The following is a 45744-nucleotide window of genomic DNA, read 5'->3' as shown; positions in this document are numbered from 1 at the left end:
CTTTATAAAACCTCATATGAAAAACTAGAAGAAAACTATAAAGAGATAATGCACGCAAGTAATATGTTTATCGCGCTATAAACTTAAAAAAATGAATTAATTTTTAAGAGATAATTAGACTTTTTTATAAGAAAAATCGCAAATAGCGATCTATGCAAATTTTGATAAAGAATTTCAATATATTTTAATATCAAAATGAGCTGAATTTTGAAAAAATTAAAGCATATTTTTAAACTTGCTTTTAACTTTTTTGTTATAATATCCCATCAAAAATAAAAAGGATATTTTTTATCCTAATTAAGGTTTTTAAATTTGAGAGTATATTTAGACAATAACGCTACAACAATGGTTGATCCTGAAGCTTTTGAGCTTATGAAACCATATTTTTGTGAAAAATACGGCAATCCAAACTCGCTTCATAAATTTGGCTCTGAAACACATCCAGCTTTAAGAACAGCGCTAGATCAACTCTACACCGGACTAAACGCAAAAGATAGCGATGATATCGTCGTTACCTCATGTGCGACTGAGAGCAACAACTGGGTAGTAAAAGGCATCTACTTCGATAAAATAGCAACTGGCGAGAAAAAGCGTATCGTAACAACCGCAGTTGAGCATCCAGCTATTTTGGCAACTTGTAAATTTTTAGAAAAATATGGCGTAGAGCTTACTGTTTTAGATGTAAATAACGATGGCATAGTCACTCCAGAACAGCTAAGAGCTGTAATGGATGAGAATGTAGCACTTGTTTCTATAATGAGTGCAAATAACGAAACTGGCATGATCTTTCCTGTAAAAGAGCTTGCTAGTATCGCTCATGAATATGGAGCTTTATTCCACACGGATGCGGTTCAAGCAGTTGGTAAGATAAAGATAAATGTTCAAGACCTTGACGTTGATTTTTTAAGCTTTTCTGCGCATAAATTTCACGGACCAAAGGGCGTTGGAGCACTATTTATAAAAAATAGTATGCCACTAAGTAGCTTGCTTCACGGCGGCGAGCACATGGGTGGACGCAGAAGTGGCACGCTCGATGTTCCTGGCATCATAGGCATGGGTAAAGCACTTGAACTGGCAAATAAATTTATGGATTATGAGCACTCTCATGTTCGCCGTTTGCGTGATAAGCTTGAAGATGCAATTTTAAAAATTCCTGACGTTAGCGTCGTTGGTAAAAAAGAGCAACGTGTGCCAAATACCATTTTGGCTTCTATAAAAGGTGTTGAAGGCGAAGCTATGCTTTGGGATCTAAATAAAGCTGGCATCGCAGCTTCAACTGGCTCAGCATGTGCAAGTGAAACATTAGAGAGTAACCCAATAATGGAGGCTATAGGGGCAGATAAAGAGCTAGCTCACACCGCACTTAGACTATCTCTTTCTAGATTTAATACAGAAGAAGAGATTGATTATGCGATCGAGCACATAACAAAAGCAGTAAATAGACTAAGAGGTATCTCTAGTACATTTGCCTACGCCCCAGAATGGCATAAGAGTGGATTATAAAATTTAAAGGAAAATAACATGGCAAAGAATAATTTGATCGGAGGCTCTATCTGGGATGAGTATTCTAAGGTAGTGCAAGATAGGATGAATAATCCTAAATTTATGGGAGAGATAACCGAAGAAGATGCTAAAAAGGCAAACGCAAAGCTTATTGTGGCTGACTTTGGTGCAGAAAGCTGCGGTGATGCGGTTAGGCTATACTGGCTTGTTGACGAAAAGACAGACAAAATAATAGATGCTAAATTTAAAAGCTTTGGCTGTGGTACAGCGATAGCTAGCTCTGATACGATGGCTGAGCTTTGTATTGGCAAAACAGTTGATGAAGCAGTCAAGATCACAAACCTTGATGTCGAAAAGGCTATGCGCGACAATCCAGAAACGCCAGCAGTTCCACCTCAAAAGATGCACTGCTCCGTTATGGCGTATGATGTTATAAAAGCAGCAGCCGCAAGCTATAAAGGCATAGACCCAGAGCATTTTGAAGATGAGATCATCGTTTGCGAGTGTGCTAGGGTAAGCCTTGGTACGATAAAAGAAGTGATAAGACTAAATGACCTTCACACAGTTGAAGAGATCACGCAATACACCAAAGCTGGTGCATTTTGCAAGTCTTGCGTAAAGCCTGGTGGCCATGAAAAAAGAGAATATTATTTGGTGGATATTTTGCGTGATACTAGGGCTGAAATGGAGCGTGAGAAGATCGAAGCTCAGGCAAATGCCCAAGCAAATCATACTTTAGGTGACATTACCTTTGAAAATATGACGATGGTAGGGCAGTTAAAAGCAGTAGAGTCTGTCATAGATAAAGAAATTCGCCCAATGCTTGAGATGGATGGCGGAAATTTAGAAATTTTAGATATCAGAAATGATAACGGAGAAAATACTGATATTTATATCCGCTATCTTGGTGCTTGCTCAGGCTGTGCAAGTGGCTCAACTGGTACTCTTTATGCGATTGAAAATGTCTTACAAGAGAGCTTAAGCCCAAAAATTAGGGTAATGCCTATTTGATTTTATTAACTAGCCCTTGTGGGCTAGTTTTATTCTCTTAAGAATTTTAGAATTTCACTTCTAATTTGATCCAAATCACCCACGAATTTTTTTTCAAACTGCGAGCGATTAAAGGTTCGCTGGCGTTTTGCTAACTGAGCCGTGTGCGTAGCTATGAGCTCTTCAAGCTCGTTTTGAGAAATTTCTTTATCTAAAAATTGCTTGCACTCTTTTAAACCTATTGATTTTAGTGGTTTTGGCTCACTTTTGTATTTATCAAATAAAAATTTTGCCTCATCTATGAGCCCAGCTTCAAGCATGCCTTTTGTTCTTTTCTTGATACGTTCTCTAAGCTCATCTTTATCCCATAAAATTTCAAATATCGCTAGCTCTTTTATGATGCTCTCTTTAGTATTTTCTCTTAGCCAAATGCTTGGAATTTGGTTACTAAATTTATAAATTTGATACCACTTTTCGAGGCGATAAGAGTCGTTTTGGCTAAATTTACTTGCAAACTCAGGATCGATTTTTATAGCTAGTTTATAAATTTCTTCATTGCTTAAATTTAGCTCACATTTTGGCACATCTGGTGCAAGTCCGCTAAGCATTGATTTTAGATAAAATCCGCTACCTCCTGTGATGATGAGTGGGCAGTCTTGTGAGCGTGCAAAACCCTTTGCATTTTTATAAATTTCAAAAAATGCCCCAACGCTAAATTCTTCATCAGGATAAATTTCATCTACACCAAAGTGCTTTATGGCTTCAAGCTGCTCTTTATTTGGCTTTGCGCTGGCGATATCTATCTCTTTATAAAGTGCAAGCGAATCAAGGCTTAAGATGACGCCATTAAGCTCCTTTGCAAGCTCAAATGCAAGATCGCTCTTGCCACTTGCTGTGGTGCCAATTATTGCAAATTCTTTAAACAAGTCTAGCCCTCGTAAAACGAGCTAAAGAGTAAAATTTCATCATTTTCCTCGTTATTTTTGCTATCTTTTATAAGACTAGCCAAAACACTGGCAAAATACGGAGCAAAACTAAGTTCATTTAGTCCATAAGCTTGGTTATAGATCAAGTTACTATATATGTTATCGCGTCCAAGAGCTGGCTTATCGTTTGAGCTAAGAAGTACGTAGTTTGCCCTAAAGCTAGGCTCTTTTAGCTCGCTTATACCAAGATGTATCTTTAGTTCATTTAAAAATGCATTAATCTTTTCAGTTTTAACAAGCGTATCGATAGCGCCGACTTGTAAATTTGTAATAATCATAACGCCATTTTTAGTTGGATAAATTTTGGCAAATAGATCATTTAAAATGATTGGTTTTTTAGGGATTTGCCCTTCATTTAGGCTAAGATCAATAGTATAAAATTTAGCCAAAATCGCATTTAAGCTCGTGCCTAGTTTATTTGAAAGCTCTAAATTTTTTGAAGCTATCACAAAGTTATCGGCCTCATATTCGGCGTTATTGCCGGTAGCTTTTTGCACTATTTGCCCCTGCGTTTTTAGCTCATAAATTTCATCATTTATAAATTTTGCCCCAAGAGAATTTAGCTCATTTATCAAAGCTTTTTTTAGCTCATTTGTGTCAATACTTGCGTTTTTGACTAAATTTATAGCGCCTTTTATATTTTTATTTATTAGCCCAAAATTTGCTAGCTCTTTATCTACGCTTAAAATTTCTTGCTCGCTATGGGCAACCTTTATCTCATCAAGCCTTTTTTTAAAGCTTTCGTCATTGCTAAAAAGTAGATAAATACCGCTCTCATCGAAATTTATCTGCGGATATTTGTTGTTTAGCTCTCTTAAAATTTCAAAGCTTTTCTTACCAAATTTTGAAAACAAAATTTGCATCTTTTTGTCGTGAGCTTTGGTTGATTTAAGTGTAAAATTTGTCATCCAAGCTCTAAAATTTTCATTTAAGCAAATACTTATATCAAGCTCGCTTTTTTTGCTAACTAGCCCCATAAATGAGCTAGATATCGCTCCATCTTTTGCAAGAGCGTGTGTGCCAAAAGGCGCTAAAATTCCATTTGTAAAATCATCTTTTTGGCTGCTAATAATTAAAATTTCTTCACCTTTTTTAGCTAATTCGTAAGCCGTAAATAACGCACTAAAACTATCTCCAATAATCGCTACTTTTCCCATAATAAACCTTTGTTTTAAATTAATCTTGTAATGATAATATAAATTCAAATTTAAAGCAAAATGGTGTAAAATCAACCATTTTTAAAGAAAATGGAAATTTATCAAATGATAGAAAAATTAAAAATTATCGCTGAACTTATCGTTTTTAAGCATTCTGTTTTTGCTTTGCCTTTTATTTTTGTTGCTATGATAGTTGCTAGCAAGATAGAAAGTGGCTCGGCTTGGTTTGGCTTAAAACTGCTTATCTTAGGTACTTTTTGCGCTGTTAGTGCTAGAAATTTTGCTATGGCTTTTAATAGATACAAAGATGAAGATATCGATAAGCTAAATCCGCGAACTGCGAGCCGTCCAAGCGTTGATGGTCGTATCGGTAGAAGCAATATGCAGCTTTTTATTGCGGCAAATGCGTTTATTTTTATCGTATGCGCTTATTTTATAAATTCGCTCGCATTTTGGCTAAGTTTTCCTATTTTAGCTGTTCTTGGTGGATATTCGCTATTTAAGCGCTTTAGCGAGCTAGCACATCTGGTGCTTGGCCTTAGCTTAGGTCTTGCTCCCATTGCTGGCGTTGTCGCAGTGAGCGCTGCTATACCGCTTTGGAGCGTGCTGCTTTGCCTTGGTGTGACATTTTGGGTAGCTGGATTTGACTTGCTTTACTCGCTTCAAGATATGAAATTTGATAAAGAAAACAAGCTCTTTAGCATACCAGCTATTTATGGCGACAAGGCTACACTTTTTTTATCAGCCATTTTTCACGCTTTAGCTTTTATATTTTGGCTACTTTTTGCTTGGGCAGCTGGGCTTGGAGCGATGGCATTTTTTGGAATTTTAGTAAGTGGCGTTATTTTATTTCTTGAGCATAGGATCGTAAGACGCGACTTTAGCAAGATAGATAGAGCATTTTTTACGTTAAATGGCTATCTGGGAATTTTATTTTTTATCTTTGTTTGGATTAGCGTATTATGAGCGAGATTAAGCTGTTTAAAGCACCTCTTGATATGGAATTTGAGTCTGATAAAGATGGGAGCGAGAAATTTAAAAGAGAGTTTGACTCCATCTTGCCGGGCGAAGAGGATGCACTTGGGGCTTGGCTAAAACGAGCTAAATCACGTGGCGAAACCAAAGAGAGCGATCAAGTTTTATTAACTTTGCTGATCGAGCTTCATAGAAAAGTTGATGCGCTGAGTGATTATATTAAAAACGAACATAAGCAATATTTGCCACTAAAAGAGAGGACGAGTATCGAAGAAATCGGTTTTACACACATCAAAATAAGTGAAGAAAAATTTATAAAAGATGAAATTTACTACGCAAGGATTGCTATGCCTATCTTTCCAAAGAGAAATTTGAGTCTTTATTTAAGAGCTGTTAGTGAAAACTTAGCAAAGATAGAAAATATGCACGAAGAGGATGAAGCCGACTGGAACGCTTACGTAACAGCTAGAGAGCGTGTAATGATAAGAGAAATGAGAGCGAATTCGTAAAGGAAAAATATGGAAATTTATATTTTTTTAGGCTTTGGTATCGTTTTGGCGATAATAGTAGCTTTAATGTTGATAAAAGATAGTGAGACAAATAAAAAATTTGCGAGATTTGAGCGAGCGATAGAAAGCGTTATGCAAGAAAATTTCAATCTAAAAAAACAAATTTCAATGCTTGAGGGCGAGGCATTTAAAAATAGTGAACAATATGAGCCACTTAAAAAACAGATAAAAGAAAATATTGATTTGCAAATAAATGAAAAGATTGTACCAATAATTCGTGCGATTAAGAGTATTGAGCGAGTAATTGATGATTTTGCAACAGAGCAAAAAGATAGGATAGTTAGTCTTGAAGAGCGAACAAGAGATATTAATAAAATCGCACCAAGTGTCATCAATGAAGAAGAGCAAATTTTAAAAATGTTTAAAGATGGAAAAATTGCAGCGATGATCGCAAAGGACCTTCATGTTGGAATGGGGCGAGTCGAATTTGTGCTTAAATTTCATAAATTAGCCTAAATTTACAGGCTAATTTTAAAAAGACTAATCCACTCTTAAACTACAAAAATTGGCTTAAATTTTTATTTTGATTTAAATCTTTTAACATATAATTGAAAAATTATAAAAAGCTCTAACCAAGCTTAAGAAGGTGCTTTATGCTAATTGATAAATATGGTCGGGTTGTTGATTATTTAAGGATTTCTGTAACTCAGCGTTGCAACTTTAGGTGTAGGTATTGCATGCCTACAACGCCATTTAGCTGGACGCCAAGGGAGAATTTATTAACCTTTGAAGAGCTATTTTTATTTGTAAAAGTGGCTATCGATGAAGGTATAAAAAAGATAAGAATCACTGGAGGCGAACCGCTTGTACGTAAGGACTTGGACGTTTTTATAAAGATGATAAGTGATTATAATCCAGACATCGATCTAGCACTTACTACAAATGGCTATATGCTTTCACACTTTGCCAAAAGACTAAAAGATGCTGGACTAAAGCGCATAAATATGTCGCTTGATACACTAAATGAGCAAAAGGCTAAATTTATCGCACAAAAAAGCGTCTTGCACGAAGTTTTAGCTGGCTTTGAAGCAGCTCATGATGCTGGATTAAAGGTAAAAATCAACACTGTCGCACTAAAAGGCGTAAATGATGATGAGCTTATAAATTTGCTTGAGTTTGCTAAATTTAGAGATTCTCAGATCAGATTTATTGAGTATATGGAAAATTCACACGCAAAAGATGATCTAAAAGGGCTAAGTAGCGATGAAATTTTAAAAATCATCTCACAAAAATATAATGTCACAAAAGATAGAAAACTACTAAATGCGCCTGCGTCTATTTATAGACTTGATGATGGTTATAAATTTGGTATCATTGATCCGCATAAGCACGACTTTTGCGAGAGTTGCAACCGTATCAGGCTAAGTGCCGAGGGGCTTTTGATACCTTGCCTTTACTTTGAAGAGGCTCTTAGCATCAAAAAAGCGGTTGAAAAAGGTGATATCGTAGCTGCAAGTGAAATTTTAAGGCAAGTACTAGCAAACAAGCCAAAAGAGAACAAATGGGCGATAGGTGCTAGCAATGAAACCTCTTCGCGTGCCTTTTATCAAACTGGTGGTTGATGAGCAAAGAGCTAGAGCTAGTTGAGGCGTTTTTAAGCATCCAAGGCGAAGGAGCTTACCAAGGTAGACTCGCTATATTTTTACGCTTTTTAGGCTGCAACTTAAACTGCTCTGGCTTTGGCGTGCAAACAAAGTCTTTAAAAACTGGCGAAAGCTTACTAGGATGTGATAGCATAAGGGCTGTTTTTAAAGGGCATTTTAATTATAAAATTTATAGTGTAGATGAAATTTTAGGCATAGTTGATAACCTATGCAAAGGCTTAATGCAAAAACCGATCATTGTTTTAACCGGCGGCGAGCCGCTCATCTGGCATGAAAATGAAAATTTTATAAATTTGGTAAAGAAATTGCTTGAAGATTATGAAGTACATTTTGAGACAAATGGCACTACCTTAATTGATTTTGCTAAGTATGAAATTTATAAAAATTGCCATTTTGCACTCGGAGTAAAGCTAGCAAATAGCGGAGTTAGCGAGCAAAAACGCATAAATTTAGACGCTATTTTAGCTATTAAAAATAATGCAAGAAGTAGCTTTTTGAAATTTGTCCTCTCGCACTTTGACAAAAGCGAGTTAGACGAAATTATAAATGTAAAAAGTCAAGTGGATTTGCCAGTTTGGTGCATGGCGATGGGTGCAGATAGAGCAGAGCTTAGTAAAAATGCTTTAAAGACGGCAGAATTTGCCATAAAGTATGGATTTAACTACTCGGAGCGTATCCACATCAGGCTTTGGAGCGATAAAGAAGGTGTTTGATGATTATTAGAAAGCTTTTTAGATTTGAAAATGCACATATTGTGAGATTTTGTAGCTCAAAGCGTTGTAGGACTAGCATCCACGGACACAGCTATGTGGCTGAAATTTTACTTAGCTCAAATTTTCTTGATAATGCCGGCATGGTCTATGACTTTGGCTTGATGAAGCAAAATATAAAAACGATCATTGATAGTTTTGATCACGCTACGACAATATTTTCAGGCGATAATGATGAGTATAAAAATGATCTAAAAAAGCACTCGGCAAGATGGATCGAGATCCCGCTAAATCCAAGTGCAGAGCAGTTTTGCCGCATATTTTTTGTTATGATAGAGCGACTGCTTGAACTTAGCGTGATGAATAACGGTGAGCGTGAAGTGAAGCTTCATAGTATTATCGTGCATGAGACTGATACTGGCTATGCGCAGTGCTTTAAAGAGGACGCCGTAAATGCGCAAATGGGCGAGATAAAGCTAGATGAGATCAAATTTTCAGACGCTATCATAGAAGAGTGGGAAGATAAAAATTTATTCGAGAAAATGAAAAATAGATTAAAAATAGAAATTCCAAAGGACGTTTGATGAAAAAAATTATAACTTCTTTTTTATTTATAGCTGGTCTATTTGCGGGTTGTGGAGATAAAGATGAGGCTAAAAATGATATTAGCGAGCCAGTGCCTAGTGATGTGACCATAGCCCAACCAGACGCAAATGTCACAATCGATGAACAACTCCCGCCTGAGCCAGTTGTGGAAGAGAACGAGCCTTCTAAAGATAAGAAATGAACGAACATCTCTCCTCGCTTTTTGCATACACTTTGCCTTTTCATGTGATATTTTTTTATGCACTAGTTGCCTGTAATATACTTTATTTAATACTTACTCAGTTTATCAGCAATAGCAAAAACTATGTGCTTCGTATAAGATATTTTTTACCGATTTATCATATGTTGCTTAGTTTTCTTGTGCTAACTGGACTTATTTTATGGGCGTATTACGGATATGAGTTTAAATTTAATGCCATAAAAATGTTAATCATCTTAATAATTTTAATCGCACTTAGTGCCATAGGTTTTAAAAGGCTAAAAATTTATGCAGCTAATAGTGACTTAGAAAAATTTAAAAAATTTGCCCTTATTAAGGGATTTTGTGATCTTATTTTAGTCGTAATTGCAGGGATTTAGATGAAATTTTTATATGATAAAAATGCAGGTAATGAAAGTTTAAAGATAGTAAATGAAGCTTTTTTGCACCTAAAAGCTAGAAGAATGCAAGCTGGTGAGCGAATAAGTGTTAGAAATTTACGAGATTTTAAAGAGTATATCTATGAAATTGATGAGATTGATAGGCGAAGTGCGAGCTTAAGCCTTATTTTTGCCAGCTCAAATAGCGAGCAAAAAATCGACTTTACGATCGCTTGGGCTATCGTTGATCCAAAGACGATAGAAAAGACATTGCCATTTTTAAATGAACTTGGCGTTGGCAAAATAGCTTTTGTCTATACTAAATTTTCTCAAGCAAATTTTAAGATAGATATTGAAAGGCTAAACTACATAAATGCTCTCTCTTGCGAGCAGTGCGGACGAACATCGCTAATGGAGTTTGAAGTTTATAAAAATTTGGACGAGCTAATGAGTGTGTATAAAAATGTCTCAGCTATAAATTTTGGTGGTAAAAGCTTAAATGAGAAAAAAGATGATGGGCTTTTAATAATCGGTCCAGAGGGTGGATTTAGCGAGGATGAGATGGCTAAATTTAAAAATAGCTACTGCTTAAATACTAAAAACACCTTAAGATCGCAGACTGCGGTTATCTCAGTGGCCGCAAAATTCCTGACTTAATTTATTTGATTTTTAGATTTCTTTTTATATAATCAGCAACTTTTAATGTAGATAATTAGCCCAAAAATAATAAAGGAAAAATGATGAAAAAAGATATCCATCCAGAATACGTAGATTGCACTGTAACTTGTGCTTGCGGAAACACTTTTAAAACAAAGTCAAACAAAAGCGAGATCAGAATTGATATTTGCGACAAGTGCCACCCATTTTTCACAGGCAGCGAAAAGATAGTTGACAGTGCTGGCCGTGTTGAGAAATTTAAGAAAAAATACGCTCAAAAATAAGCCTTGCTCTACTTTATTCCTACTCCAATAGGAAATTTAGAAGATATCTCGCTTCGTGCGATTAGAATTTTGCGTGAATGCGAGATAGCTATTTGCGAAGATACAAGAGTCTGTAAAAGTCTTGTAAACCTACTAAATGAACGCTTTGACGCAAGTATAAATATATCAAAATTTATCCCACTTCACACTCATAATGAAGATGACTTTTTCACAAATTTAAGTGATGATTTTTTTAGTAAAAATGTAGCTTACATGAGCGATGCTGGCATGCCAGGCATCAGCGATCCAGGCGTTAGTCTAGTAAGATACGCTCAAAAAAACAACATTAAATATGAAATTTTAAGTGGAGCAAATGCCGCACTTTTAAGTGTGGTTGCAAGTGGACTTTGTGATAAGGAATTTGTCTTTTTAGGATTTTTGCCAAATACTGGTAGAGATAGGTCTTTGGCCATCCAAAATGCTCTAAATTTGGCCTATCCAGCTGTGATCTATGAAAGTCCAAAACGCATACTAGGCTTAGTACAAAGTATCGCAAATCTAGAACCTGAGAGAGAAATTTTTGCCATAAAAGAGGCCACAAAAAAATTTGAGAGTAAGTTTAAAGATAGTGCTAAAAATTTAGTCCAAATTTTAGAAAAAGCAAATTTAAGTGGAGAGTGGGCGATTGTCATCTCAAAAAGTGACAAAACAGCCACTCAAAATATCACAAAAGATGAGATACTTTTGCTTGATCTTGCTCCAAAAGTAAAAGCAAAATTGCTTAACAAAATAACTGGAGAAGATGTAAAAAAGATATATGATGAACTTACGAAAGCTTAAATTATAGGCCGCAAAACTACTAAGTGACATTGAAACGAAAGTGTAAAATTTACTCTAGTTACATACAAAAATAAGTTAAATTTTAATTGACTTTAGCTACCATAAGTTACCATGATAATATACGGAAAACAACTATTTTTACATATTTTGAACAAGCGACCACAGATATTAGAAGAGATATATCTATCAAAAGAGTGTGACAAAAAACTCTTCTATAAAATTTGTGGTACGGGCAAAAAAATTATTCGCGTGGATAATCAAAAAGCACAGTCTTTAGCTCGCGGTGGAAACCATCAAGGTTTTTTAGCGAATGTTAGTGAATTTGAATTTTCAGACATTGCTGAGCTTAAAAAGCTAAATTTTATCGCTATTCTTTATGGTATAAGCGATGTTGGCAATATCGGTGCTATCGCTAGAAGTGCCTATGCTCTAGGCTGCGAAGGCCTTGTGATAGTGGCAAAAAGTATAAATATGCAAGGCGTTTTAAGATCAAGTAGCGGCGCTGCTTATGAGATACCAATAGCGATTTTTGAAGATGGGCTTAGTTTATTAAATGAACTAAAGCAATTTGGTTTTAAAATTTATGCAACCGCAAGTAATGGTAAAAACGTAAAAGAGATGAAGTTTGCCGGTAAAAGAGCTTTGGTGATGGGCTCAGAGGGCGAAGGCATACCACAAAAGGCTCTAGTAAAGTGTGATGAGTGTATTGGTATAAAGTTAAAAGAGGGCTGGGACTCCTTAAATGTAAGTGCAGCTTTTGCAATAATTTGTGACAGGATGATAGATGAATGAATTAGAGAATTTAAAAGAGATAGGTATAAAGGAAATTTCACGTAAAACGCATATTGAGCCTACATTTTTACAATATATTTTTGATAAAAATTTTGAAAAATTATCACGTTTAAATATTAGGGGCTATGCCAAGATTTTGCAACGTGAATATGATGTTGATTTGAGCGAGTTGCTCGCTGAATATGATGCCTTTATGCAAGAAAATACTCCAGATGAGAGTCACAAAACTAAAGTTACTCCAAAAATTTCTTCTTACACTCCAAAAGATATTACCATACAAAAACAAAGCGGTAGTGGCGGCATTGGATTTTTATTTTGGCTCATCATTTTAGCTATTATCGCTGGTGGGGCATATCATTTTGATGCTTACAAATATATCGAGAATTTTTTATCGTTTTTAAATGATGAGAATAAAAGCGTGAGCTATTCTCAGTCAAGCATAGTAAATGAGGTGAAGAAAAATATCATTGATACAAATATCACCATCTCTCAAAATAGCCCTAAAATAGAAGCAAACGCATCAGACTTGAAAATTTCAGCTCCAGTTGAACAAAATGTGGCAACAAGTCCTGCGAGCATGGAGCAAAATGCTGTAAAGCCAAGCATGGCAGCTCAGCCAGCTCCTAAGATAGAGCAAAACATTACAAAGCCACTAAATGAGGCGGTCATTACACCAAAACAACGTGTCTGGATAGGGATAATTAATCTTGAAAATGGTCAAAAAATATCAAACGACACAAGCAAAAGCATAAATATAAATTTAGACCAAAGGCAGCTCGTAGTTTGTGGAAATGGCAACATTGAGCTAAAGATCGGCGACAAGGTGACAAAATATAATCCAAGCCGTCCAGCTAGATTTTTAGTAGAAAATGGAGAGATGAAATTTGTGAGCTATGATGAGTTTGTAGAACTCAACAAGGGCAAATCTTGGTAAGAAAAATAGCGATTTTCACCGCTTTTAGTGTATTTGCCTATGCTTTTAGCTTACAAACTAGTGCAAGTGCTTTAAGCAATGTTGAAAATGTGAAAATTTCTTTAGAAAATTTAGACCAAAATGGCTCACTCAATGTCAATGAGCTAGTATCAAGATTAAAACAAAACTCGAGTTACGATAGCATTTCGTTTGGTTCAAATAGTTTGAATTTAAAATTTACAAGTGAGCAAAAGGTTCCTTCTACATTATTTGTAAAATCAATAAATTCAACTCTAGACGATGCCAACATAAGTATCTCAAGGATAAATTCTCTAAAAAATGGAGATCAAATTTCTTATGGAATTTCGGCCATAAAAAATGACGGAATAGATCCAAACTTATTAAGCTTAGCGCTTAGTCAAAGCGGTTTTAAAATTTTAGGATTTGATAGAATTGATGGGAATTTAGAGATATTTTTAGATGCTCAGAATATGATTCTTAAGGCTGCAAAGGTAAATTTTGACGAAGAGACACCACTTTTAAAAAGCGGTGGTACTTATTTTGTTGATGTTGAGGGTGCAAGTAGTCTGGATATCGCGTCAAAAGAGTCAAATAGATGGATGCCACTTGTTAGGATTTATGATAAAAATTTAAATCAGATTGACTCTATAAAAGAGGAGCAAGCAAAAACTACCGTTTCTATAAATTTAGCAATAGGTGCAAAATACGCATTAATTAGCGACAATGTTGATATAAATAATATAAAAAATGAGATAATTATCAAGCTTATAAAATAGGAGTAAGCAGTGTTTGATGAGATAAGATTTAATACAATTGAGCGTTTACCAAACTACGTTTTTGCCGAAGTAAATGCAATAAAAATGGCTGCACGAAGAGCTGGCGAGGACATCATCGACTTTTCTATGGGTAATCCTGAGGGCAGAACACCACAGCACATCGTCGATAAACTATGCGAAAGCGCGCAAAAGGACAAGACTCACGGCTACTCAGCCAGTGCTGGAATTTACAAGCTCCGCCTTGCCATTTGCAACTGGTACAAAAGAAAATACGGCGTAAATTTAGACCCAGATACCGAAGCAGTCGCTACGATGGGTAGCAAAGAGGGCTTTGTTCACTTAGCTCAAGCCGTGATAAACCCAGGCGATGTGGCTATCGTGCCTGATCCTGCTTATCCGATACACACGCAAGCGTTTTTATTTGCTGGCGGAAGTGTCGCAAAGATGCCACTTCACTACAATGATAAATTTGAGCTAGATGAGAATAAATTTTTTGAAAATTTGATCCAAACTATACACGCAAGCTCGCCAAAGCCAAAATACGTAGTCGTAAATTTCCCTCACAATCCAACGACCGTGACAGTGCAAAAGAGCTTTTACGAGCGCCTTGTAAGCATCGCAAAACAAGAGAGATTTTACGTCATTTCTGACATTGCTTATGCTGATCTTACCTTTGATGGCTACAAAACACCAAGCATCTTTGAGGTTGATGGTGCAAAAGACGTTGCGGTCGAGTGCTATACACTTTCAAAAAGCTACAATATGGCTGGCTGGAGAGTTGGCTTTATGTGTGGAAATAAAAGACTTTGCGCAGCACTTAAAAAGATAAAATCATGGGTTGATTACGGTATGTTTACGCCGATCCAGGTGGCTGCCACAGTCGCACTTGATGGCGATCAAAGCTGCGTTGAAGAGATACGCCAAATTTATGAAAAAAGAAGAGATGTGATGATAGAGGCCTTCACTCAGGCTGGCTGGGAGCTTAAAAAGCCAAGTTCTAGTATGTTTATCTGGGCAAAACTTCCACCAAAAGTTAGTCATCTGGGCAGTCTTGAGTTTTCAAAGCAACTTCTTACAAAGGCATCAGTCGCAGTTAGTCCGGGTATTGGTTTTGGCGAGGGTGGAAACGACTATGTGCGCCTTGCTCTTATCGAAAATGAAAATAGAATAAGACAAGCGGCTAGAAATATAAAAAAATATTTGAAAGAATTTGAATGAATGTAGCGATTTTGGGGGTTGGAACTGTCGGCGAGTCAGTTGCAAAAATTTTACTAAAAAATAAAAAGCTGATCGCAGCAAGAGGTGGCGAAGAGATCGTGCCAGTCGTCGGTGTGGTTAGAAATTTAAATAAAAAAAGAGACGTTGGCATCCCACTAACTGACGACATAGATAGTGTGATAAACCGCGACGATATCGATGTTTTTGTCGAGCTTATGGGCGGCGTTGAAGAGCCTTTTAGAGTTGTGAGTGAAATTTTAAAACGTAAAAAACCTGTTGTGACTGCAAACAAAGCACTTTTGGCCTATCATAGATACGCCTTGCAAAATTTAGCCAAAAATACGCCATTTGGTTTTGAGGCAAGTGTAGCCGGCGGGGTGCCGATCATTAGAGCACTAAGGGAAGGCTTGAGCGCAAATCACATCGTTAGCATAAATGGCATACTAAATGGCACGAGCAACTACATATTAACATCGATGATGAACGAGGGCTCAAATTTCAAAGACGCACTTAAAAAGGCACAGGAGCTTGGATATGCCGAGGCTGATCCAACTTTTGACGTGGGTGGTTTTGATACAGCACACAAACTGCTAATCCTTGCAAGTATAGCTTACGGCGTGCACGGCGATCCGGAGGATATCTTGATAGAAGGAATACAAGGCATCACACCTGAAGATATATTCTTTGCAAAAGATTTTGAATATTCGATCAAGCTTTTAGCCATTGCCAAAAAAAGCGAGGGCAAGGTCGAATTGCGCGTGCATCCAGCGCTTGTTCCGCAAAATAAAATGATAGCAAAGGCAAGCGGAGTGACAAATGCTATCAGCGTCGTTGGAGAGGTCGTTGGAGAGACGATGTACTATGGTCCTGGAGCTGGTGGCGACGCAACAGCAAGTGCGGTCATTAGTGATCTTATCGATATCGCAAGAGATAGCAAGTCACCTATGCTAGGATACAAAGCGCCGTTTGAACTAAATACTTTGGAACTGCTTGACCGCGACAGGATAAAGACGAAGTACTACTTTAGGCTAAAAGTCGAAGACAAAATGGGTGTGCTTGCAAAGATTACAAATTTAATGAGTGAAAACAACCTCTCGATCGATAGTTTATTGCAAAAGCCAAAGGATGAGAGTGAGTATGCTGTATTATTTTTTACGACACACACGAGCCTAGAGGCTGATGCGAAGCAAACGATAGAGCTTTTAAAAGAGCAAGGGTATATAAAAGAAGAGCCATTTATGATGAGGATCGAGGAGTAGCTTGGGTTTAAGCGAATATCTCTTTGGTAAAAACTCTGAAGATAGGGCATGCGAGTTTTTGCGTAAGCTAGGTTTTGTCATTTTAGAGAGAAATTTTCACTCTAAATTTGGCGAGATCGACATTATTGCACTAAGTAGTGATAAAATTTTACACTTTATAGAGGTAAAAGCAACTAGTGGAGAATACGAGGCAGAATACCGACTAAATAAGGCAAAATATATAAAAATTTTAAAAACTATAAATTTTTATATGATGAAAAATGAGCCAAATAGAGATTTTCAAGTCGATTTACTAGTTATAAAAAATGAAAATTTAGAGTTGATAGAAAATATTAGTTTATAATAAAATTTATTATTTAGATAAAATTTAAATTTAATTTGTATAATTGCCACATTTTAAAAATAAGGAGAAAAAATGGGAAAATACATCGAACTTACAAAAGAAAATTTTGATGTTACAAAAGAAGGCGTTGCTTTAGTAGATTTCTGGGCTCCATGGTGCGGACCTTGCCGTATGCTAGCTCCAGTGATCGAAGAGCTTGCTGAAGACTTCGAGGGCAAAGCGAAAATTTGCAAGGTAAACACTGATGAAGTGCAAGATCTTGCAGTTGAGTTTGGCATCAGATCGATCCCAACATTGCTATTTTTCAAAAATGGCGAGCTAGTTGAGCAAATGGTCGGTGCGCAGTCAAAACAAGCCCTAACTGACAAACTAAATTCGCTTCTTTAATGAGCGAAAAAAGAAGAGGAAGTCTGCTTCCTCTTACCTATATATTTGGTTCATTTTTTGGTGCAGCTATGATAGCGGCTGCATTTGCGTATAGTAACTATCGTTTTTCACAATATAAATTTGTTGATTTTGCGAAGCTAGTTTTTTACGAAAAAAGCGAAATTTTCACTCCAAAAGATCCAAAATACACGCTTTTAATCTTCAGTTCAAATCAATCAAAATTAGACGAAATTTTACCAACCAAAAATGAAACAGTTGTAGCAATCGATATCTTTCAAAAAAGATATGAGTCAAACTCAACACTAAAATACATAAGCTCAGATATAAATACAGTCCTAGAGCTTATGCGAAATTTAAGCATTACAAAGCTTCCAAGTAGTGTTGAGATAGTTCATCAAAGGGGTGAAATTTATAAACAAAATTCACCCATAAATGTTTTAGAATAAAGGAAATTTATGCTTGATTTAGCGATCATCGGAGGAGGTCCAGCAGGACTAAGCGCCGGACTTTACGCCACTAGAGGCGGATTAAAAAATGTTGTAATGTTTGAAAAAGGCGAGCCTGGCGGTCAGATCACCTCTAGCTCAGAGATAGAAAACTACCCAGGCCAAAAAGCCCCTGGCGAAAGTGGCTTTGACTTTATGAGCACTTGGTGGAAACAGTGCAGCGCATTTGGGTTAGTTCACAAGTGGGCAAATGTCATTGGCGTTAGAAAAAATAGTGACGGTAGCTTTGAAATTTTACTTGAAGGCGGCAAGAGCGAGCAGGCAAAGGCTGTCATCGTAGCAACTGGCTCAACTCCAAGACGTGCTGGCTTTAAAGGCGAGGACGAGTTCTTTGGCAAAGGCGTAAGTACATGCGCGACATGCGATGGCTTCTTTTATAAAAACAAAGAAGTGGCTGTTCTTGGCGGTGGCGATACGGCTGTTGAAGAGGCACTTTATCTAGCGAATATCTGCTCAAAAGTCTATCTTATCCATAGACGTGACGAGTTTAGAGCAGCACCTACGACCGTTGAAAAAGCTAGAAAAAATGAGAAGATCGAGTTTATAACAAGTGCGACTATAAAAGAGGCGCTTGGCGATAAAATGGGCCTAACAAAGATCGTGCTTGATACCAAAAATGGCGAGCGTATGCTTGATGTGCCGGGAATTTTTACCTTTGTTGGGCTAAACGTAAATAACGAAATTTTAAAAGACGAAAATGGCAAATTTATCTGCGAAATGGCTGATGGTGGACAGGTCAAGACAAACCTTAAGATGCAAACTAGTCTAAAAGGGCTCTTTGTAGCAGGTGACATCAGAGAGGACGCTCCAAAACAAGTGGTCGTAGCAGCAGGTGATGGCGCAGTGGCTGCACTTAGCGCTATGAGCTACATAGAAAGCTTGCATTAATACTCAAATTTAGCCAATTTTTTGGCTAAATTTTTCTTCTTTTTTTCTATTAAATTTTTGATTTTATACGTATTTTTAAAGCCTATTCGTAATCTATCTATAATAAATTTTATGTTAAATTTCAACCAAAAATCAAAGGATAAATTTTGGTAAAAATAGGCCTTTATGGTGCTAGTGGAAAGATGGCTCAAAGTATCATTTCTTGTTTAAAAGATGAAAAAGATGCTACTTTAAGCATCGCTTTTAGCCAAAAAAATCAGGTTGAAAATTTAAATAGCGAACTTTTGACAAATGACTTTGCTAAATTTTTTGAAGCATGCGATGTGATAATCGACTTTAGTCAAAAAGAGGCGACCATGGCACTGCTAAACTACGCTAGAACTAATCCAAAACCACTAGTTATCGGTACGACCGGGCTAGATAATGAAGATAAAAACTTACTTCACCTAGCATCTGGAACTATGCCTATTCTTTACGCAACAAATATGAGTTTAGGCGTAGCTGTACTAAACCGCCTTGCAAGGATTGCTTCAAAAACATTAAGAGAATTTGACATAGAGATCGTAGAGCAACACCACAGGCACAAAAAGGACGCTCCAAGCGGTACAGCGATGACACTTGCAGGAAGTGTAGCTGAGGCAAGAGATTTAAATTTAAAAGATGTTTTAGTCACTGGTAGAGCTGGCATGGTGGGCGAAAGAAGCAAGGACGAGATCGCAGTCATGGCACTTCGTGGTGGAGATGTAGTCGGTCGCCACACGGTTGGCTTTTATAATGACGGCGAATTTATTGAGCTAAATCACACCGCAACGAGTAGGGCAACCTTTTCAAAAGGTGCGATCAGGGCTGCCATTTGGCTAAAAGATCAAAATAGTGGCCTATACTCGATAGGCGATAGTTTAGGGCTTGATGATTAAATTTGAGCTTGATGATGTAGAGAGCTACAAGCTAGAATTTGGTGATAAATTCTACCTGCCGGAGCGTGAAAAGCGTCAAAATTTAAGAACTGGCGATATAGTAAAGCTTATATTTAGATTTGAAGATGATGAGTTTGCTCAGATTGAGCGCATGTGGGGGGTCGTTAGCGAGACAAATAACGGCGAATTTACCGGTATTTTAGACAATGAACCATTTATAAAAGGCTATTTAAATGCTGGCAATGAGATCAAATTTAACTACAAAAATGTTCTTGAAATTTACAAAGATGATGAAAACTAAAGGAAAAAAATGTGTGCAATAGTTGGTATTATAAATTCTAAAGACGCAGCAAAGACTGCGTATTATGCGTTATTTTCTATGCAGCATCGCGGTCAAGAGGCGAGTGGCATTAGTGTTTGTGATGACGGAGAAATTTCTACTCACAAGGGTAATGGCCTAGTTACAGAGGTTTTTAATGAAGAAATTTTAAGATCGCTAAAAGGCGATATGGCTATTGGTCACAACCGATATGCAACGGCTGGTAAAAACTCAGGTCGTGACGCCCAGCCAATAGCCGCTAACTACGCTTTGGGACAAATTTCAATCGTCCATAATGGAAATTTGGTAAATAAAGATGAGGTTAGAGATGAGCTTATTAAGGATGGTGCGATATTTCAGACAAATATGGATACTGAAAATATCATTCATCTAATCGCAAGAAACCATAGCGAACACTTGCAGGACCGTATTATTGCAGCACTTGATAAGATAAAAGGTGCTTATTGTCTGCTTATCCAGTCACGCCATAAAACCTTTGCAATAAGAGATCGCTGGGGTGTTAGGCCACTAAGCCTTGGCAGGCTAAAAGATGGTGGATATATCGTAGCTAGCGAGACTTGCGCTTTTGATCTTGTGGGGGCTAGCTTTATAAGAGATATTAGGCCTGGCGAGATGATAGTCTTTGAACATGGAAAAAGTGAGTTTCAAAGCATTCAAATTTATGAGCCAGATCCTAGAATTTGTGCATTTGAATATATCTATTTCGCACGCCCAGATAGCGTGATAGAAGGTAAAAGTGTCTATGAAGTTAGAAAAAAAATGGGTGAAGTACTAGCTAAGAAGAGCAAAATTAAAGCAGATTTCGTCGTACCTGTACCAGATAGTGGAGTACCAGCAGCACTTGGATATGCAAATGAGAGCAAAATCCCATTTGAGCTAGCTATCACTAGGAACCACTATGTTGGTAGAACCTTCATCGAGCCAAGCCAAGAGATGAGAAATTTAAAAGTTAAGCTAAAACTTAATCCGATGTCATCGGTTCTAAAAGGTAAAAGTATCGTTGTTATAGATGATAGTATCGTTCGTGGTACTACTTCAAAAAAGGTGGTTGATCTTTTAAGACATGCGGGCGCTAAAGAGATTCATTTTAGAGTCGCATGCCCTGAGCTTAAATACCCTGAGCGATACGGTATCGATACGCCAAGCTTTGAAGAGTTAATAAGCTCTAAAAAAAATGCAGAGGAAGTAAGAGAATACATCGGTGCAGATAGCTTAGAATTTTTAAGTATAGACGAACTTAAAGAAAGTATCGGCAATGAGCGAAAATATTCGCTTGTAAGCTTTGATGGTGACTACTTTATAAAATGAAAAATTTGGCAACTTTGATTCTTTTAGCCATATTTTTGGTAGGTTGCTCACAAAAGACGCCAAGCAAAAAAGATGACCCCTCTCTTCTTGTGAGCTACTTTGAGCTAAATGGTGCAAAGGAGCAACTACTCATAAAAAGTGCACCTAGCTTTGATGAACAAAGTGCCAATATACCGGTCTTTGGCATGGTAAATTTTATAAATCAAAACAAAACATCTAAAGCTTACTCTCTTGCAAAAGGTTTTATAAATGTGCTTGAGGCGGACAATATTTCTATAAATTTAAATAAAGCAAGTGATGTTTTGGCTCTTAAAAAAGCTAATGAGATCAGATTTTACGAGATTAGGGTAGATGTGCTTGAAAGTGTCAAATTTAGCTCTAAAAACGGTGTTTGTAGCGAATTTTTGGCACAAAAACCTATCTTTGTGAAGGCAGCTACTAACTATTATTTAAGAGATGATAGCTTTTTTGCAAGCTTTATTGAAGCAAATTTCTTTTATAAAAAAGGCGCAAAGATACTAAAAAAAGAGTTTGATTACAACATCACTGATCCAAAGATGCTTGATGAAGCCAAGGATTTTACGCAAAAGCCAAATGATCTTTTTTTGAAAGATATGCAAAAGCTAGGTAGATTGCTTGATATGCTTTGCACATTTTAGGATTTGGCAGTAAAAATTTCTAATTATATTGACAGCAATCATATTTAGAGACTTTAGTAGCAATTTAACTTAGTGATATTCATGCCATTTTTAAAGTAAGGTGGATAAGGCATATACACAGTAAAAGGCATACTTTTTTGTTTTGGTAAATTTTTGACTACATCAAATTTGTATTCAACTGTATTTGGTCTTTCGTCTTTATCTGTGCCAAGAACCCATGAAAAAAATGAGAGTCCGCTTGGCTTAAAAAGCGCTTCCCCGCCAAGGTCATTTTTGTTTAGCGGTTGGTTGATTAGTTTTATTGTCAGCGTGCAGTTGCTTATTGTAAATTTACCGATATTTCTCACTTGTCCCTTAAAGACAATACTTTCATTTCGTAAAATTCGCTCACTTTTTACATTTTCTAGCATACCTTTTTTTGTATATTTATCAAGTACCAGCATTAAAAATACTGCAAGAGTGGTTGAGACTAGAATATTTGTAAAAAATAGTGATAAAAATAGCTTTCGCTCAGCTCTAAGCGACAACACAAGAAATAAAATAGAAAGTAGTGCGATCGCAAAAAGTACGATGATATGAACAATGGTAAAATACGTAGAACTCATCAAAAACACTCCACTTTTTTAGAAATATTGTAGTCTATAAATGCAAAATCATTGACAAATTCTTTAACCTCTATGCTTTGCTTTGGCAAAAATTCCTTGTTTAAAATGATTCTTTTTTTGGCAAATGGATTAAGTGAATTTAAAAAATTTTTTGTACTTTGTTTTGAGCTAAGATAAAAAGCAAGTTCAATTTTGCAGATATTTAGAGTACTATTTGAATTATTTGTGATGTTAAAATCAACCATCAATGCATCAACATATTGAAGCTGTTTGGTAGTTATTTGACTTATGCTAACTGGTCTTAAATTTTCATTTATGTATTTGCTAGCGTAGTAGTTGGCGACAAAAAAACCGAAAAATCCAGCTAGTATAAACAAAAATCCCATTTGCCACCATGATTTTATGGCAATAAAAATTCCCACAAGTATGATCAATATAAAAGCTAAAAATATCCAGCCATAGGTTAGAAAGTCGATGAGCTTTGCATTTTGTAATACAAAAAGTAAGTCGTGCTTGATGCTATTTAACATCTCGCGATCTTTTCTCTTCGACGCCACTCATACCAAAACGTCTTGCAAGTTCGTTTTTTACAGCATCTGGATGGATATTATGGGCTGAAAGTGCCACAAGCGCATGAAAGCAAAGATCGGCTGCTTCGTAAATCAGATCATTTTTTGCTTTTAATTCATCTGAGCCCAATGCTTTAGCAAAGCCAAGATCCTTTGCAGCCATTATAAATTCGCCAGCCTCTTCGCCAACTTTCTTTAAAATTTGATTTTCGCCTTTTTTAAAAAGGCTTGCCACATAAGAAATCTCAGGGTTTGCATTTAGCTTCCTATCTTCTATCACGTGATAAAGCTCGTCAAGGATGCCATAATTTGGTTTCTTAACTTCGATTTTTGCATCTGAAATTTTACTGTCTTGTAAATTTATCTCATTAAAAAAACACGACCTTGCCCCAGTGTGACAAGCTGCATCTCCGTTTTGAATCACTTTTAAAAGCAAAGTATCGTTATCACAGTCTAAAAATGCAGCTTTTATCTCCTGTGTATTTCTGCTCTCTTCGCCTTTTTTCCAAATTCTATTTTTGGTGCGTGAAAAATAGTGAGCGTAACGGCTAGATAGACTTAAATTTAGTGCTTCTTCGTTCATGTAAGCAAGCATTAAAACTTCATTTGTGGCATAATCACAAACCACTACTGGAAGCAATCCACCAACTTTTTGCCAGTCTATGCTTTTTGTTACGCTGTTCATTTTTTACCTTTCGCTTGCCGAGCTAGCTTTGGTTTTATCTTTTGTGTCTAGCCAGATGTTTGGCACAGCTCCGCCAGGTGTTAAGAAAATTTTAGCATCTTTGTTTTCTTTTAGAGCTTCATTAAATTTGTTTTGCGTCTCTATCTGCTTTAAATTTAGTAGATTTTGATCTACGCTTTTTGCAACCTCTTTGTTTGCATAAGCAGTCGCGTCAGCTTCGATTTTAATGGCATCAGCCTTACCTTTTGCTTCAATAATAGCAGCTTTAGCGGTACCTTCGGCAAGTGCGGCTTGTTTTAAGGCTTCTTGATTTGCTCTTTCTACTTCGTATTTTGTTCTTTCAGCTTCTTGTTTTGCGATCTGAACACGTTCTATTTGCTCTTTTACCTTTGAAGGCAAGATGATCTCACGAAGTTGCACTGTTAAAAGCTCAACTGGCTTATTTGGCTGAGAGTCGATGTCTTTTCTTATGCCATCATCTATTTGTCTTGCTAGATCGTTTCTTTTTGTTGGAAGCTCTTCTGCTGTATATTTACCAGCGATACTGCGAACCACGTCACGAACGACAGGATCAACTATCTTGCTCTCCCAGCTAAGACCCCAAGAGGCAATAGTTTGAGGGGCATTTTCTGGATTTAAACGGTATTGCACAGTAATATCAATGCTAACTGGTAAATTTCTAGCATCAAGTACTGAAATAGAATTTTTACGTAAAATTCCAGCGCCAACGCCTTGATATGATTTTTGCATTGATTCGCCCATATCCTCACCAGAAGTATAGTTTATGATCCTAACTCTGGTATCCACTATGATGATGTCTTGGATAAAAGGTAAAAAGAAGTGAAAGCCTGGTTGTAAAGGATTTGGCTCGTATTTACCTGCTGTAGACTTAATGCCAACTTCGCCTGAGTGTATCACTTTAAATGGCTGAGTGATAGCAAAAATAGCAATAATTGCAATTAAAATGTAGGCAAGTGCTCCAAATTTACCAAAACCACTTGGTAAATTTGGCATTTTAAAGTCCTTTTTGAAAGGTGGCTCTTTGTCGCTATTTTGACTAGAGCCTCTGTTGTCATTACCTGGCTTTTTTTTATTGAAATAATCGTTTAAATCAGCGGGCATTTCGTTCCTTTAAATTTTTAAATATATGTTAAAAATGATTCATACTTTTTGTTTAGACCATAAACTACGTCAAAATAAGCTTTTTGTAGTCTCTTTGTCACTTCGCCTCTAGCGCCGTTACCAATGATGCGGTTATCTATGCTATTTATCGGTGTTACTTCAGCTGCTGTGCCTGTGAAAAACGCCTCGTCAGCTGTGTAAGCCTGATCTCTTGTGATGCGCTCTCTTCTTACTTCGATGTCAAGATCGTGAGCAAGTCTTATGACTGTATCTTGAGTGATGCTAAGTAGGCTGTTGTCGTTTGGCGGAGTGATTAAAACGCCATTTTCAACGATAAAGAAGCACTCGCCTGGACCCTCAGCCACAAAGCCTTCACTATCAAGAAGTAGCGCCTCGTCGTATCCAGCCTCTTTTGCCTCGTAGTTTGCCATTTGTGAGCTTAGGTAGTTTGAGCTAGCTTTTGCTCTGTTCATTTGAGCAGCAGGTGCGAGTTTGGCAAAGCTTGAAATTTTAACTCTAATGCCTTTTTCTAGGCCTTCATCGCCAAGATAAGCACCCCACTCCCATGAAGCGATAGCAGTTTGCACTGGTGCTTTTGTGTGAGCTACGCCCATTACGCCGTATCCTAAAAATATAAGTGGGCGGATGTAGACATTGCTGTTATATTTATTTGCGCGAAGTAGTTCGATCTGCGCTTTTTCAAGCTCTTCTTCACTGTAAGGCACATTTAAAACGGTCATTTTTGCTGATCTTAAAAGTCTTTTTGTGTGGTCTTTGAGTCTAAAAATAGCTAGACCTTTTTTGGTTTTATAAGCTCTTGTGCCCTCAAATACGGCATTGCCATAGTGCAAAGAGTGAGTTAGAACGTGTACTTTTGCATCGTCCCATTTAACTAACTTTCCATCCATCCAGATGAATTCTGAAGCATTCATAATTAAACCTTTCTTTTTTAGAAATTTGATCCGAGTTTATCTAAAATTGCTTTAAATTTACATTTCTAAGTCCAAAATTTGCAGATATTACCCGCCAAAACTACTTATCTAAAAGCTCTTGTATGATCTTTGCCATCTCATCTATTGATGAAGCCGCACTTAAGTTTATTAGATATTTCCCGCTTACTACAAAAGCTGGCACACCGCTAATGCTAGCGACATCATAAGAGGCGAACCACGTATCTAAAAGCTCTTTTGCTCTGTCACTATTTAGTGCTTTTTCGTAGTCGGCTTTGCTCACGTGAGCTGCTTCGAGGGCTAAATTTAAAAACTTCTCTTTGTCTTTGCCATTGCTAAAATCATCGTTTTTATCGTGTCTAGCTTTATAGATAGCAAATTTAGCTTGCTTAAATTTAGACTCATCACTTAGCAGATCTGTGCCATTTGCTTCATCTATCGAGATAAGAGCGGCAAAAATCTTACTCGCACTCTCACCAAGCTTGCCTTTAGTGCTTAGGTGATATGGTATAAATTTAACTCCATCAAGCTTTGTCATTAGCTTTTTTGTGATCGAGCGATCAAACTTATAGCAGTGTGTGCAGTCGTAGCTAAAAACCTTAACGACCGAGTTTTTAGGCACATTAAGCGGTTTTACTAGAGTTTGATACTCCACGCCTTCAGTCAGTGCTGATAAATTTAGTGCAAAAAACGCATTTAAAATTAGCATTTTTATAAGCTTCATCTTTGCTCCTTATTTTACAAGATCGGCTAGCACTTTTGCGGCATGATCTTTGGCTTTTACGCTTTTATAAATTTTAACTATCTTGCCGTCTTTGCCGATCACAAATGTGCTTCTTGCGATACCAAGATACTCTTTGCCGTAGTTTTTCTTAACTTGCCAAACGCCATAAAGCTTTGAAATTTCTTTATCCTCATCGCTTAATAGAATGTGCTTTAAATTTTGCTTTGCGATAAAGCCAACGTGAGACTTCACACTATCTGGGCTAACGCCGATTATAACTGTGTCATTTTTGATAAACTGATCGTAGTTTGCGCTAAATTCGCAAGCTTCAGTCGTGCAGCCTGGAGTGTTGTCCTTTGGGTAGAAGTAAAGCACCACGTTTTTGCCTATAAAGTCCTTTAGTGCGACCTTTACACCGTCTTGATTTAGCGCTTCAAACTCTGGCGCTTTGTCGCCAACCTCAAGTGTTATTTTTCGTTCAATATCTGCTTTGCTAAATTCGCTCATTTTATCCCCTTTCTCTTATCTTCTACGCTCTCGCCACCTACGCCGATGTTGCTAGCGTCGTGAGTTTCTATGAAAATCATCACCGCCTCTTTTTTCTTGCCAAGCACTCTTACAAGCGTCTCAGTCACCTCTTTAAAAACTTGATCTTTTTGCTCTTTTGTCGGCTCTGGGCCTGCTATTTTGATATTAACATAAGGCATTTTTGCTCCTTTTTTAAGATACAAAATATTAGCCAAAATGAGTGAAATTTCAGATTAAAGCCTTTATTTAAGAATTTGGCATTAAAATACAAAAACTTGTTACATAGGAGCGAAAAATGGACTACAACAAACATAACAAAGGCTTTGTTTGCTTTATGTACGGCTTTGGACGAAGCAGGGCAGTTTATGCTGTTTTGATGGGTTTAGTCATATTTTTGCTTGGTTTTTTGACATTTGGCTCAAGTGCTCAAACTGATATTTTAAATTTACAAATAGCCCTTGGTGTCATGCTTTGTGGGCTTTTACTGATCTTTTTAAATCCAAAAATTTTTATCATCAAGCTAATTGGATATTTAATTTCACTTGCTGGCGTTATGATCGCTCTTCACAATGCAAATTTACTAGGCGAAGGCTTTAGCTTATATTTTTACGCAAGCCTAGTTTTTGGCGCATTCATGATGCTTATGCTTCTTAGCTGGTTTGTTTACAACGCAAGAAGTAGCGAGATAAATGAAATTTAGTTCGCCACTCCCATAAGCACGCTTGTGTAGGTATTTTGCTTAGGCTCTGAGCTTGTTGCATCGTTTATATTTATGCGGCCAGCCTCAAGCCCAGCTTTTATGAGTGCTTCTTTTACTGCATTTGCACGCTCATTTGCTAGCTCAATTAGCTTTTCCTTATTCACTTCGATGGTTTTTATTGCCTCTTCTCTTAAGGCCTTATCGCTTTTGTCTTTAGCGTTTGGAACGAGAGAATTTAGTACGGTAATATAATCTTTGCCACTTGAGGCGATTATTTGATTTATCTTTTGATCAAGCTTTTTTTCTTTAAAGTGGAGCACATCTATTTCGGAGTAAGTAGGCGTGATGCTAAGTTTCATCATAGGCTTTGCAGTAGTTAATTTTATAAAATCAGCTATTTTTGGCGCTTCTGAGCTTATTAGCTCGCTACTTCCAGCAAGAAAGTCAATGGAGCTTAGATCTTTTCCGCCAAGTCCCAAAGCATTTCCTAAAAATCTAAAAGGTGCTAGCGTGATATCGGCAAAGAGTTTTTTTACTGCGGCCCAGACTACGCCGCCATATTTAAAGTCAGGATCATTTAAATTTCCCTCGACCGGAAGATCAATGTTTATTTGGTTATTTTCATCGCTTAGTATCGATATGGCAAGGGATAGCGGTAAATTTACAGCATCTTTTGAGTCAACTTTTTCACCAAGCGTGAGAGAGTCAAAATTTATAAGATTTGAGCCATCTAGCTTAGAGTCGATGATACTATATTTTAGATTTAAATTTAGTTTTCCTTTTTCTATCTTATAGCCTACGAATTGCCCACTGTAAGGTGTTACATTGATTAGGTCAATGTCCTTAAAGTCAAGCTTAATCTCTGTATTTTGCTTTATCTCAAATGGAAATAATTTTGCTGTAATCTTAGAGAAGCCATTTTTGCCGACTACGCCTTGAAATTCCCCAGAGCTTGGACGCTTTTTGTCGATGTCAGTGAGCTTGCCGTTTAGTTTTGATATCCTTGTGGCAAATGGCATAAATAAAGATGCGTCTGAGAAATCAACTTCGCCGTTGTTAAGTGAGAAATTTTTGATACTAAAATTTAGCTCGTCATCTTTTTTACTAGCCACCTTTTTGCTCTCAGTTTTTTGCTCACTTTGGGATTTGCTCTTATCTTCTTTTAGGATTTTGCTTATATTAAATTCGCGCTCTTTGCTTAGATGAGCCTTGATAAATGGCGAATTTAGAGCAACTCCAGTAATTTCAAGATTATCTTTAAAAAGTGAAATTTTATCCACTTCTAAACTTTTAAATGCGATTAGCTTTTCTTTATTTTTATCATCTAATCTAATATCTTTTACGCTAAGCTTTGCATCCGCTTTTATATCTTTTGCATAGTGAAGCTCGGCGTTTGCACTCATCTCTCCACTTGAAAGATCTGCCTCTAAAAATGGCTTTGCGTAGGCAAAATATTTTGGCAAATTTGTATCATTTAGTTTGATTTTTGCATTTACGTCAAGTGGCTCGATCTTGATCTTTGAGTCTACATTGAGGTTTAGCTTTTGTGAGCTTTTCATATCCACTTTTGTGTCAAATGGCCTACTAAAATCACTACTTAAATTTGCAACTTTTATAAATAGATTATCAAATTTATGAGCGATCTTCTCGCCCTCAAAAAGGTGTGTCAAAGCGATATTGGCGTTATTTACATTGATATTTTTTATATCAAATTTAAACTCGCTATTTTTGCTTTTTGAAGCAGCTTTACTTTCAGCTTTTTTCTCATTTTTGGCAGGTTTTTTAGCTGTTTTTGTTGGTTTTTCTTCTCCAAGTCCTAATTCGTTTATAGCGTTTAGACCGTTGTTGCTTAGTTCAGAAGTAAATTTGGGCTTATTTACATCGATGCTAGCAGTATTTAGAGCCATTTTTAAAATATCAAAGCCTATGCTCTTGGCAATGACTTCCGTTACGTTTAAAATTTCTTTGTTTTTAGCTTTTAAGTTTATGCCATTTACATTGAGCTCATTAACACTAGCCTCGCTTTTGTTGCTATCTTGTGTAAAACTTGTGCCTAAAATTTGTATGTTTGTTACGTTTGTGGTCGCATCCTTGCTAAGTGGTGCATTTATGCCACTAAGCGCGGTTTTTTCAAGGTTTAAAGTGATTTTTTCATTTAGTAAGCTCGCCTTTAAATTTGAAGCATTGAGATCTTTTAGTGTAGCTAAAATTTTACTAGCCTCATCTACTTTTAGGATGCTTGCGCTTATATTTTTTAGCTCCGCTTTAGCATCTAGTTCGCTCTTTTCATTTAAATTTGCAAGAAGTGAGATGTCTTTTAAATTTAGCGCTTTTAAGTTCGCTGATACCGCACTTTTAAAGGCGATATCGTTTAAATTTATAGCGCTTAAATTTATGGCAGCGTCTGTTTTTTGAGCTATTTTGCTATCTAGATCAAATTTTGGTAGATCAAGCTCGCCAAGGCTTATCTCGTTTTCGCCCTCGTTTAAATTTAGTGATTTTATATTTAAAAAACTATCCTTTAAATTTATCTTTGTAGCGTTTTCATCGGAGTTTATATCGTACTTGATGCCTAAATTTATAACTGCATTTTTAAGGTTTAGTGTATCGTTATCGATGAAACTTATCGCAACTGGCTTGATGCTAAAGTCCTTAATGACTACACTACCATTTATGTTTAGTGGATTTAGTCTGATATCGCCTTTTAAATCGATCTTGTTTGCAAGGCTTGAGTTTGAGTCAAAGATATGATTGCCAGCACTATTCTTTTTTGTATTTAGCGAGTTTAACTCGTAGTTTATATCATCAAAACTTACATTAAATGGCTTTGTAAGATTTTGGTCGCTATACGAAAATGAGCCTTTGATGATCTTGGCACTATTTAGGGCGAAATTTATCGAGCTTGTACTGTTGTCCTCATTGCTTGCATTATCTTCACCTATGAAGTTGTTAAAGTTAAATATCGCATCCTTAGTTCTTGCGATCTTTACGCTTGGCTCATCAAGCCTAAAAATATCAATTTCTATGAGCTTTTTGAAGATAGAAAATGGCTTTAGCTTGACATCGACTTGCTTTGTGCTAAAAAGTGGTGAAGTGGTGTTTAGCTCGGCATTTGTAGCGTTTAGCTCAAAAGTAAATGGATTAAATTTAGCCTCTTTCACAAAAAGTGTTGCATTGTAGTCTTTTAGATACTTTGGAGCAACATTTTTGATAGCATAAGGTACACCAAAAAAGCCAAGAAGCGTGTAAATAAGTAAAAGTGAAACTAAACTTATGCCTGAAATTAGGGCTATTTTTTTATTTTTATTCATTTAAATTTTTACCTTGAAGTGATCTAAAATAAACTTTGATTTTACTTTAAATAAGGTTAAATTCTAGTTAGAAATTTCTAAATTTTTAGACGTTTCAATTTACATTTTAGTTAATAATACTTTTATAAAATTCGTATTACCATTTCACAAATACTTTTTAAACAAAGGATGCAGTGGTGAAGAAATTTTTATTCGTATTTTTCTTGTTGTTTAGCACCTATCTTTACGCAAATGAGAGTAAAGTCGTGGTCGCTATCGAGGAGCAAACACCTCGTATAAATCCACTTTACGACGAGGATCACGATCCTACGCTTTCACTCGTTTTTTCGGGGCTTACGAGCCACGATGAAAATAGCCACGTCGTGCCTGAGCTTGCAAAGTCTTGGCAAGTAAGCAACGATGAGTTGGAGTATGTTTTTGAGCTAAGAGATGATGCCTTTTGGCATGACGGAGTGAAATTTAGCGCAAAGGACGTTAAATTTACCATTGAAGCAGCTCAAGATAAGAAGCTAAATGCGCCTGCTATCTCAAATTATGAAGTCGTAAAAAGCGTTGAAATTTTAGGGGATTATAAAGTAAAGATTACGCTTAATGAGCCGTTTCCGCCATTTCTTGACGCGCTTAGCTTTGGCGTTTTGCCTGAGCACATTTTAAAAGGCAAAGATATCTCAACCGATAAATTTAACGAGGCTCCAGTAGGAACTGGCGCATACAAGCTAGTAAAATGGAAAAAAGATGAGAGCTTGGAATTTGCGGCAAATGAGAAATTTTACAATGGCGAGCCAAAGATAAAAAGGGTATTTTTTAAAATTGTTGGTGATGAAAATTTAAGGCTCGTTGGGCTTAAAAGTGGTGAGATCGACGTTGCGCTTATTTCTCCAACTGGTGTAAATTTCATAAAAGATGATAAAAAGCTTAGCCTACTTAAGTTTAAAAGTGCGGACTATAGAGCTTTGATGTTTAACTTTAATGATCCTCTTTTTCAAGATAAAAATGTAAGAATCGCCCTAAACTACGCGGTAAATAAAGATGAGATAGTTAAAAATTTATTTCACGGATATGCAAGCGTAGCGAATAATCCGATAGAAAAAAGCTTTGCAAATGACGGTGAGTTTAAATTTAGCTACGATCCGCAAAAGGCCAAAGAGCTACTTGAAAAGAGCGGCTTTAAGAAAAACAAGGCTGGCTTTTTTGAAAAGGACGGCAAGGAGCTTGGCTTTGACATCTACGCCTTTAATAACGATATCTTAAGGGTCAATCTAGCCAAAATTTTAAGCAGCGAGTTTGAGAAATTTGGCGTAAGAGCCAAAGCCTACGCAAAGCCAAGAACGGCCTTTAGCATAAGCAAGGTTGATAGCTTCGTGATCGGCTGGGGAAGCCCATTTGATCCAGACTTTCACACATATAGAATTTTTGGCGGATTTGCCGACATCGATGTCAATGAAAATGGCTGGAATTTTAGCCACTACAAGGACGCAAACGTCGATCTTGCCTTGAAAAACGCAAGATATACAAAGGACTTGGAGCTTAGGAAAAAATACTACAAAGAATTTCTAAAAGCGCTTTTTGAAAATCCACCTTACATTTTTATAGCCTATCTTGACTACCCGCTCGTTTTTAACAACAAAATTTCAGGCATAAAGACGCAAATTTTAGGCCACCATGGGGCTGGATTTTTATGGAACATAAGAGAGTGGCAAGTAAAATAGTGGATAAAAACTTTGTTTAGAGCTATTTTAAAAACAGCGATCTCAAGCCTTGGGTTGCTGTTTTTTATCTCATTTTTTCTATTTTTGCTCATATATTTTTTGCCAGGAAACGTCACTGATGCGATGTTTTTGCGAAGTGAGGCGGTGAGCGTGGCTGTAAAAGAGCAAATTTTAGAAAATTTGGGGCTAAAAGATGGCTTTTTCGTGCAGTATTTTAGGTGGCTGGCTCACTTTGTTACGGGCGACTTTGGCACTAGTTTTGTAAGTGGGGCAAGCGTGTCGCTGCTAATTAAAGAGCGGCTTTTAAACTCGCTCATTTTATTTGTAAACTCGTTTTTTCTGATAGCTCTTTTGTCCTTTCTCTTGGGGCTTTTAAGCGCCATTTATAAGAATAAATTTGCCGATATCTTTATAAATTTTAGCTCGTTTTTACTAGCTTCATTGCCGCATTTTTACATCGCACTTGTGCTAATAGCGATCTTTAGCGTCTATCTAAACGTGCTACCAAGCTCTGGGGCAAACGAGCTAGGATCTAGCGGAGTTGGGATGAAATTTATCATCTTGCCAACGCTTGCCATCATCTTGCCACACCTTGGCGCAAACGTGAAATTTGTAAGAGACACGTTAAATCAAAGCCTAAACGCCGACTTCATCCAAACGGCTCACGCTAGAGGTTTGGGACGCGGCAAAATTTATCTCTTTGCTATAAAGCATGCAAGCACCGATATAGTCTATTATTTTGCCACCCTTGTGGCTGGCGTTTTTGCTGGCTCATACGTCATTGAGAGTATTTTTTCATTTCCAGGCATTGGTAAGCTTAGCCTTGATGCGGTGATCGCCAAAGACTATCCAGTCGCACTTTCGACCATTTTGCTAACAGCTGTTTTTGTCGTTTTGGCAAATTTGCTAGCTAAAATTTTCGCTATCTTGGCAGATAAGAGAAATTTATGAGAAAAGTCATATTTTTCCTAGCCTGTTTTGTATTTTTAGCTCTTGTCACATTTGCCTTTGTGACGCCATTTTTTTCTAAATTTGAGCCAAATTTCACTGACTTTATGGCGGTAAATTTAGCTCCAAACGGCGAACACATCTTTGGCACGGACATACTAGGCAGGGACAATCTCATAAGAGTTGCCTACGCGCTTAAAAACTCGCTTCTTGTTTTGCTGCTAGCTGGCTTTTTAACGACGCTTTTTTCGCTCATCTACGCATATTTTGGCACGAGCAAGAGCAGGGTTTGCGAGAGCCTTTTTGATAAGGGGCTTGATGCCTTTTTAAGCATACCAAACATCGTTTTTATCATGCTTTTTAGCTCATTTAGTAGTGGAGATCTTTTGATAACATCTTTTATCATCGCCATTTGCTCCTTTATGCAGGGCGCAAAGGTCTTTATGCAAAATTTAAGACTTAATAAAAAGTGCGACTACGCCGAGCAAGCTGTTATAAATGGCGCTAGCAAATTTAGCCTGATCTGCTTTGAAATTTTGCCAAATTTAAAGCATCTAATAGTTAGCATCTTTGGCATAAACGCTATAAACGCGGTTGTCATGGAGGCCACACTTGGCTTTTTTGGCGTGGGTAGCGACGCAAACAAGATAAGCCTTGGCATCATGCTAAATGAGAGCAAAGAGGCACTTTTTTTGGGCTCTTGGTGGATGGTGCTTTTCCCTGGCGTGACGCTCTTTTTGCTTATCCTAGCAACATCGATCATCACCTCAAATTCAAAAAATGGCAATATAAAAATATGATAGAGATTAAAAATTTAAACGTTTTTTATAAGGACAAAAAGCTTTTGCGAGAGCTTGATTTTGGTATGAGTGAGGGTAAATTTATAGGTATCACTGGTGCAAGTGGCAGCGGCAAATCGCTCTTTGCAAAGAGCCTAATAAGGCTTTTTGATGATGAATTTAGGGTGAGGGCGGATAAATTTAGCATTTATAAAAAAGATATCTTAAAACTTAGCCAAAATGAGCTAAAAGAGCACCGAAAAAAGGTCGCCGCGCTTGTTTTTCAAAACTCAGTTGCAAGCCTTCATCCACTCTTAAACGTGGGCGATCACTTTAACGCTTATCTAAATGGCGATAATAAGGCGAATAAAGAGCTTGCATTTAGCTACTTTAAGGAGTTTGGTCTAAATAACGCAAATCTCATCTGGCACAAATACTCATATGAACTAAGTGGCGGTGAGGCTAGCCGCGTACAGATCGCTCTTGCGCTTTGTTTAAAACCAAAAATTTTAATCTGCGATGAGATAACAAGTGGGCTTGATAGCATTAGCGGTAGCCACGTGGCGGGCATCTTAGAGAGCCTAAAGGACAAGATGAGCGTCATATTTATCTCGCACGATGAGGCGCTGACGAACTATCTTAGTGATGAGATTTGGCAGATGAGAGATGGGCGGCTAAATTTAAAGGAAAATGCGTGAAAATAAGGCTCAAAAACGTCTCAAAAAGTTTAAGTTTTAAGGAGCATTTTAACGCTAAGGCTGAAATTTTGCACCTTTTAGATGAGATAAATTTCGAGCTTGATGATGGCGAAAATTTAGCCATTTTGGGTCAAAGTGGCAGTGGTAAAAGCACGCTTGCAAAGCTCATATCATTTAGCGAGCCAAAAAGTGGGGGTAAAATTTATATAAACAGTGAAGAGATCACGGACAAAAATGAGCTCAAAAAAGATATCAGATATATCTTGCAAAACCAAAAACAAGCCCTAAATCCAGCGCTAAAAGTAAAAACAGCCATCGCTCACGTGAGGTCGTATCTTAAGCTTAGCTTTAGCAAAAATGAGCTTAAAGAGCTTCTAGCAAATCTAAATTTAAAAGATGAAATTTTAGAAAAATACCCATCTCAGCTAAGTGGCGGTGAGGCGACGAGGGTTGGGATATTGCTAGCGCTTCTTTCAAAACCAAAGATCTTAATCTGCGACGAGATAACAAGCGGACTTGACAATGAAACGAAGCAAAAGATCATAAATTTGCTTTTAAACTTGGATGAAAATATTAGTATCATCTTTATCACACACGATATTTTAAGTGCGATGAAGATAGCGCAAAAGGTGCTAATCATAGAATCTGGCAAGCAAGTGGCTTTTGGTAAATTTGATGATCTTGCAAGCCAAAATGTCCTTAAAAAATACCTTGACGCGGCTAAATTTTATGAGGGCAAACTTTGATATAATGCAAGCAAAAAAGGTCAAATTTGCTAGTTCATATCTGCTGCTCGGTCGATAGCCACTACTTTTTACAGCGCCTACGAAAAGACTTCCCAAACGAGCGAATAGTAGGCTATTTTTATGATCCAAACATACATCCATATAGCGAATTTCTACTGCGTTTTGAGGACGTGAAGCGAAGCTGCGAGAAGCTAGGCATCAAGCTTTTATGTGGTGAATACGATTATGAAGCGTGGCTTGGTGGCACAAAAGGACTTGAAGATGAGCCAGAAAAGGGCAAAAGGTGCGAATACTGCTTTGATTTTCGTATGGCAGACTCTGCCAAAAAAGCGCTCAAACTAGGTCTTAGTAAGATCACAACGACACTCTTGATGAGTCCAAAAAAGGACTTTTCTCAGCTTAAAAAGGCGCTTGATGAGGCGGTGGCTGGCTCAAATTTGGAGGCTGTTGCAGTTGATTATAGAAAAAATGGTGGAACAAGCGAGCAGTTTATCCTCGCTAAAAAAGACAAGCTCTACCACCAAAACTACTGCGGCTGCGTCTTTGCGCTAAAAAAACAGCGAGACTCGCAAAATTTGCCTCAAAGTGAGCTGATGAGTGAGGTTCACGCAAGGGCTCTTTATGGTAGCATAGAGGCAAGACTTGAGCTTTACAAAAAGGTGCGCGAGTGCGAGGCAAAGGGGGAGAAATTTCACCTTTTTAGGAGGCGATTTTTAAACTACAGACTTTTGCGCGCTAGTGTTAAATTTAATGGAGTTGTGGTGCCAAGCTACTTTCTGCTCTACTCTGGCTTTAAAAGAGAGAATTTAAAGCTTAATGTGGAGCGTGACTGCGAAATGGACGATGAGCTAAAAGAGGGCGCGATATTTATGAGCATAGAGCGCTTTAATAAATTTACAAATAGCAAATTTAAAAGCGTTGATGAGCTTTGCAAAATGCCACTTAAGCTTGGCGCTGAGATGAAATTTCGCCGTGATATAAGCGGGGAGTTTTCGCAAAATCCTATCATCATCTTAGACGAGGTCAAAAAGGGCAGCTACGAAATTTACGCAAAGGCTCTTTTTTACAACGACAGCGAAGAAATTTTGGTTTTAGAGCACTAAATTTAAATTAATCAAAGCTAAATTTCAGAGATTTTTAAAAGAGGCTAATAATTTTTTTCTTAGTATAAATTTGTTACAATCGCCACAAATTTACATTACTAAGGCTAAAACGTGATAGACGTCGTAGAAATTCAAAAAATTCTCCCACATAGATTTCCATTTTTACTTATAGATAGAGTTGTTAAGCTAGAGCCAGCTAAGAATATCGTGGCTTATAAAAATGTAACCATTGGCGAGCCGATATTTCAGGGACACTTCCCGGGCCATCCGATATATCCTGGCGTTATGATAATCGAAGGCATGGCACAAGCTGGCGGCGTGCTAGCTTTTAAGAGCATGAGTGATGAGCATCAAGCTGGTATCGAGAATAAAGTAGTCTATTTTATGAGCATAGACGGAGCAAAATTTCGCCATCCAGTCCGTCCTGGAGATAGGCTAGAGTATAGACTAAATGTGCTAAAACACAAAGGAAATATCTGGGTGCTCGAGGGCAAAGCATATGTTGATGATGTGCTATGCGCCGAGGCTGAACTAAAAGCGATGATAGTCGATAAATAGGCTTTTGCTTAAGAAAAAGAGAAACAATGAAAAACATCCACAAAACAGCTGTAATAGAAGATGGAGCGATAATCGGAGATGACGCAAACATCGAGGCTTACGCATTTGTTAGCAAAGATGCAGTCCTTGGTAATAACGTCACGATAAAGCAAGGCGCAAGGGTGCTTGGCAAGACTAAGATCGGCGACAACTCTCGTGTATTTAGCTACGCGATCGTGGGCGATATCCCACAAGATATCAGTTATAAAGATGAGGTCGATACCGGTGTCATTATCGGTGAGCACGCAACTATACGTGAGTTTTGCACAATAAACTCAGGCACGCACAAAGGCGATGGTATAACAAGGATCGGTGATAATGCCTTTATCATGGCCTACTCTCACATCGCACACGACTGCATAATAGGCAACAACGTCATTTTGGCAAATAACGCAACTCTAGCAGGCCACGTCGAGCTTGGTGATTATGCTGTTGTGGGCGGTCTTACGCCTATTCATCAGTTTGTTAGAGTAGGGGAAAGCTGCATGATCGCAGGTGCAAGCGCGCTTAGCCAAGATGTAGTGCCATTTTGCCTAGCTGAGGGCAACAGGGCTTATATAAGAAGCTTAAATTTGGTTGGCATTAGACGCAGATTTGATAAAGAGCAAGTTGAGGAGCTAGTTCGCGCTTATAAATTTTTGTTTAATCAAGGCATTAGCCTAAAAGATCAAGCAAACGAGCTAATAGCAAAAACCAGCGATGAAAACGTAAAAAAAATGTGTAAATTTATATTAGAAACGACAAGAGGAATTCCGCTTGCAAAAGGAAGAGATTAATGGCTAGAAAGTGTAATTTTTGTGGAGAGGCAGAGTCTGCCGAGAGAAGATTACTCGCTGATATCGAAGGAAATGCCTATATATGCGAGTATTGTATCGCTGCTGCATACGATATGATACATGGAGATACTAGCGTAGAAGAGAGTAAAAACGGCGAAACGATAGAGTATCAAAAGCTCACACCAAAGGAGTTAAAAGCGGTACTTGATAACTACGTGATCGGTCAAGACAGGGCTAAAAAGGTCTTTAGTGTCGGCGTATATAACCACTATAAGAGAATTTTTAAACAAAGTGACATCAAAGACGATACTGAAATTTCAAAATCAAACATCTTGCTTGTTGGCCCAACTGGAAGCGGCAAGACGTTGATGGCTCAAACTTTAGCGAGATTTTTAGATGTGCCTATCGCAATTTGTGATGCCACAAGCCTAACTGAGGCTGGATATGTCGGTGAGGACGTTGAAAATATCCTTACTAGGCTTTTACAAGCTGCAAATGGCGATGTTAAAAAGGCGGAGCAAGGTATTGTCTTTGTCGATGAGATCGATAAGATCGCTAGAATGAGTGAAAATAGAAGTATCACAAGAGATGTCTCAGGTGAGGGCGTACAACAAGCGCTTTTAAAGATCATCGAAGGTAGCGTCGTAAACATCCCACCAAAAGGTGGCAGAAAACATCCAAACCAAGACTTCATCCAGATAGATACGACAAATATTTTATTTGTTTGCGGTGGTGCATTTGACGGACTTCTTGATATTATCGAGAGAAGAGTTGGTAAAAACGTACTCGGATTTAACCAAGAAAAACGTGGTAAAAACGAAAAAGAAAATTTACTAAGCCAACTTGAGCCAGACGATCTTGTAAGATATGGCCTCATCCCAGAGCTCATTGGCAGACTTCACGTGGTGGCTACTTTAAACGAGATAACAAAAGAAGATATGGTAAAAATTTTAACTGAGCCAAAAAATGCGATATTAAAACAATACCAAAAGCTTTGTGCGATTGACGGTGCTACACTTAAATTTGATGATGAGGCACTTGAAGAGATAGCAAGTCTGGCTATCGAGCGAAAGACTGGAGCCAGAGGGCTTAGAAGTATAATGGAAGAGCTTATGACAGACATAATGTATGAGCTACCAGAGTTAAAAGAGTATGATATTGTTATCTCAAAAGAGACTGTAAAAGATAAGGCAAAGCCAATTTTAATAAAGCACGATAAGAAAATAGCGTAAAGGAAATAGATGTTTTTAGATCAGGTTATAGGTTTTTTCTCAAGTGATATGGGCATAGATCTAGGTACGGCAAATACACTTGTTTTGGTAAAAGATAAAGGCATAATAATAAACGAGCCTTCTGTTGTTGCAGTAAGGCGTGAAAAATATGGCAAGCAAAAAATTTTAGCAGTCGGACATGCTGCAAAAGAGATGGTAGGAAAAACTCCAGGCGATATTGAGGCGATAAGGCCGATGAGAGATGGTGTTATTGCGGATTTTGATATGACTGAGCGTATGATACGCTATTTTATAGAAAAGACTCATAAAAGAAAAAGCTTTTTACGCCCAAGAATCATCATCTCGGTTCCTTATGGACTAACTCAGGTTGAAAGAAAGGCCGTTAGAGAAAGTGCCTTAAGTGCTGGTGCAAGAGAGGTATTTTTGATAGAAGAGCCTATGGCAGCAGCGATTGGCGCAAATTTACCAGTTCGTGAGCCACAAGGTAACCTAGTAGTTGATATCGGTGGTGGTACGACTGAGATAGGTGTTGTCTCGCTTGGTGGTCTAGTCATCTCAAAATCAATCCGCACAGCTGGCGATAAGATTGATATTAGCATTGTTAATTACATAAAAGAGAAATATAACCTACTAATAGGCGAGCGAACTGGCGAGGAGATAAAGATTGCCGTAGGTTCTGCCGTGCAGCTTGAAAAAGAGCTAAGCGTAGTGGTAAAAGGTCGCGACCAGGTAAGTGGTCTTTTAAGTAGAGTTGAGCTAACTAGCGAAGATGTGAGAGAGGCGATGAGAGAGCCACTAAAAGAGATTGCAGATGCGCTTAAAACTGTACTTGAAATGATGCCACCTGATCTTGCTGGCGATATCGTGGAGACTGGTATCGTGCTAACTGGCGGCGGTGCTCTTATTAGGGGACTTGATAAATTTTTATCTGATATCGTTAAACTTCCAGTTTTTGTGGCAGATGAGCCACTTCTCGCGGTTGCTAGAGGAACGGGCAAGGCACTTGAAGAGATTGGGCTTTTACAACAGCTGACAAATGAAGAGTAAGATTGTTCTTTTTGTTTTTATAGCATTGCTTGCTACGGCCTCAGTTTTCAAGGGAGAAATTTTAAGTAATCTTTCTATCGGGTTTAGTAACTATGCTACAAATTCATACGACAATTTTGCTAAAAGCGTGAAAGACTATATAAACGAGTATTTTAGGCAGGCTAGTGAGATAGAAAAACTAAGAGCGCAAAATGAAGAGCTAGAGCGCTCAGCCACGCTTCTTTCTACTTTTGCGAACGAGCTAAATCAAATTTTAAAAGATAAAAACTCAACTGCCTATGCCCCAGCTGTAAAGCTTGTAAAAGGGCTTAGCTACGTGCATATTGGGGATTATAATAAAATTTGGATAAGTGAGTTTGAAGGATATGACCCAAATAAAATTTACGGGCTTATCTATCAAGGAAATAGCGCTGGTATCGTCATTGCAAAAGATGGTAAGCCACTAGCTTACTTGCAAAATGACCCAAAAAGTATATTTGCAGTTTATATAGGAAATGACAAAATTCCAGGCGTCGCACATGGAAATCAAGGCCAAATAATGGTGAAATTTATCCCACAATGGCTCAGCCCAAAAGAGGGCGACGAGGTCTTTACGAGCGGGCTTGACGGGATATTTTTTAGTGGGGTGCCAGTAGGGCGCGTGAGTAAAATTTTAAAAGAGAGCTCCTATCAAAGTGTGATAGTTGAGCCCTATGCAAAGCTAAACATACCAAACTATCTATACGTTGTAACAAAGGAAAAATGATGCCAAAAAGAACAGACATAAATACCATTTTGCTAATCGGCTCAGGCCCTATCGTCATCGGTCAAGCCTGCGAATTTGACTACTCAGGCACACAAGCAGCCAAGACGCTAAAAGAGCTTGGATACCGCGTAGTGCTTATCAACTCAAACCCAGCCACCATCATGACTGACCCAAATTTCGCCGACGCAACGTATATAGAGCCGATCACAAAAGATAGCATTTTAAAGATTATCGAAAAAGAAAATATTGATGCCATCTTGCCAACGATGGGCGGACAAGTAGCGCTAAATGCCGCTATGGAGGTCTTTGAGAGCGGACTTTTAAAGGATGTCAAATTTCTTGGTGCAAACCCAGAAGCGATAAAAAAAGGCGAAGATAGACAAATTTTTAAAGCGACCATGCAAAAGATCGGCATGGACCTGCCTGAGAGTAGATATGCTTACAATATGGATGATGCGCTAAATGCGGCAAACGAAATAGGCTTTCCGCTCATCATAAGAGCTAGCTATACGCTCGGTGGCGCAGGAAGTGGCGTGGCTTACAATATGGACGAGTTTAAAGAGCTAGCCAATACTGGCCTTGACGCAAGCCCGATACATGAAATTTTGATAGAAGAGAGCTTGCTTGGCTGGAAAGAGTACGAGATGGAGGTCATTAGAGATAGAAATGACAACTGTATCATCGTCTGCTCAATCGAAAATTTCGACCCAATGGGCGTGCATACAGGCGATAGTATCACGGTCGCACCAGCACTCACACTCACAGATAAAGAGTATCAAGCTATGCGTGACGCTAGCTTTGCCATACTTCGCGAGATCGGCGTTGATACTGGCGGCAGCAACGTGCAGTTTGCCATAGACCCAAAAAGTGGCCGCATGATCGTTATCGAGATGAACCCACGTGTTAGTCGAAGCTCAGCCCTTGCAAGTAAGGCTACTGGTTATCCTATCGCAAAAGTCGCGACACTGCTTGCAGTTGGTTTTAGTCTAGATGAGATTAAAAACGACATCACAGGTACGCCTGCTAGCTTTGAGCCGGTGATCGACTACATCGTGACAAAAATTCCACGTTTTACATTTGAGAAATTCCCAGGATCAAACCCATATCTAGGCACTGCGATGAAGTCAGTTGGCGAGGTCATGGCGATAGGCAGGACGTTTAAAGAGAGTATTCAAAAGGCGCTTTGTAGCCTAGAGCGCGATCTTTGCGGATTTAGCAGCCTTAGCCTAGAGAAAAACGCTTTGATTTATGGCATCAGAAATGCAAATGAGAGAAGAATTTTATATCTAGCACAAGCCTTTAGAGATGGATTTAGCGTGGCTGAGGTGTATGAGTTTAGCAAAATCGATCCTTGGTTTTTAGAGCAAATTTACGAGATAGTTAAATTTGAAGATAAGATCGATATGGATATCTTAAACAACGAAGAGCTACTTCGAGAGGCCAAAAGCATGGGCTTTTCAGACAAGATGATAGCCGTGCTTATAAATGAAAAAGACGATCTTGAGCTTAGCCAAAATGATATCTATTTTGCTAGGCAAAAGCTTGGCATCGAGCTTGAATATAACGAGGTCGATACTTGTGCAGGCGAATTTAAGGCGCTAACGCCGTATCTTTACTCAACCACAAATATCACTAAATTTCCTAAAAAAGAGCTAGCAAAAGAGGCTAAAAAGGTGATGATAATAGGTGGCGGTCCAAACAGGATCGGCCAGGGCATAGAGTTTGACTACTGCTGCGTGCATGCAAGCTACGCTTTAAGAGACCTTGGCATAAAAACGATAATGTACAACTGCAACCCAGAAACCGTCTCAACCGACTACGACACGAGCGATATTTTATATTTTGAGCCGATCGATTTTGAGCATGTTAGAGCAGTCATCGAGCGCGAAAAGCCAGACGGGGTGATCGTGCATTTTGGCGGCCAAACTCCACTTAAATTTGCAAAACGCCTAAGCGTGATCGGTGCTAAGATCATCGGAACAACTGCAAGAGTGATCGATGTGGCCGAAGATAGAAAGAAGTTTAGCGAATTTATAAATAAAATAGGCGTTCTTCAGCCTAAAAATGACACCGCCACTAGCTTAGAGGAAGCCTTACAAAAGGCCGCAACTATTGGCTATCCAGTGCTTGTTCGCCCAAGCTACGTCCTTGGCGGTAGGGCGATGAGAAGGGTACACAACGAGAGCGAGCTAAAAGAGTATATGAGTGAAGCGGTAAAGGTTAGTAACCACTCGCCAGTGCTACTTGATAAATTTTTACAAGATGCAAAAGAGCTCGACGTAGATGCGATATGTGACGGCAAAGAGGTCTATATAGGTGCTATAATGGAGCACATCGAGGAGGCTGGAATTCACTCTGGCGACTCGGCTTGCATACTGCCACCGATGAGTTTAAGCGAAGAAATGATAAAAAAGGTAGAGAAGCAAACCAGAGATATCGCACTAAATTTAGGCGTCATTGGCCTTATGAATATCCAGTTTGCCATCTATGAAAACGAGCTTTATATGATCGAGGTAAATCCTCGCGCGAGCAGGACCGTGCCGTTTGTGAGTAAGGCCACTGGCGTGCCTATGGCAAAGGTGGCAACAAGAGTCATGTGGCAGGGAAATTTACGTGAGGCGCTTAAATTTTATGATGATTACAAAGTTGTTTATGAGGACGGCGACATCCTAAAACCACGCGTTAGCTCGCATATTTGTGTAAAAGAGTGTGTATTGCCATTTAACAAGCTAAGTGGCGCCGATCTCATCCTTGGCCCTGAGATGAAAAGCACTGGCGAGGTCATGGGTATTAGCCACGACTTTGCAAGCTCATTTGCAAAGAGTCAGATCGCTGCTAGCAACACTTTACCAAGCAAGGGTAGGGTCTTTTTAACGCTAGCTGACGCTGATAAATCTTACGCGCCAGACTTTGCAAGAGAGCTAATAGCGCTTGGCTTTAGCATCATAGCAACTGGTGGTACACATAAAATTTTAAGCGAGGCTGGTGTGGAGGCCGAGTTTGTCTATAAGATAAGCGAGGGCAGACCAAACGTCGAAGATAGGCTCAAAAACGGCGATATCGCACTTGTTATAAATACAAGCGATACAAAATCAAGCGTGGATGATGGCAAAAAGATCCGTCAAAACGTGCTTAGATTTAAAATTCCTTACTTTACAACGATCCGCGCAGCACTTGCAGCCGCTAAGTCGCTAAGCTCGGTACAAACAGGCAAAGCACTTGAAGTAAAAAGCTTGCAAGAGTATCTAAGCGAGAAATGAACCAAAAAGAGTGCGTAGTAGAAGCGTTAGCTAGCCTTGGTGGCATGGCAACGCTTTTTGATCTTTATCATAAAACTGATGTTAGCACTTGGGGTAGTAAAACTCCATTTGCTAGCATAAGACGGATAGTACAGACCAATAAAGAATTTTATAAGATCAGAGCCGGACTTTGGGGGCTTTGTGAGTTCAGAGATAAAAATTTAGCCAAAACAGGCGATAGTAAGAGTGAGCAAAATGAGAAATTTACACATTCTTATTTTCAAGGCGTTATCGTTGAGATAGGAAATTTAAGACATTTTCAAACATTCATCCCAGCTCAAGATAAGAACAAAATTTATAAATCAGATAAGAAACTTTGCGAGCTTGCGAGCTTGAGTGAGATATATAAATTTAGTTATGAAGATATCGTTAAAAGAGCAAAAACAATAGATGCAATATGGTTTAACGAAAGAAATTTGCCAAACTCGTTTTACGAAGTTGAACATAGTACAGACTTTAAAAATTCACTAAATAAATTTTTTGAGCTTCAAGACTTTAATGCTAGGATGTTTATAGTCGCAGACAAAAAGAGGGAAAGAGAGTATGAAAGCGTTTTGAGAGCTAGCATCTACGAGCAGATAGCTCAAAAGGTAAAATTTGCTAGTTACGAAGATATATCAAGGCAGCTTGAAAGAGAGAGTGAGCAAGCATTTATAAAAATGGGGATTTAATGAGTGAATTTGAAGTTGAGATAACTGAAATTTTAAGTAAAAAAATAAAGTTTAAAGCAAAAGATCAGCATGAGGCATGTAAGATCGCCAAAAAGGCTTATGAAAAGAGCGAGATCGTGCTTGGAGCTGATGATTTTACTGAGGTGAAATTTAAATCTTGTCCACAAGTAAGCCAAAAGATCAAGGTAAAAAATGAATAATATAACTCCTTTTGATGAATTTATGGCAAGTTTAAAAGAGACAAATGCTACACTTGGCTACTTTTGTGATTTTGAAAAATGTTCTAAGAACCTTGCGAAGGTCGCTATCAAACTTAATGCTTTAAATTCTTTGCTTGGTTCAAAAGATTTGAAAACAGATATTTTCACGCTTTTTAGAGAATATCGAAGCTGTTTTGAGGTGCTAAATTTACTAATTGCCGTTCGAGAAAGTGG

General features: G+C 37.9%; 52 protein-coding genes and 1 pseudogene. 42 read left to right on the top strand and 11 right to left on the bottom strand.

All coding sequences use genetic code 11. The features are described 5' to 3' along the window. Positions 1 to 312: 312 nt before the first annotated feature. Together A3835_08105 and A3835_08100 are read left to right on the top strand one after the other, a co-directional pair. A complete protein-coding gene (locus tag A3835_08105; GenBank protein ORI06714.1) occupies positions 313 to 1503 on the top strand; it encodes a cysteine desulfurase in 1191 nt (396 codons plus the stop codon). Between the two features lie 18 nt (positions 1504 to 1521). Next, positions 1522 to 2514 (top strand): iron-sulfur cluster assembly scaffold protein NifU, encoded by a 993-nt coding sequence (locus A3835_08100; protein ORI06713.1) that lies wholly within the window; start codon positions 1522 to 1524, stop codon positions 2512 to 2514. A gap of 29 nt (positions 2515 to 2543) precedes the next feature. Here A3835_08100 and A3835_08095 read toward each other — a convergent pair whose 3' ends face one another. After that, positions 2544 to 3419, bottom strand: coding sequence for a tRNA (adenosine(37)-N6)-dimethylallyltransferase MiaA (locus A3835_08095; GenBank protein ID ORI06712.1), 876 nt, complete (start codon positions 3417 to 3419; stop codon positions 2544 to 2546). A 2-nt stretch (positions 3420 to 3421) separates the two neighbouring features. After that, positions 3422 to 4636, bottom strand: coding sequence for an FAD-dependent oxidoreductase (locus tag A3835_08090; GenBank protein ID ORI06711.1), 1215 nt, complete (start codon positions 4634 to 4636; stop codon positions 3422 to 3424). Between the two features lie 90 nt (positions 4637 to 4726). Between A3835_08090 and ubiA the strand changes: the two genes are divergently transcribed. The 24 genes from ubiA to A3835_07970 all read left to right on the top strand — a co-directional run bounded on the left by ubiA (position 4727) and on the right by A3835_07970 (position 21766). Then, a complete protein-coding gene (gene ubiA, locus A3835_08085; protein ID ORI06710.1) occupies positions 4727 to 5602 on the top strand; it encodes a 4-hydroxybenzoate octaprenyltransferase in 876 nt (291 codons plus the stop codon). Next, positions 5599 to 6120, top strand: coding sequence for a hypothetical protein (locus A3835_08080; protein ORI06709.1), 522 nt, complete (start codon positions 5599 to 5601; stop codon positions 6118 to 6120). The genes ubiA and A3835_08080 overlap by 4 nt, the downstream gene beginning before the upstream one ends. 9 nt (positions 6121 to 6129) lie before the next feature. Beyond that, on the top strand, positions 6130 to 6636 hold the full coding sequence (locus A3835_08075; GenBank protein ORI06708.1) for a hypothetical protein: 507 nt from the start codon (positions 6130 to 6132) through the stop codon (positions 6634 to 6636). Between the two features lie 137 nt (positions 6637 to 6773). Then, positions 6774 to 7742, top strand: coding sequence for a cyclic pyranopterin phosphate synthase (locus A3835_08070; GenBank protein ORI06707.1), 969 nt, complete (start codon positions 6774 to 6776; stop codon positions 7740 to 7742). Then, positions 7742 to 8497 (top strand): radical SAM protein, encoded by a 756-nt coding sequence (locus A3835_08065; protein ORI06706.1) that lies wholly within the window; start codon positions 7742 to 7744, stop codon positions 8495 to 8497. The genes A3835_08070 and A3835_08065 overlap by 1 nt, the downstream gene beginning before the upstream one ends. Beyond that, the gene (locus A3835_08060) at positions 8497 to 9078 is read left to right on the top strand and encodes a 6-carboxy-5,6,7,8-tetrahydropterin synthase (GenBank protein ID ORI06705.1); all 582 of its coding nucleotides are present in this window, start codon (positions 8497 to 8499) and stop codon (positions 9076 to 9078) included. The genes A3835_08065 and A3835_08060 overlap by 1 nt, the downstream gene beginning before the upstream one ends. Beyond that, entirely contained in the window at positions 9078 to 9281 is a 204-nt protein-coding gene (locus tag A3835_08055; protein ID ORI06704.1) for a hypothetical protein, read from the top strand. Before A3835_08060 ends, A3835_08055 begins: the two co-directional genes overlap by 1 nt. Continuing rightward, complete coding sequence (locus A3835_08050; GenBank protein ID ORI06703.1) at positions 9278 to 9679, top strand: hypothetical protein; 402 nt, start codon at positions 9278 to 9280, stop codon at positions 9677 to 9679. Before A3835_08055 ends, A3835_08050 begins: the two co-directional genes overlap by 4 nt. Then, complete coding sequence (locus A3835_08045; protein ID ORI06702.1) at positions 9680 to 10336, top strand: 16S rRNA (uracil(1498)-N(3))-methyltransferase; 657 nt, start codon at positions 9680 to 9682, stop codon at positions 10334 to 10336. A gap of 83 nt (positions 10337 to 10419) precedes the next feature. Further along, on the top strand, positions 10420 to 10620 hold the full coding sequence (locus tag A3835_08040; protein ID ORI06701.1) for a 50S ribosomal protein L31: 201 nt from the start codon (positions 10420 to 10422) through the stop codon (positions 10618 to 10620). Positions 10621 to 10623: 3 nt separating this feature from the next. Beyond that, the gene (locus A3835_08035; protein ORI06700.1) at positions 10624 to 11439 is read left to right on the top strand and encodes an rRNA (cytidine-2'-O-)-methyltransferase; all 816 of its coding nucleotides are present in this window, start codon (positions 10624 to 10626) and stop codon (positions 11437 to 11439) included. Between the two features lie 111 nt (positions 11440 to 11550). Beyond that, entirely contained in the window at positions 11551 to 12231 is a 681-nt protein-coding gene (locus A3835_08030; protein ORI06699.1) for a 23S rRNA (guanosine(2251)-2'-O)-methyltransferase RlmB, read from the top strand. Further along, positions 12224 to 13165 carry a phosphatidylglycerophosphate synthase gene (locus tag A3835_08025; protein ID ORI06698.1) on the top strand — a complete coding sequence of 314 codons (942 nt, stop codon included), beginning with the start codon at positions 12224 to 12226 and terminating at the stop codon, positions 13163 to 13165. Before A3835_08030 ends, A3835_08025 begins: the two co-directional genes overlap by 8 nt. Next, entirely contained in the window at positions 13159 to 13941 is a 783-nt protein-coding gene (locus A3835_08020) for a hypothetical protein (GenBank protein ID ORI06697.1), read from the top strand. The genes A3835_08025 and A3835_08020 overlap by 7 nt, the downstream gene beginning before the upstream one ends. A 9-nt stretch (positions 13942 to 13950) precedes the next feature. Beyond that, positions 13951 to 15159 (top strand): alanine transaminase, encoded by a 1209-nt coding sequence (locus A3835_08015; protein ID ORI06696.1) that lies wholly within the window; start codon positions 13951 to 13953, stop codon positions 15157 to 15159. Beyond that, complete coding sequence (locus A3835_08010; GenBank protein ID ORI06695.1) at positions 15156 to 16418, top strand: homoserine dehydrogenase; 1263 nt, start codon at positions 15156 to 15158, stop codon at positions 16416 to 16418. Before A3835_08015 ends, A3835_08010 begins: the two co-directional genes overlap by 4 nt. A gap of 1 nt (position 16419) precedes the next feature. Beyond that, entirely contained in the window at positions 16420 to 16761 is a 342-nt protein-coding gene (locus A3835_08005; protein ID ORI06694.1) for a hypothetical protein, read from the top strand. A 72-nt stretch (positions 16762 to 16833) separates the two neighbouring features. Next, entirely contained in the window at positions 16834 to 17148 is a 315-nt protein-coding gene (locus tag A3835_08000; protein ORI06693.1) for a thiol reductase thioredoxin, read from the top strand. Next, positions 17148 to 17594 carry a hypothetical protein gene (locus tag A3835_07995; protein ORI06692.1) on the top strand — a complete coding sequence of 149 codons (447 nt, stop codon included), beginning with the start codon at positions 17148 to 17150 and terminating at the stop codon, positions 17592 to 17594. Before A3835_08000 ends, A3835_07995 begins: the two co-directional genes overlap by 1 nt. Positions 17595 to 17603: 9 nt before the next feature. Further along, on the top strand, positions 17604 to 18542 hold the full coding sequence (locus A3835_07990) for a thioredoxin-disulfide reductase (protein ID ORI06691.1): 939 nt from the start codon (positions 17604 to 17606) through the stop codon (positions 18540 to 18542). Positions 18543 to 18688: 146 nt separating this feature from the next. After that, positions 18689 to 19459: a 4-hydroxy-tetrahydrodipicolinate reductase gene (locus tag A3835_07985; GenBank protein ORI06690.1), complete on the top strand. Its 771-nt coding sequence runs from the start codon at positions 18689 to 18691 to the stop codon at positions 19457 to 19459. Next, on the top strand, positions 19452 to 19760 hold the full coding sequence (locus tag A3835_07980; protein ID ORI06689.1) for a hypothetical protein: 309 nt from the start codon (positions 19452 to 19454) through the stop codon (positions 19758 to 19760). Before A3835_07985 ends, A3835_07980 begins: the two co-directional genes overlap by 8 nt. A gap of 9 nt (positions 19761 to 19769) precedes the next feature. Further along, on the top strand, positions 19770 to 21107 hold the full coding sequence (locus A3835_07975; GenBank protein ORI06688.1) for an amidophosphoribosyltransferase: 1338 nt from the start codon (positions 19770 to 19772) through the stop codon (positions 21105 to 21107). Further along, positions 21104 to 21766, top strand: coding sequence for a hypothetical protein (locus A3835_07970; GenBank protein ID ORI06687.1), 663 nt, complete (start codon positions 21104 to 21106; stop codon positions 21764 to 21766). The genes A3835_07975 and A3835_07970 overlap by 4 nt, the downstream gene beginning before the upstream one ends. A 53-nt stretch (positions 21767 to 21819) precedes the next feature. Here A3835_07970 and A3835_07965 read toward each other — a convergent pair whose 3' ends face one another. The 8 genes from A3835_07965 to A3835_07930 form a co-directional block, all read right to left on the bottom strand. After that, positions 21820 to 22371 carry a hypothetical protein gene (locus tag A3835_07965; protein ID ORI06715.1) on the bottom strand — a complete coding sequence of 184 codons (552 nt, stop codon included), beginning with the start codon at positions 22369 to 22371 and terminating at the stop codon, positions 21820 to 21822. Then, positions 22371 to 22901, bottom strand: a complete 531-nt coding sequence (locus A3835_07960; protein ORI06686.1) for a hypothetical protein — start codon at positions 22899 to 22901, stop codon at positions 22371 to 22373. The genes A3835_07965 and A3835_07960 overlap by 1 nt, the downstream gene beginning before the upstream one ends. Next, positions 22891 to 23625, bottom strand: a complete 735-nt coding sequence (locus tag A3835_07955) for a bifunctional phosphoribosyl-AMP cyclohydrolase/phosphoribosyl-ATP pyrophosphatase (GenBank protein ID ORI06685.1) — start codon at positions 23623 to 23625, stop codon at positions 22891 to 22893. The genes A3835_07960 and A3835_07955 overlap by 11 nt, the downstream gene beginning before the upstream one ends. Before the next feature lie 3 nt (positions 23626 to 23628). Beyond that, positions 23629 to 24747 (bottom strand): hypothetical protein, encoded by a 1119-nt coding sequence (locus A3835_07950; GenBank protein ID ORI06684.1) that lies wholly within the window; start codon positions 24745 to 24747, stop codon positions 23629 to 23631. A gap of 17 nt (positions 24748 to 24764) precedes the next feature. Further along, positions 24765 to 25679, bottom strand: a complete 915-nt coding sequence (locus tag A3835_07945; GenBank protein ORI06683.1) for a branched chain amino acid aminotransferase — start codon at positions 25677 to 25679, stop codon at positions 24765 to 24767. A gap of 100 nt (positions 25680 to 25779) precedes the next feature. Then, positions 25780 to 26421 (bottom strand): thiol:disulfide interchange protein, encoded by a 642-nt coding sequence (locus tag A3835_07940; protein ID ORI06682.1) that lies wholly within the window; start codon positions 26419 to 26421, stop codon positions 25780 to 25782. A 9-nt stretch (positions 26422 to 26430) separates the two neighbouring features. Continuing rightward, on the bottom strand, positions 26431 to 26928 hold the full coding sequence (locus tag A3835_07935) for a peroxiredoxin (protein ID ORI06681.1): 498 nt from the start codon (positions 26926 to 26928) through the stop codon (positions 26431 to 26433). Next, positions 26925 to 27128 (bottom strand): 4-oxalocrotonate tautomerase, encoded by a 204-nt coding sequence (locus A3835_07930; protein ID ORI06680.1) that lies wholly within the window; start codon positions 27126 to 27128, stop codon positions 26925 to 26927. Before A3835_07930 ends, A3835_07935 begins: the two co-directional genes overlap by 4 nt. A 116-nt stretch (positions 27129 to 27244) precedes the next feature. Between A3835_07930 and A3835_07925 the strand changes: the two genes are divergently transcribed. Then, on the top strand, positions 27245 to 27649 hold the full coding sequence (locus tag A3835_07925; protein ID ORI06679.1) for a 50S ribosomal protein L20: 405 nt from the start codon (positions 27245 to 27247) through the stop codon (positions 27647 to 27649). Here the strand turns inward: A3835_07925 and A3835_07920 are convergent. Next, positions 27646 to 30960 carry a diaminopimelate epimerase gene (locus A3835_07920; protein ID ORI06678.1) on the bottom strand — a complete coding sequence of 1105 codons (3315 nt, stop codon included), beginning with the start codon at positions 30958 to 30960 and terminating at the stop codon, positions 27646 to 27648. The two genes, A3835_07925 and A3835_07920, sit on opposite strands and share 4 nt — an antisense overlap. A 173-nt stretch (positions 30961 to 31133) precedes the next feature. Between A3835_07920 and A3835_07915 the strand changes: the two genes are divergently transcribed. From A3835_07915 to A3835_07845, 15 genes and pseudogenes are all read left to right on the top strand, one after another. Then, positions 31134 to 32669: a peptide ABC transporter substrate-binding protein gene (locus A3835_07915; GenBank protein ID ORI06677.1), complete on the top strand. Its 1536-nt coding sequence runs from the start codon at positions 31134 to 31136 to the stop codon at positions 32667 to 32669. Positions 32670 to 32681: 12 nt separating this feature from the next. Continuing rightward, complete coding sequence (locus A3835_07910) at positions 32682 to 33620, top strand: dipeptidase (protein ORI06676.1); 939 nt, start codon at positions 32682 to 32684, stop codon at positions 33618 to 33620. Next, complete coding sequence (locus A3835_07905) at positions 33617 to 34417, top strand: peptide ABC transporter permease (GenBank protein ID ORI06675.1); 801 nt, start codon at positions 33617 to 33619, stop codon at positions 34415 to 34417. Before A3835_07910 ends, A3835_07905 begins: the two co-directional genes overlap by 4 nt. Further along, positions 34414 to 35094 carry a 5-methyltetrahydropteroyltriglutamate--homocysteine methyltransferase gene (locus A3835_07900; GenBank protein ID ORI06674.1) on the top strand — a complete coding sequence of 227 codons (681 nt, stop codon included), beginning with the start codon at positions 34414 to 34416 and terminating at the stop codon, positions 35092 to 35094. Before A3835_07905 ends, A3835_07900 begins: the two co-directional genes overlap by 4 nt. Further along, a complete protein-coding gene (locus A3835_07895; protein ORI06673.1) occupies positions 35091 to 35840 on the top strand; it encodes an ABC transporter ATP-binding protein in 750 nt (249 codons plus the stop codon). The genes A3835_07900 and A3835_07895 overlap by 4 nt, the downstream gene beginning before the upstream one ends. A 26-nt stretch (positions 35841 to 35866) precedes the next feature. Then, positions 35867 to 36943 (top strand): diacylglucosamine hydrolase like protein, encoded by a 1077-nt coding sequence (locus A3835_07890; GenBank protein ID ORI06672.1) that lies wholly within the window; start codon positions 35867 to 35869, stop codon positions 36941 to 36943. Between the two features lie 111 nt (positions 36944 to 37054). Beyond that, positions 37055 to 37501: a 3-hydroxyacyl-[acyl-carrier-protein] dehydratase FabZ gene (locus A3835_07885; GenBank protein ORI06671.1), complete on the top strand. Its 447-nt coding sequence runs from the start codon at positions 37055 to 37057 to the stop codon at positions 37499 to 37501. Between the two features lie 26 nt (positions 37502 to 37527). Continuing rightward, positions 37528 to 38316: an acyl-[acyl-carrier-protein]--UDP-N-acetylglucosamine O-acyltransferase gene (locus A3835_07880; GenBank protein ORI06670.1), complete on the top strand. Its 789-nt coding sequence runs from the start codon at positions 37528 to 37530 to the stop codon at positions 38314 to 38316. Next, a complete protein-coding gene (locus A3835_07875) occupies positions 38316 to 39548 on the top strand; it encodes an ATP-dependent Clp protease ATP-binding subunit ClpX (GenBank protein ORI06669.1) in 1233 nt (410 codons plus the stop codon). The genes A3835_07880 and A3835_07875 overlap by 1 nt, the downstream gene beginning before the upstream one ends. Positions 39549 to 39557: 9 nt before the next feature. After that, positions 39558 to 40595, top strand: a complete 1038-nt coding sequence (locus A3835_07870) for a rod shape-determining protein (GenBank protein ID ORI06668.1) — start codon at positions 39558 to 39560, stop codon at positions 40593 to 40595. After that, on the top strand, positions 40585 to 41340 hold the full coding sequence (locus A3835_07865) for a rod shape-determining protein MreC (GenBank protein ID ORI06667.1): 756 nt from the start codon (positions 40585 to 40587) through the stop codon (positions 41338 to 41340). Before A3835_07870 ends, A3835_07865 begins: the two co-directional genes overlap by 11 nt. After that, complete coding sequence (carB, locus tag A3835_07860; GenBank protein ID ORI06666.1) at positions 41340 to 44600, top strand: carbamoyl phosphate synthase large subunit; 3261 nt, start codon at positions 41340 to 41342, stop codon at positions 44598 to 44600. The genes A3835_07865 and carB overlap by 1 nt, the downstream gene beginning before the upstream one ends. Next, the gene (locus A3835_07855; GenBank protein ORI06665.1) at positions 44597 to 45310 is read left to right on the top strand and encodes a hypothetical protein; all 714 of its coding nucleotides are present in this window, start codon (positions 44597 to 44599) and stop codon (positions 45308 to 45310) included. The genes carB and A3835_07855 overlap by 4 nt, the downstream gene beginning before the upstream one ends. Continuing rightward, on the top strand, positions 45310 to 45510 hold the full coding sequence (locus tag A3835_07850; GenBank protein ID ORI06664.1) for a hypothetical protein: 201 nt from the start codon (positions 45310 to 45312) through the stop codon (positions 45508 to 45510). Before A3835_07855 ends, A3835_07850 begins: the two co-directional genes overlap by 1 nt. Further along, a pseudogene (locus tag A3835_07845) lies at positions 45503 to 45744 on the top strand (restriction endonuclease). The gene A3835_07850 and the pseudogene A3835_07845 overlap by 8 nt, the downstream one beginning before the upstream one ends.

Source organism: Campylobacter concisus (assembly GCA_002092835.1).
GTDB lineage: Bacteria > Campylobacterota > Campylobacteria > Campylobacterales > Campylobacteraceae > Campylobacter_A > Campylobacter_A concisus_K.
Note: the sequence above shows the minus strand (reverse complement) of the source record. Positions and strands in the feature narration are given on the sequence as shown.

What these genes read in the sequence shown, in the direction of transcription:
- A3835_07925 (ORI06679.1), top strand. Translation starts at nt 27,245, where the DNA reads ATGGACTACAACAAACATAACAAAGGCTTTGTTTGCTTTATGTACGGC.
- A3835_08000 (ORI06693.1), top strand. Translation starts at nt 16,834, where the DNA reads ATGGGAAAATACATCGAACTTACAAAAGAAAATTTTGATGTTACAAAA.
- A3835_08045 (ORI06702.1), top strand. Translation starts at nt 9,680, where the DNA reads ATGAAATTTTTATATGATAAAAATGCAGGTAATGAAAGTTTAAAGATA.
- A3835_07905 (ORI06675.1), top strand. Translation starts at nt 33,617, where the DNA reads ATGAGAAAAGTCATATTTTTCCTAGCCTGTTTTGTATTTTTAGCTCTT.
- A3835_07850 (ORI06664.1), top strand. Translation starts at nt 45,310, where the DNA reads ATGAGTGAATTTGAAGTTGAGATAACTGAAATTTTAAGTAAAAAAATA.
- carB (ORI06666.1), top strand. Translation starts at nt 41,340, where the DNA reads ATGCCAAAAAGAACAGACATAAATACCATTTTGCTAATCGGCTCAGGC.
- A3835_07930 (ORI06680.1), bottom strand. Translation starts at nt 27,128, where the DNA reads ATGCCTTATGTTAATATCAAAATAGCAGGCCCAGAGCCGACAAAAGAG.
- A3835_08010 (ORI06695.1), top strand. Translation starts at nt 15,156, where the DNA reads ATGAATGTAGCGATTTTGGGGGTTGGAACTGTCGGCGAGTCAGTTGCA.
- A3835_07900 (ORI06674.1), top strand. Translation starts at nt 34,414, where the DNA reads ATGATAGAGATTAAAAATTTAAACGTTTTTTATAAGGACAAAAAGCTT.
- A3835_07990 (ORI06691.1), top strand. Translation starts at nt 17,604, where the DNA reads ATGCTTGATTTAGCGATCATCGGAGGAGGTCCAGCAGGACTAAGCGCC.
- A3835_07920 (ORI06678.1), bottom strand. Translation starts at nt 30,960, where the DNA reads ATGAATAAAAATAAAAAAATAGCCCTAATTTCAGGCATAAGTTTAGTT.
- A3835_07875 (ORI06669.1), top strand. Translation starts at nt 38,316, where the DNA reads ATGGCTAGAAAGTGTAATTTTTGTGGAGAGGCAGAGTCTGCCGAGAGA.
- A3835_08080 (ORI06709.1), top strand. Translation starts at nt 5,599, where the DNA reads ATGAGCGAGATTAAGCTGTTTAAAGCACCTCTTGATATGGAATTTGAG.
- A3835_07980 (ORI06689.1), top strand. Translation starts at nt 19,452, where the DNA reads ATGATTAAATTTGAGCTTGATGATGTAGAGAGCTACAAGCTAGAATTT.
- A3835_07880 (ORI06670.1), top strand. Translation starts at nt 37,528, where the DNA reads ATGAAAAACATCCACAAAACAGCTGTAATAGAAGATGGAGCGATAATC.
- A3835_08060 (ORI06705.1), top strand. Translation starts at nt 8,497, where the DNA reads ATGATTATTAGAAAGCTTTTTAGATTTGAAAATGCACATATTGTGAGA.
- A3835_08025 (ORI06698.1), top strand. Translation starts at nt 12,224, where the DNA reads ATGAATGAATTAGAGAATTTAAAAGAGATAGGTATAAAGGAAATTTCA.
- A3835_07965 (ORI06715.1), bottom strand. Translation starts at nt 22,371, where the DNA reads ATGAGTTCTACGTATTTTACCATTGTTCATATCATCGTACTTTTTGCG.
- A3835_08040 (ORI06701.1), top strand. Translation starts at nt 10,420, where the DNA reads ATGAAAAAAGATATCCATCCAGAATACGTAGATTGCACTGTAACTTGT.
- A3835_08050 (ORI06703.1), top strand. Translation starts at nt 9,278, where the DNA reads ATGAACGAACATCTCTCCTCGCTTTTTGCATACACTTTGCCTTTTCAT.
- A3835_08065 (ORI06706.1), top strand. Translation starts at nt 7,742, where the DNA reads ATGAGCAAAGAGCTAGAGCTAGTTGAGGCGTTTTTAAGCATCCAAGGC.
- A3835_08075 (ORI06708.1), top strand. Translation starts at nt 6,130, where the DNA reads ATGGAAATTTATATTTTTTTAGGCTTTGGTATCGTTTTGGCGATAATA.
- A3835_08030 (ORI06699.1), top strand. Translation starts at nt 11,551, where the DNA reads ATGATAATATACGGAAAACAACTATTTTTACATATTTTGAACAAGCGA.
- A3835_07970 (ORI06687.1), top strand. Translation starts at nt 21,104, where the DNA reads ATGAAAAATTTGGCAACTTTGATTCTTTTAGCCATATTTTTGGTAGGT.
- A3835_08070 (ORI06707.1), top strand. Translation starts at nt 6,774, where the DNA reads ATGCTAATTGATAAATATGGTCGGGTTGTTGATTATTTAAGGATTTCT.
- A3835_07945 (ORI06683.1), bottom strand. Translation starts at nt 25,679, where the DNA reads ATGAATGCTTCAGAATTCATCTGGATGGATGGAAAGTTAGTTAAATGG.
- A3835_08090 (ORI06711.1), bottom strand. Translation starts at nt 4,636, where the DNA reads ATGGGAAAAGTAGCGATTATTGGAGATAGTTTTAGTGCGTTATTTACG.
- A3835_07975 (ORI06688.1), top strand. Translation starts at nt 19,770, where the DNA reads ATGTGTGCAATAGTTGGTATTATAAATTCTAAAGACGCAGCAAAGACT.
- A3835_07960 (ORI06686.1), bottom strand. Translation starts at nt 22,901, where the DNA reads ATGTTAAATAGCATCAAGCACGACTTACTTTTTGTATTACAAAATGCA.
- A3835_07995 (ORI06692.1), top strand. Translation starts at nt 17,148, where the DNA reads ATGAGCGAAAAAAGAAGAGGAAGTCTGCTTCCTCTTACCTATATATTT.
- A3835_07940 (ORI06682.1), bottom strand. Translation starts at nt 26,421, where the DNA reads ATGAAGCTTATAAAAATGCTAATTTTAAATGCGTTTTTTGCACTAAAT.
- A3835_07935 (ORI06681.1), bottom strand. Translation starts at nt 26,928, where the DNA reads ATGAGCGAATTTAGCAAAGCAGATATTGAACGAAAAATAACACTTGAG.
- A3835_07955 (ORI06685.1), bottom strand. Translation starts at nt 23,625, where the DNA reads ATGAACAGCGTAACAAAAAGCATAGACTGGCAAAAAGTTGGTGGATTG.
- A3835_07865 (ORI06667.1), top strand. Translation starts at nt 40,585, where the DNA reads ATGAAGAGTAAGATTGTTCTTTTTGTTTTTATAGCATTGCTTGCTACG.
- A3835_08100 (ORI06713.1), top strand. Translation starts at nt 1,522, where the DNA reads ATGGCAAAGAATAATTTGATCGGAGGCTCTATCTGGGATGAGTATTCT.
- A3835_08055 (ORI06704.1), top strand. Translation starts at nt 9,078, where the DNA reads ATGAAAAAAATTATAACTTCTTTTTTATTTATAGCTGGTCTATTTGCG.
- A3835_07950 (ORI06684.1), bottom strand. Translation starts at nt 24,747, where the DNA reads ATGCCCGCTGATTTAAACGATTATTTCAATAAAAAAAAGCCAGGTAAT.
- ubiA (ORI06710.1), top strand. Translation starts at nt 4,727, where the DNA reads ATGGAAATTTATCAAATGATAGAAAAATTAAAAATTATCGCTGAACTT.
- A3835_07870 (ORI06668.1), top strand. Translation starts at nt 39,558, where the DNA reads ATGTTTTTAGATCAGGTTATAGGTTTTTTCTCAAGTGATATGGGCATA.
- A3835_07855 (ORI06665.1), top strand. Translation starts at nt 44,597, where the DNA reads ATGAACCAAAAAGAGTGCGTAGTAGAAGCGTTAGCTAGCCTTGGTGGC.